We start from the raw sequence: 57,257 nt of genomic DNA, 5'->3' as shown, positions 1-57,257 counted from the left end.
CCTCGCCGTCACCGCAGCCTGCGCTGCGCCTCCTGCCTGCCGGCCACGCCGACGATGCGAACGACGCGCGCGTCGCCGCGCTGCTCGACCGTCTCGCGCCCGAACTCGCCGCCGACGCGGCCCGCAACGATGTCGACGGCCGCTTTCCGCACGAGAACTTCGCACGGCTGCAGCGCGCGGGGCTGATCGCGCAGGTCGTGCCGCGCGAACATGGCGGCGCCGGTGCGACGCTTGCGCAGGCGAGCCGGATCGTGGCCGCCGTCGCGCGGGCCGATCCGGCGACCGCGCTGGTGCTGACGATGACGTACCTGCAGCATCGCGCGCTCGGCCGCGCCGACAACCGCTGGCCGGCCGAGGTGCGGCGCGCGGTGTTCGACAGCGCGGTCGCGCACGGCGCGCTGATCAATGCGCTGCGCGTCGAGCCGGCGCTCGGCTCGCCGTCGCGCGGCGGCCTGCCGGCGACCGTTGCGCGGCGCGACGGCGACGGTTGGCGACTGTCCGGCCACAAGCTGTACAGCACCGGCATTCCGGCGCTGCGCTGGCTGGCCGTATGGGCGCGCACCGATGAACCGGAGCCGCGCGTCGGCGTGTTCCTCGTGCCGCGCGAGCGCGACGCCGACGGCGACCGCATCCGCGTGATCGAAAGCTGGAACCACCTCGGTTTGCGCGCATCGGGCAGCCACGAAGTCGTGTTCGACGATCTGTGGTTGCCGGCCGACCATGCGGTCGACGTGCGCGCGCCGGACGCGTGGGCCGTATCGGCCGCGACCCATGCGGATGCCGACGCGCAGGCCGACCAGCAGGCGTGGATGGTCGCGCTGCTCGGCAGCCTGTACGACGCGGTCGCGCGGTCGTCGCGCGACTGGCTGGTCGGATTCGCGACGACGCGTGCGCCGAGCGGGCTCGGCGCGCCGCTCGCGACGCTGCCGCGCGTGCAGGAAGCCGTCGGCGAAATCGAGGGCTGGCTGCACGCGAACCGCGTGCTGCTCGACGATCACATCGCGCGCACCGACGCGGGCAACGCGCCGCCGGTGACGACGAGCGGCCTCGTCAAGCGCACGGTGACCGAGCAGGCGATCCGCACGGTCGAGCAGGCGCTGAAGCTGTCGGGCAATCACGGGCTCAGCCGGGCCAATCCGCTCGAACGCCACTACCGCGACGTGCTGTGCAGCCGCGTGCATACGCCGCAGGACGACGCGATCGCGGTGGCGGCGGGGCGGGCGGTGCTCGACGCGGCAGGCGCGAACGAAACGAAGGCCGAGGCGGGAGAAGCGCCACGCAACGAGGTCGAACGCGGTCGACCCGATGCGTGAGCCTGGCAGGATGAGTGTGCAGGAAAACCGGGCGGCGCGCTGCAGCGGCCGCCCCGTCCGGTCAAGCGGCCTTGCCGTGCGGCTGCTCGGCCGCCGCGAACGCCGTGCGCGCATGCGCGGCGACGGCCGCGAGCGGCGCGTCGAAGCGGGCCGCATCGTGCCGGCGCAGCAGCCACAGATCGATCTGCGGCTTGAAATCGGCGAGCGGCACGATCTCGAGCGCCTCGCGCAGCGGGCTGCCTTCGACGAGTGGCAACGGCATCAGCCCGATGCCGAAGCCGTTCGCGACGCTCTGCAGTTGCAGGTCGCGGCCGTAGGTGTCGAGCGTGACGGGCATCGGCAGGCCCTGCGCGTCGAGCGCGCGCCGCAGGCCCGCGCGAAAGCCGCAGCCGTCCGGATTGAGCACCCAGCCGCGCGCGTGGCAGTCGGCGAGCCGGTAGCTGCGGCGCGGCCAGTCGCCCTTGCGGCCGACGGCGACGAGCCGCGTGGCCAGCAGCCGCTCGCCCTCGACCTGTGCCGGCAGCACCATTTCGCGTGCGAGGAACACCAGTGCCGCATCGAGTTCGCGGCGCGCGACACGCTCGACGAGCCTGCCGCCCCATGCGGTCGTGACCTGAGTCGCGAGCGCGGGCCACTGCGCGGCGAGCCCGGCGATCAGCGCGGGCAGCATCAGTTCGCCGAGCCCCTGCGTGAGCCCGATCCGGAATTCGCCGGCGGGCGGCTGCCCGCCGGCCGTCAGCTCGCGCAACGCATCGACCTCGCGCAGGATCGCGCGACACTGCTCGAAGACCTGCCGGCCGATGTCGGTCGGGCGCGGCGGCTTCGTGTTGCGGTCGAGCAGGATCACGCCGAGCGCTTCCTCGAGATTCTGGACGCGCCGCGTGATCGCGGGCTGCGTCATCCCGAGCTCGGCCGCGGCCTGGCTCAGGGTCTGGCAGCGTACGACTGCTGCAAAAGCGTCGATATCGCTAATTTTCATGTTTGTTCTGCATGGTCTTTCGGGTGCATCATGACGATCCATCATATTCGGCATCATATTCGAGGAGACGGCCGATGAGTACGCTTTCGTTGCAACAGACGCCGCTGCGTCCGTTCGTCGACGGCCTGGGCGCGCTGCTCGCGTCCGGCGCGAACGAGGCGCGCATTCTCGACGAGGGCGGCGCGCTGCTTGCCGCGCTCGTCGAACACGACGACTGGTTGCCCGACGCGTTCGCGCAGCCCGATCCCGAGCGCTATCGGCAATACCTGCTGCATCTCGACCCGGACGAGCGCTTCTCGGTCGTCAGCTTCGTGTGGGGGCCCGGCCAGACCACGCCGATCCACAACCACACGGTGTGGGGGCTGATCGGGATGCTGCGCGGCGGCGAGTTCTCGCAGCCTTACCGGTTCGACGCCGCGGGCAAGCCGGTTGCCGCGGGCGACGCCGTGCGGCTGGCGCCGGGCGAGGTCGAGGCCGTGTCGCCGCGCATCGGCGACGTCCATCGCGTGACCAACGCGTTCGACGACCAGGTGTCGATCAGCATCCACGTGTACGGCGCGAACATCGGCAAGGTCGAGCGCGCGGTGTTCCTGGACGACGGCACCGTGAAGCCTTTCGTGTCAGGCTATTCGAACGCCTGATGCGGGGCCTGCCGGCGCGGCCCGTTGCGGGTGCGCGGCGGCAGGCCCGAGATCGACCCGTTCCGCTTTCTTCACCGACTTCAACGTATTCAACGCAGAGACATCGTGACGCAATCCGCCGATTCCATTTCCCGCTTTCCCGTCGCGTCGTACCAGGACGTGCGCGCACGCCTGCTTGCCCGCGACGAGCTCGCGCTGATCGACGTACGCGAGGAAGATCCGTACGCGCAGGGCCATCCGCTGTGGGCCGCCAACTTTCCGCTGTCGAAGCTCGAACTCGACGCATGGACGCGCATTCCGCGCCGCGACACGCCGATCGTCGTGTACGGCGAAGCCGGCGGCGAGGATCTCGCGCCGCGCGCGGCCGCGAAGCTCGCGCAACTCGGCTACAGCGACGTGCGCTTGCTCGACGGCGGCCTCGCGGGCTGGCTGGCGGCGGGCGGCGAGCTGTTCATCGACGTGAACGTGCCGAGCAAGTCGTTCGGCGAATGGGTCGAGGCCGAGCGCCATACGCCGTCGCTGTCCGCGCAGGAGGTGCAGGCGCTGATCGATGCGAAAGCCGACGTCGTGATCGTCGATGCGCGCCGGTTCGACGAATACCAGACGATGAACATCCCGACGTCGACGAGCGTGCCGGGCGCGGAACTCGTGCTGCGCGTGCGTGCGCTCGCGCCGGATCCGAAGACGCAGGTGGTCGTCAACTGCGCGGGCCGCACCCGCAGCATCATCGGCACGCAGTCGCTCGTCAACGCGGGGCTGCCGAATCCGGTCGCGGCACTGCGCAACGGCACGATCGGCTGGACGCTCGCGGGCCAGACGCTCGAGCGCGGCGCCGCGCGACGCTTTCCGGATGAAATCGACGCGGCGCAGCGCGCGCAGGCGCGCCAGGCCGCACGCGCAGTGGCCGAGCGCGCCGGCGTGCCGCGCATCGCGCTGGCCGAGGTCGCCGCGCTCGACGCGCCGGGCCGCACGCTGTACCGCTTCGACGTGCGCACGCCGGAGGAATACGAAGCCGGCCACCTACCGGGCTTCCTGAGCACGCCGGGCGGCCAGCTCGTGCAGGAGACCGACCATCACGCGGCCGTGCGCGGCGCGCGGATCGTGCTCGCCGACGACGACGGCGTGCGCGCGGACATGACCGCATCGTGGCTCGCACAGATGGGCTGGGACGTGCGCGTCGTGGAACCGGCCGGCGCGGCGGCGTTCACCGAGCGCGGCCAGCCGCCGCGCGACGTGCCGGCGACGCCGCCCGCGGCCGACGTGTCGCCCGCGACGCTCGCGGGCTGGCTGAAGGAGGCTGCACCCGGCGAACTGGCGATCGTCGACGTGACGGCCAGCGCGAACTACGTGAAGCGCCATATTCCGGGTGCGTGGTTCGCCGTGCGTGCGCAGTTGCGCGACGCGCTTGCGGCGATCCCGCCCGCGAAGCGCTATGTGTTCACGTGCGGATCGAGCCTGCTGGCGCGCTTCGCGGCGGACGATGCGCGTGCGTTGCTGCCGGCCTCGGCCGAGATCCGGGTGCTGACCGGCGGCACGGCCGCGTGGATCGACGCCGGGCTGCCGCTCGAAAGCGGCGAGACGCATCTCGCCTCGCCGCGCGTCGACCGCTACCGGCGCCCGTACGAAGGCACCGACAACGCCGCGGCCGCGATGCAGGCGTATCTCGACTGGGAATACGGGCTGGTCGACCAGTTGAAGCGGGACGGCACGCACCACTTCAACGTGATCTGACCGATGCGTTGCAACCGGGCGCGGCGCGCGTGTGGTGCGCCGCGCCCGGTCGACGCGCGTATCAGCGCTTGAAAGTATCGACGGCCGTGCGGCCGACGGCCGGATCGTCGGTGAAGAAGCCGTCGATGCCCGCGCGCAGGTACGCCTGGATTTCACGCACCGAGCCGGCCGTGTTGCGCGTGGCCGGCGTGCCGCCGTCCTTCAGCGACGCGGGCAGGAAGTTGTTCTCCGGGCGGAACGTGTACGGATGCACGACGAGGCCGGCCTCGTGCGCGTAGCGCACGTACGGCGTCGGCTGCTGCAGCGTGCCGTCTGCGGCAACCGCGATGATCGACGTCTTGTACGGGCCGACGCCGTTCGCGTAGGTCGCGATCTCGCGCATGCCGTCGCGCGTCGACAGGTCGCCGTAGGTGCGCTTGTCGTTCGCCTTCACGAAGTCGTACGGGCGCTGGCCGGCTTCGTCCATCAGTTGCACGAGCTTCCAGTTCGGCTGGCTCGACTTGATCCGGTTGCGGATCGCCTTCAGGTTCGCGACCTCGAACGACTGGATGTAGACGGTCGCCGTGCGCGACGTGTACGTATCCTTCAGCAGCGCATCGACGAGACGGTCCTCGAGCGGCAGGTTGATCGACTGGAAGTAGGTCGGGTGCTTGGTTTCCGGATACAGGTGGATCGTGCGGCCGGTCTGTGCGGACATCTGCTTCGCGAGCGCGACGATCTCGTCGAACGTCGGGATCTCGAACTGGTCGTTGTACGCGGTGTTCGCCGGGCGGACCTGCGGAATACGCTCGCGCGCACGCAGCGTCTTCAGCTCGGCCAGCGTGAAATCCTCGGTGAACCAGCCGGTCAGCTGCGCGCCGTCGATCGTCTTGGTCGCCTTGCGGCTGGCGAACTGCGGCAGCACGGACACGTTCGTCGTGCCCGAGATCTCGTTCTCGTGGCGTGCGACGAGCACGCCGTCGCGCGTCGACACGAGATCGGGCTCAATCACGTCCGCGCCGTCCTCGATCGCCTTGCGGTACGACGCCAGCGTGTGTTCGGGGCGCAGCGCGCTCGCGCCGCGATGGCCGACCACCTGGACTTTCGCGGAAATCGGCTGGGTGGGATCTGACGTCACGTCGTCGTCGCCGCCGCACGCGGCGAGCAGGAACGCGGCGGCACAGGCGAACGGGACGTAGCGCAGGGAGGTCGGGCGCTTGAAGAGCATGTCGATGAACCTTCGAAACGGGAGTCGGAAAAGGGCGGACGCTCCGTCGGCGCGGCTGTCGCGCCGAGCCGCACGGAATCGAACGGTGCGCGATCGTCGCATCGAATAATTACATATGTATTACTTCGACCTTTCCGTTCCTGTTTTTGGGGTGCAATCCGCGCGGCAGGACCGATGACGACGGCCCGGCGTGTGCCGCAATCCGGCCGCCTCGGGCAGGCCGAGCGCCGGATGCACTAAACTTGCGGGAATTTTGCATCGCCGTGCCGGGGCCGACGCCCGTCCCGCGCGACGATGCGGCGACTCGCGGGCCGGCGCGGGCGCCCGGCGCCCGTGTGCGTCCGGGGCCCGCGCCGGCCGATTTTTCCCGACCCATGACGACTCGAACCGATTCCGCCTTCCTGCTCGGCGACCTGCTGAAGAACGTTTCCCGCTCCTTCTACCTGACGCTGCGCGTGCTGCCCGACGGCATGCGCGACCCGGTCGGCCTCGCGTACCTGCTTGCGCGCGCGGCCGACACGATTGCCGACACCGCGCTCGTCGCGCCCGGTCGCCGCGCGGCGTTGCTGACCGACCTGCGCAACGAGGTCGAGCGGCTCGGCGACGGCGTGGCGCTGTCGCGTTCGCTCGAGGACGTGACGCGGATGCAGACCGATTCGCACGAGCACGTGCTGCTCGGCTCGATGGAACCGATGCTCGCGCTGCTGCGCGCCCAGCCGGACGCCGACCGCGCGTCGATCCGCAAGGTCGTCGCGACGCTCACGTCGGGGATGGAATTCGACTTGCGCACGTTCCCCGACGAGCAGTCGGGGCAGGTCGCGTCGCTGCCGACGCGCGACGAACTCGACCGCTACACGTACCTCGTCGCCGGCTGCGTCGGCGAGTTCTGGACCGACATGACGGGCGCGCACACGCGCGCCGCGCGCGGCTGGGACCTGCCGGACATGCGCGAGAAGGGCATCCGCTTCGGCAAGGCGCTGCAGATGACCAACATCCTGCGCGATTGCGCGAAGGACCTGCGCATCGGGCGCTGTTATCTGCCGGACGACGTACTGGGCGCGCATGGGCTGGGCGTGGCCGACCTGATGCAGCCCGGTGCGTCGGCGCGGACGCGCGTCGTGCTGGTCGACCTGTTGCGCGTGACGCTCGACCAGTATCGCGACGCGTGCCTGTATACGCTCGCGATCCCGCGCCGCTTCGTGCGGCTGCGGCTCGCATGCCTGTGGCCGATCATGATCGGCCTCGAAACGCTCGAGCTGCTGGCCGGCCACGATGCGTGGCTCGATCCGGCGAAGCCGGCCAAGGTGCCGAGAAAGCGCATCTACCGGATCATGGCGTCGTCGCTCGCGCTGGTGGGCTCGAACGCGGCGATCCGTGCGCGCATGGCCGCGCTCGCCGATGCGGTGACCGCGCGCCTCGCCGGCCCGGCATCGCGCTGAATAGCGCCGGCGCGCCGCGCCGGCATTCCTGTCGGCCCGCGTTCGCCGGGCCGCTCCCTGTCCGATTTCCCCCACACCAACTGAAACGTTTTCATGATTTCGTTTCACGAAACATGGGTGTCATGAATGTCAGCGATCCTGCGCGGCGGCGTGAATCGCAGTGTCAGCTGCGATCGCGCATTTGTAAGATGAATTTTTGCCGAAGGCGTCTGACGACATTGGGCGGCCGCGTTGCACCCGTAAAAATGTAAAGCTAGGGTTTTCACCGGGAAATGCCGGAAAGGCCCGCCGCGTAAGCGTTTTCAGGTGTTATGTAACCGCTTGGTGAACCCGCGCGTTGCGTCGATCATACGATGACCGACTGCACATGTTGGGAAACAATTGGTAATCCGTCAGAATCGCGTCGGCATGTACTCGCACATGTGTCGGTCATAAAACCACACCAGAAAAGAAACATTCTTTGAGGACGGAGAATCAATGAAAAAGCGCGTCGCTTTCGCCATGACGGCAGTCGGTCTCGCAGCCGCTACCGCCGCCCACGCTCAGAGCAGCGTGACCCTGTACGGTATCGTCGACAACGGTATCGCGTGGCAGAACAATTCGTCGGCAGTCGGCGCAACCACGGGTGGTCACTCGAAGGTGCAGATGTCCACCGGCGTGTGGGCTGGCAGCCGCTTCGGCCTGAAGGGCAGCGAAGATCTGGGTGGCGGCACGAAGGCGATTTTCCAGTTGGAAGCCGGCGTCAACACGGCTAACGGCTCGTCGCAGTGGACCAACGGCATCTTCACGCGTCAGGCATGGGTCGGTATGACCAACGCCACGTACGGTACGCTGACGGCCGGCCGCCAGTACACCGCGTACTACACGCTGCTGTCGCCGTACAGCCCGACGACCTGGCTGACCGGCTATTACGGCGCACACCCGGGCGATATCGATTCGCTGGACACCAGCTACCGCGCGAACAACTCGCTCGTCTACATGTCGCCGAAGTTCTACGGCTTCACGGTCGGCGGTTCGTACTCGTTCGGCGGCGTCGCAGGCGCGACGAACCGCGGCTCGACGTGGAGCGCGGCGATCCAGTACCTGAACGGCCCGGCAGGCATCGCAGTCGGCTACCAGAAGATCAACAACTCGACGCTGGGCGGCGGCGTGTGGGGCGCGAACTCGACCGCGCAGAACGGTCTGGACGCGAGCGGCAACGGTGCGGAACAGGCCGTGTCGTCGATCAACAACGGCTACAAGTCGGCACAGTCGCAACAGCGCGTCGCCGTGACGGCCGGTTACCAGTTCACGCCGTCGTGGGATATTTCGGCGTCGTACTCGAACGTCCAGTACATCCCGGGCGTGGGCTCGTCGTTCCGCAACACGGCAATCTTCAACACGGCTGGCGCCGTGCTGCACTGGAAGGCATCGGCTCAGTGGGACTTCGCTGCAGGCTACTCGTACACGCGTGCGACCGAGTCGAACGGCATCTCGAGCTCGGCCAAGTACCACCAGGTCACGCTGTCGCAGTACTACAGCCTGTCGAAGCGCACGGGCCTGTACGCAGTTGAGGCGTACCAGCACGCGAGCGGCAACACGCTCAACGGCGCGTCGGTCATCGCTGCAACGACGTCGATCGGTGACGGCGTGGGCGCAGGTTCGAAGCAGAACCAGATCGGCGTCGGCGTCGGCCTGATCCACCGCTTCTGATGTCGCGCGGCGCGTGAGCGCCGCTTACGGCATGCGGTATGAAAACCGGCCTTCGGGCCGGTTTTTTCATGGGCGCGCGCTTCGTGCGTCTTTCGCGTTCCGGCGCCGGTCGAGCCCGTACCGGCGCGCGCCGAAGCGGCCGTCCGGTCACCGGGTCGTATCGTCCGCCCAGCTCCCCGCCAGTGCCTGGAACAGCGCCGCCGTATCGGCGAGCCGGTCGGCCTGCGCGCGGGTACGGTCGAGCGCCGTCTGCAACGCCTGCCGTTGCGCGTCGAGCAGGTCGAACGTGCTGATGCCGCCCGCCGCGTAGCGGTCGCCGGCGATCGCGTTGCGTGCTGCCGCTTCCTGCGCGGCGGTCTCTCTGGCTTGCAATGCGGCCGCATCGTGCTCGACCGCGCGCAGCGCGTCGGCCACCTGCTGCAGCGCCTGCAGCACGGTTTCCCGATAGCTCGCGAACGCGGCGTCGTACGCCGCTTCGGCCGCGCGTTTCTTCGCGCGCAGCTCGCCGCCGTGAAAGAGCGGCTGCGTGAGACCGAGACCGACATTCCACACATTGAGCCCGCTGACGATATTCGCGATGCGCGTGCGCTCCGAGCCGATCCCCGCAGAAATCGAAAATCGCGGATACAGGTTCTCGGTGGCCACGCCGACGTTCGCGCTCGCCTGGTGCAGCACGGCTTCCGCCGCGCGGATGTCGGGCCGTTCGCGCGCGAGCGTCGACGGCAGCGCGACGGGCAGCGTGCGCGGTAGTGCGAGCGCATCGAGCGAATGGTCCGGCAGCGCGGCATCGGACGGCGGCACACCCAGCAGGATCGCCAGCCGGTGGCCGGCCTGCGCGAGGCGGGCCAGCAGCGGCGGCAACGACGCCTGCGTTTGCGCGAGCAGCGCGCGTTGCGCGTGCACGTCGGCCTGCGCGACGCCGCCCGCCGCGTAGCGCGCGTCGACGATGCGCAACTGCCGTGCTTGCGCGTCGACGAGCTGCCGAGTGAGCGCGACCTGTTGCGCGAGCGACGCGCGCAGGATCGCGGTGGCGACGACGTTGCCCGCGAGCGTCAGCCGCGCGGCGTCGAGCGTGTACGCCCGATAGTCGACCTGCGCACGCAGCGCTTCGAGCGCGCGCCGGTTGCCGCCGAATACGTCGAGCACGTACGACACGCTCACCGATGCGTCGTACAGCGTGAACGGCCCGGGGCTCGGCACGTTGGCCGGCAGCCCGAACGCGGCGGTATCGACTTGCTCGCGCGTGGCGGACAGGTTTGCGTCGACGCGCGGCAGCATCGTCGCGCCGGCCTCGGCCGCATGGTTCTGCCGCGCTTCGTCGAGCCGCGCGCGGGCTTCGGCGAGCGTCGGGCTGTTCTGCCACGCGGTGTCGACGAGTCGGTTCAACGGTTCCGAGTCGAACTGCGTCCACCAGCGTTGCGGCGTGTGCGTGGCCGCCGAGAAAGTCTGCATGCCGCCGGCCGGGCCGGTCGCGGCGGCCGTGGTCGCAGGCGGCTCGCCACGCGTGTATTGCTGCGTGGCCGGCGCATCAGGCGTGCGGAAATCCGGCCCGACCACGCAACCTGCGGCGAGCAGCGCGGCAGCGGCCAATGTGAAGCCGCGGGCAGCGAGGGACGCGCGATGCATGGCCGGATTCATCGCGTGCCGCCTAATCGAGCGTGCGCCGGTAGAAGCGCAACGCGACGCCCATCACGACGACGGTGAACAGCGCGACCGGCCACACGGACGGCCACAGGTCGGCCCAGCCGTTGCCTTTCAGCAGGATGCCGCGCACGAGGCGGTTGAAGTAGGTGAGCGGCAGCAGGTTGCCGATGTACTGCGCCCATTTCGGCATCCCGGCGAACGGGAACATGAAGCCCGACAGCAGGATGTTCGGCAGGAAGTAGAACACCGCGAGCTGCATCGCCTGCAACTGGTTCTGCGCGAGCGACGACAGCGTGATGCCGACCGTCAGGTTCGCGGCGATGAACAGCAGCGCGGACAGGTAGATCGCGAACACGCCGCCGACGAACGGCACGGCGAACACGAAGCGGGCGGCCGCGAGGATGATCGACACCTGGATCAGCCCGATGAACACGTACGGCACGATCTTGCCCGTCATCACCTCGAGCGGCCGCACGGGCGTCGCGAGCAGGTTCTCCATCGTGCCGCGCTCGCGTTCGCGCGTGATCGCGAGGCCCGTCATCATCACCATCGTCATCGTCAGGATCACGCCCATCAGGCCCGGCACGACGTTGTACTGCGTGATGCCTTCGGGGTTGTACAGCCGGTGCAGCACGACGTCGAACGCGGCCGGGCGGCCGTTCAGGTGCGCGAGCGGGCCCGTCAGGTCCTTGTCCGCGACGGGCTGCACGAGGCCCGGCAGCGCGCCGATCGCCGACGCCGTGGCCACGGGATCGGTCGCGTCCGCCTCGACGAGCAGCGCCGGACGCTCGCCGCGCAGCAGCCGCCGCGAGAAATCGGCCGGCACGCTCAGCACGAACTGCACGTCGCCGCGTGCGAGCGCATGGCGGCCGGCCGCTTCGTCGGGCAGCGTCTCGACGATGTCGAAGTATGCGGAGTGGCGCATCGCGGCGATGAAGCTGCGCGTGAACGGGCTCGCGTCGGCGACGATCACGGCGGTCGGCAGGTGCTTCGGATCGGTGTTGATCGCGAAGCCGAACAGCGCGAGCTGGATGATCGGCACGCCGACGATCATCGCGAACGTCACGCGATCGCGCCGCAGCTGCAGGAACTCCTTCAGCACGATGCTCCACCAGCGCGCGACCGAGAACGATTCGCGCAGGCCCGCCCACGCGTTCATGGCGACACCCCGCCGGGCGGCCGGGACGCGCGGCTCATCATGTAGATGAACACGTCCTCGAGCGCGGTGTCGATCGGCATCACCTGCAGCGACGTGTCGCGGGCAACCTGCCGAAGCGTCGCGTCGAGCTGCGCGCGGTCGCGGCCGCTCACGTGCAGCGCCGAGCCGAAGACGACGGTCTGCTCGACGCCCGGCATCGTGCGCAGCCGCGCGGACAGTTCGGTCAGGCGCTCGCCGGTGATCGCGCGCGTCGCCAGGCGCTGGGACGCGACGATCTCCGCCGACGTGCCCTGCGCGAGCAGTTCGCCGTACGCGATGTACGCGAGCTTGTGGCAGCGCTCGGCTTCGTCCATGTAGTGCGTGCTGACGAGCACCGAGATTCCCTGCGCGGCGAGCCGGTGCAGTTCCTCCCAGAAGTCGCGCCGTGCGGCCGGGTCGACGCCGGCCGTCGGCTCGTCGAGCAGCAGCAGCTCGGGCTCGTGCAGCATGCACGCGGCCAGCGCGAGGCGCTGCTTCCAGCCGCCCGACAGCGCGCCCGTGAGCTGGTCCGCGCGGCTCGCGAGGCCGAGCCCGTCGAGCGCGCGTGCGACGGCCGCCTGGCGGTCGCGCATCCCGTACACGCGCGCGACGAAGTCGAGGTTCTCGCGGATCGACAGGTCTTCCCAGTACGAGAAGCGCTGCGTCATGTAGCCGACGCGCCGCTTGATCTGTGCGCTGTCGCGCACGATGTCGTAGCCGAGGCAGGTGCCGCTGCCGGAATCGGGCGTGAGCAGCCCGCACATCATCCGGATCGACGTCGTCTTGCCGCTGCCGTTCGGCCCGAGAAAGCCGAAGATCTCGCCGCGCGCGACGCGCAGCGATACGTCCTTCACGACGTGCTTGTCGCCGAACCGCTTGTTCAGCCGGTCGACGTCGATCGCGTACGGGGCGGGCGGCACGTTCATCGCACGCTCACGGCGACGGGCTGGCCCGGATGCAGCTTCGACGCATCGGCCACGGCCGGGCGCGCCTCGATCATGAACACGAGCTTGGTCCGGCTCTCGTTGCTGTAGATCACGGGCGGCGTGTATTCGGCCTCGCTCGACACGTAGGTGATGCGTGCAGGCACGTCGGCCGCGCAGCCGTCGCAATGGATCGCGACCGCGCGCCCCGGCGCGAGCGACGCAATGGCGGCCTCCGGCACGAAGAAGCGCACCTTCAGGTTCTGCGGCGGCAGCATCTGCACGACCGGGTTGCCGGCCTGCACCCATTCGCCGACGCGGTACAGCGTGTCGTACACGCGCCCGGCCGCCGGCGCGGCGACGCGTTTCTGGTCGAGCTTCCATTGCGCTTCGGCTACCGCGGCCTGCGCGGCGTCGACCTGCGCGGCCTGGGCGGCGATTTGTTGTGCGCGGCCCGGCAGGCGCGCGACGTCGACCTGCTTCTGCAGTTCGCGCATCTGCGCGGCGGTGGTCTGCGCGGACGTGCGCGAATCGTCGAGCTGCTGCTTCGACAGGCCGCCGGCCGCGTACTGGCGTTCATCGCGCGCGCGTTGCGCGGCGGCCCGTGCGGCCTGCGCGCTGGCCTGCGCGAGCTGCGCCTGCGTGACCGCGATTTCCGGCGGGCGCTTGCCGGTCTGCAGGTCGGCAAGCTGCGCGCGGGCGGCGGCGAGCTGATGCTGCGCCTGCAGGAGCGCGGCCGTTTCGCTGACGGCTTCGAGCGAGAATACCGGCATGCCGGCGGCGATGGCTTGACCGCGTTCGACCGGCAATTGCGCCAGCGTGCCCGATTGCGACGACGACAGGTACACGAACTCGCCTTCGACGTAGCCCTGGTAGGTCGTGCCGTTGCCTGTCGACCGTCCGCACCCGGCGAGCAGCATGGCGGCGGCGGTCAGCGCGAACGGCAGCGCGCGGGCCGCGTTCACGATGGCCTCCGTGGCGACGGAGCCCGCGCATGCGGCGCGGCGGTGGGCGGCTGCAGGCCCGAGCCGAGCAGCGCACGGACGTGCCGGTGCAATGCGTCGCGGTCGATCGGCGGCAGGCCGCGCGCGCTTTGCCACAGTTTCGCGGTGGCGAGCGGCAGCATCACGAGCGCGATGATCGAGTGGAACAGGAACGCCGGTTCGAGCGCGGGATTCAGCGTGCCGGCCTGCTGTGCGGCGCGGATGCGTTCGGCGAAGCGGCCGATGTGTTCGAGCGGAATGCGCCGGACCATGCGCTCGCGCAGCAGCCCGCCTTCGTGGACGATCTCGCGCAGCCAGATCGACGGCAGCCACGGCATGCGGTGCGTGACGTCGAAGAAGCGGTCGACGAGTTCGGCGACGAGCGCGAACGGATCATTCTCGATCCGCGGCTCGGTCGGCCGCCACACGAACGCGATCACCTGCACGAGTCGCTCCTCGACGATCGCGTCGAGCAGCTGTTCGCGGTTCGTGAAGTAGTAGTGGACCATCGCCGACGTGACGCCGGCGGCGGCGGCGATCTGCGCGACCGTCGTCGCGGCGATGCCGCGCTCGGCGAACAACCGGATCGCGACGTCGAGCATGTGGTCGCGCAGGTCGAAGTCGTCCACCGACGGGCGGCGCCCGCGCGGCCTGGCGACGGTGGATTTCGCGTTCATGCAATCGACGCTAATTGACGAGTTAGTTAATTTCAAGGAAGGGTTTTCGCCGCCACGGATCGCGATCGGGCGAGCGTCGAAGCGGGGCGCGGACGAGCGGGACGGGGCGCGACGAAGCGGCGGGCAGTGCGCAGCCGGTGTCGTGTAGGGAGCAGTTAACGGGAATTTCGTGAAGAACCGGCAGGCGAGCCGGTTGCGATGCGAGGTGCGCACGCGGTATCCCGCGTACGCGCCCCGCAAGCGGTTTACTGATCGATCGGCGACTTCAGCGGTTCGTGTTCGCCCGTCAGCCCGAACACGACGAGCTGGGCCGGTTCGGTCGCGCTCGCGTTGCGCGACACCTGATGGCGCGAACCGGGCGCCTCGTACCAGCCTTCGCCGGCGCGGTAGCGGCGCAGCGGGCCGCCGTTCACCTGCGACAGCACTTCGCCTTTCGACACGACGGCAAACACCGAGCCGAGGTGCCGGTGCGCTTCGGACGCCTGGCCGGGCGCATAGTCGACGGTCGCGACGACGGCAAGCTTGCCGGGCGCTTCGGGCACGGCCTGCCGCATGATCGCGTGCACGGTGCTGCCGGCGTCGTGCGCATCGGCGGCGGCCGGCAGCGCGGCACCGAGTGCGAGCGGGAGCGCGACGCACGAGGCGGCGCGACGGAGCGGGGAGCCGGTCATCGTCGCCTCCTTACTCGGGCATCTTGCGGAACGCGATCGCGAAGCGGTTCCACGAGTTGATCGTCGCGATCAGCATCGACAGGTCGAACAGCTCCTCGTCGGTGAAGTGCGGCTTCACGGCTTCCCAGACGGCGTCCGGCACGTGGTTGTCGGCCACCAGCGTCAGTGCCTCGGTCCATTCGAGTGCCGCGCGTTCGCGCTCCGTGAAGAACGGCGTTTCGCGCCACGTGACGACGGTCGCCAGGCGACGGTCGGTTTCGCCGCCCTTGCGTGCGTCGGTCGTGTGCATGTCGACGCAGAACGCACAGCCGTTGATCTGCGACGCGCGCAGGCGGACGAGTTCGGCGAGCGGCTTCTCGATCGAGCTTTTCGCGAGGAATTCCTCGGCGTTGCGCATCACCTTGATCGCATTCGGGCTGGCGGCATAGAAGTTCAGGCGCGGTTGCATGGCAGGTCCTTTTCGGTTGGTAGCGCCCGGTTGGCGCGACAGGACCCACTTTAAGCAGTCGACTGGCCTGCTTGAATAGCCAATTCTGTGGAAATTCAGGTAACCAGTGGCGATTCGCCGATGATACCCGAGCGGAGCAGCCCGGCCAGCTTCGCGAGCGCCGTGTCGATGCGCGGCGCGTCGATCCCGCCATAGCCGAACAGCAGCCCCGCGCGGACCGGCACGCCGACGTGGAACGCCGAGATCCCGTACAGGCCGATGTCCTGCGCACGCGCCGCGCGGACCAGCGCCGCTTCGTCGAGGCCCCGCTTCAGGTGCGCGGCGAGGTGGATGCCGGCCGTCGGCACGATCGCGTCGAACCACGGCGCGAGTTCGCCGCTCAGGTGCGCGACCAGCATCCTTCGGCGCGCGTCGTAGTGTTTCTGTACACGTTTCAGGTGCCGCGCGAAATCGCCTTCGACCATGAAGCGCGCGAGCGCCGCCTGCGTCAGCGTGCAGGTGTGCCAGTCGACGATCTGCTTCGCCTTGGCCAGTGCGCCGCGCAGCGCGCGCGGCGGAATCGCGTAACCGATCCGCAGCTCGGGAAAGATCGTCTTCGAGAACGTGCCGACGTAGGCGACGAGGCCCGTGCGGTCGAGGCTCTTCAGCGATTCGACCGGGCGGCCTTCGAAGCGGAACTCGCCGTCGTAGTCGTCCTCGATGATTACCGCGCGGCGGCGCTGCGCCCACTCGAGCAGCGCGACGCGGCGATCGAGCGTCATCGGCATCCCGAGCGGGAACTGGTGCGACGGCGTCACGTAGACGAGCCGCGCTTCGTCGGGCAGCCCTTCGGTGACGAGGCCATGCGCATCGACCGGCACGCCGATCACCGTCGCGCCGAGCGACGCGAACGCGGCGCGGGCGGGCGGATAGCCGGGATCCTCGACCGCGACGACGTCGCCGGGCCGCACGACGACACGCGCGAGCAGGTCGAGCGCCTGTTGCGCGCCTTGCGTGACGAGCACGTCGTCCCAGCTGCACGCGACCGCGCGGCTGAACCCGACGTAGCGCGCGATCGCGCCGCGCAGCTGCGGGTCGCCGGCTGGGTCGTGGTACTGGCCGGGGCCGCGCGCCTGCTGGCGCAATGCGTGATGCAGGCAGCGCCGCCACGCGTCGAACGGGAACAGTGCCTTGTCGGTCACGCCGCCGCGGAAGTCGAAGCCCGGCGAATCCTGCGGCGCGGGCATCGCGAGCGCGTCGGGCAGGTCGTTCCACAGCGCGCGTGCGTCGACCGCGCTGACGCGCGGCGTGTCCTCGACGATCGACGGTGCCGACATCGCCGCGGCGTGCGGCACGCGCGCGAGGCCGTCGGCGACGAACGTGCCGTCGCCCGCGCGCGTGTTCAGGTAGCCCTCGGCGACGAGACGCTCGAACGCGTCGAGCGTCGTCTTGCGCGACACGCCGAGCTGTTTCGCGAGATCGCGCGTCGATGGCAGCCGCGCGCCGCCTGCGAGGCGCCCGTCGACGATCGCGGTGCGCAGCTGCCGGAAGATCTGTCCCGTCAGGTCGTGACGGCCTTCGATGCGGATCGCGATGTCCATCGCAGTGGTTACCTCGATCATGATGATTCGATGCCGGTCAGGATACCGGAAGTCGTCGGCCGGATCGGCGGCTTGCGGAAGGTGCCGCCGCCTGCGTCGGGCGATTGGACCGCAGCCCGCCGCTGCCTTACGATCCACGACAACCTCATACCGGAGCGATCTCATGCTGTCCGAAGACGAACTGGCGCTGCTCGACGCGATCCGTGCCACCGGCAGCCTGTCGCGCGCGGCCGCGCGGATGGGCAAGGCGCCGTCGACGGTGTCGCACGCGGCGCGCCAGCTCGAAACGCGATTCGACGCGCTGCTGTTCGACCGGCGCGGCTACCGGCTGCAACTCACCCCGGCCGGGCAACTGCTCGCCGACGAGGCGGCACGGCTGGCGCTGGATGTCGCGCGGCTCACGCAGCGCGTGCGGCAGGTCGCGAGCGGCTGGGAGGACCGGCTGTGGATCGTCAGCGACGAGGTGCTGGAGTTCGACACGCTGCTGCCGGTCGTGCGAGCGTTCGACGCGCTCGACTCCGGCGTGTCGTTGCGCTTCACGCACGAAGTGCTCGGCGGCACCTGGGAAGCGCTGCGCGACGGCCGCGCGGACCTCGTGGTCGGCGCGACCAACGAGCCCCCTGCGATTCCCGCCTTCAAATGGTTCGAACTCGGTGCGATGGAGTGGGTGTTCGCGGTGTCGCCGCGCCATCCGCTGGCAGCCGCGAGCGGCGTACTGACGCGCGACGCGATCGGCGCGCATCGCGCGGTCGTCGTCGCCGATTCGTCGCGGCGCGCGGCCGGCCGCGCCTACGGGCTGCTCGGCGGGCAGGCCGTGCTCGCGGTGCCGTCGATGCGCGCGAAGATCCTCGCGCAGCACGATGCGCTCGGCGTCGGCTGGGTGCCGCGCCGGCGCGTCGCTTCGCTGCTCGCGCGCGGCGAACTGGTCGAGAAGCAGACGGCCGATCCGCGCGAGCCGAACCGGCTTTACGTTGCGTGGCACGGCGACCGCGACGGCCGCGCGCTGCAATGGTGGCTGGAGCAACTGCGCGAGCCGCGCCTCGCACAGCGGCTGCTCGACGGGATCGACGTGACCGGCTGAAAGCGGCCGCCCCAACATGTTCGATGTTTTCGAACATGTCCGTCGTGCCCGTCGTACGGCAACGCCGCGCGCCGCGCGCATCCTGTGTTCACGGTCAACTCACCGGTTCACAGGAGAACATCATGCAACGCTTCGAAGGAAAGACGGTCCTCGTCACGGGCGGCAACAGCGGCATCGGCCTGGCGGCCGCCAGGGCATTCGCGGCCGAAGGCGCGCGAGTCATCATCACCGGGCGCGACGCCGAGACACTGGAAGCCGCCCGCCAGACGCTCGGCGAAGGCGCGCTGGCGATCCGCAACGAAGCCGGCAGCGTCGCGTCGGCCCGCGCGCTGGCGGACGCGATCGCGACGGCCGGCGCCCGGCTCGACGCGGTATTCATCAACGCGGGCGTCGCGAAGCTCGCGCCGTTCGCCGACAGCGACGAGGCCATGTGGGACCTCGTGTTCAACACCAACGTGAAGGGCGCGTATTTCCAGATCCAGTCGCTGGTGCCGCTGCTGAACCGCGGCGCGTCGATCGTGATCAACGGCTCGATCAACGCGCACATCGGGATGCCCGGTTCGTCGGTGTACGCCGCGAGCAAGGCGGCCGTCAATTCGTTCGCGAAGACGCTGTCGACGGAACTGCTGCCGCACGGCGTGCGCGTGAACGTCGTCAGCCCGGGCCCGGTGCAGACGCCGCTGTACGGCAAGCTCGGGCTCGATGCGGCGACGCTCGACGCGACGGCCGACAAGATCAAGGGCCTCGTTCCGGTCGGCCGCTTCGGTACGCCGGAAGAAATCGCGTCGACGGTGCTGCACCTGAGCGCGGCGGAATCGGCGTTCATCGTCGGCGCGGAAATCATCGCGTCGGGCGGGATGGGCTTGCTCTGATCCGTGCCTCCGACGGAGACCGTCGCCGGGCGAAGCCACGCCGGGCGGACGGTCGCCGTCGCCTGCACGACGGCGCATGCGAACCGTGCCTATCGGGACGCGCAGGCGCCGGCTTCGAGTTGCGTCACCGTGAGCCCGGAGAACGTCGCGCGGCCTTGCTCGGCAAACACGGCGACGCGGTCCGCATCGAGCGGCGGAAAGACCAGGTCGGTCAGCGCCACGCGGCCGCCGTTCGCGAATACCTCGACCGACCCGCGATCGACGACGATCTCGAGCCGCACTTGCCCGCGCTCGAGCGGCAGGTTCACGATGTGCTCGCGGCTGAACGTGCCGGCGAAATGCGTGTCGCCGGAGCGGGAACGGTCGAGCGTCAGCGTGCGTTTCGCCGTGTCGTAGACGATCCGGGTGCCGGTCGACCCGTCGGCAGAACCCCTGACGATCAGGCCCGCGCGCGCCGCTTGCCGGGGCGTGATCGTCACCGTGATCCGCTGGGCCACGCCGCGCGTCGCGGCCGGCAGCACGCGCGTCGCGGAGTCGATCGTGAGGTCGCCTTCGTGCACGGCGGGCCGGCTGTCCGCCCACGCGCCGAATGCGGCGGCAGGCGCGACGACGAGTGTCGGTTCGCCGTCGATCGTCTTCAGCGACAGTTCGCGCGGCAGGGTGGTCGCGCCGCGCCACGGTGCGGTCGGCGCTTTCGCCGCGTAATCCCAGTTGCTCATCCACGCGATCGCGACGGGCCGTGCGCCGGGCGCGCCGGAGAACGTGCCGGCCGCGTAGAAGTCCGCGCCATGGTCGACCCAGCGGAATTGCGCGGGATCGGAGCCGGCGGGCGCAATATGGTCGGGCACGAACGTGCGGCCGTCGAAGTCGCCGACGAAATACATCGCCCCGGAACCGCCCGCGATCGACCACGGGTTGACGTTGACGATCATGACCCACCTGATTCGTGCCGGATCGTCGTCGAGCGGCAGCGGCACGAGGTCCGGCATCTCCCACAGCGCGCCGTCGTGCGGCACGCCCGGCCGCGTGAAGTCGCTCAGGAAATTCCAGTGGATCTGGTCGTCGGAACGATAGAGCTTCACGACCTGCGCGTCGGCGACGACCGTCGTCATCAGCCAGTAGCCGCCCGGCGCATACCACGACACTTTCGGGTCGCGAAATTGCTTCGATTCCGGATCGAGCGTGAGCACCGGGTTGTGCGCATACGGCTGCCAGGTCGTGCCCTGATCGAGGCTGTACGCGAGCGACTGGGCCTGGACGCCGGGTGCGTGACCCGAGCCCGGCTTGTAGACGCTCGTGTAAAGCGCGACCAGCGGCGTGCGGCCCGGTTCGCCGAGGCCGGACGTGTTCAGCGTGTCGGCGACGATCGAGCCGGAGAAGATTTCCTCGCTGGCGTTCGCGCGCATGGCAACCGGCTGCTCTTGCCAGTGGACGAGATCGGTGCTCGTCGCATGGCCCCACGACATGTTGCCCCAGTCGTTGCCGAGCGGATTGTATTGATAGAACAGGTGATAGCGGCCGTTGTCGTAGACGAGCCCGTTGGGATCGTTCATCCAGTTGCGCTGCGGCGTGTAGTGGAGCGCGGGCCGCCATTGCGGCGTGCCTGGGTCGGCCGGTGCGCCGCACGGTGCGGCGGCGGCCTGCGTGCACGCCAGGCAGGCGAGCAGCAGCCGGGCGATCAGGAAGGAAAAGCGGAAAGACGTCGAATTCATGCGCGGCCCCGTGCTTCGTCGGGCGAAGCGGGAAAGGAGGGCGCATGCCGTTTTCAACGGCGGCATGCGCGATGGTCCAAAGAAAAAAGGGAGGCACACACACGACACGCGCGATGTGCGCCTCCTCAACCCCGTGCCTTTACCGGCTTTCGTTATGGTTGGTTACGCTGTTTGCCGTCAGTTGTGGCCGGCTCCCGTGGCAGGCAGGTTCGCCGGAATGTCGCCGTAGCCGCCGAGCCCGCTGCGTCCATACGTGCGGTCGACCGCCGTCGACGTGCCGTTGATGTTCACCTTCACCGTCGGCGCGAGCGTGCCGCCGCGGCGCGGGCCGATCGCATCGATGAACGACTCGACGAGCCCGCCCGGCATCACGTAGTGCGAGTACGACTGGAATTCGCGCGGATTCTGGTTCGGATCCTGCGAATACGGCGCGCCGGCCGGCGCGGAGAAGTCGGTCGGGTTGCCGAGCACGAGGCCGCTGCCGCCGTTCAGCGGCAGGAAGTCGCTGCGGATGCCGTTGCCGACGAAGCCGTACACGCCGTCCGGGCCGTCGACGCCGGCCGCCATCGTCGTGCGGTGGCTGATCGTGAACAGGTAGTACTTGCCGTCCTTCAGGTAGATCTGCGGGCGCTCGGTCTGGTCGTCGACGCAGTTCGCCGACAGGATCGGCGGCAGGAACTTCCATTCGGTCAGTTGCGGGTTCGTGGCGATCGCGAGGCCGACATTGGCCTTTTGATACACTGCGCCCGAATTCATCACCGCGTTGAGATCTTCCTTGTACGGATCGTTCGCCGCGTAGCCGAGGTCGGCGTCGGTGCAGGTGCGTGCGCCGCGCGGGCCGCCCGTGTTGCCTTCGAAGACCATGTAGGTCTTGCCCGGGTGCGCGGGGTCGGTGAACACGAACGGATCGCGGAACGAGAAGTAGGTATTCTGCTGGCCGGTCTGGTAGTAGTTGCCGTCCGGCTGCAGCAGCGCCTTGTGATCGTCGAAGCCGCTGAACCACACGTGCTTGTCGTCCGCGTGGATGTGGCCGTCGGCGCGCGTGATGATCGCCTGCGGCGGCGTGATGTCGGCGCCGCCGGGGGCCGAGCGGTTGAACGACGTCGCCGTGTAGTAGAGGCTGACGTTGTCGCCCTGCGTGAGGCGTGCCGAGCCGGACCATTCGGCGTTGTTGGTCATCGGCGCGGTGCCGAATACCCTGGCGCTCGCGCCGTCCGGGAACAGGTGGCCGCCCCAGGTCCAGCCGCCGTTCGCGGGGCGCTGCGACGCCGGGATGCCCGCGCGACGGTAGAAGAAGCCGATGCGCGCATGGACGTGACGGTCGTCGAACGTGTAGCCCGCGTGCGGATCGGCGGTGAGCGAGAAGATCACCTCCCAGCCCTTGTAGCTGAGCTGGTTCGCGCGCAGGTCGGCCAGCGGCCAGGTGTCCCACACCCACACGTTCGAGTTGATGAGCGGGAAATCCTGCGGGATGTCCGGCATCGTCAGCGCTTGCGGCAGCGAGTTCTTGTCGGCGCCGGCGGTGTGCGACTGCGCGACGATCTGGCGGATGTCCGCGCGCGTCCAGCGCATCGTGAAGTTGCCTTCGGGATCGTAGGCTTGCTGGGAGTGAGCGGTGGGCATGGGCGCGCCCGTGCCGCTGGACTGCGCGTGCGCGACGGACGCGAAGGCGGCAAGTGCGCCGCCAGCGAGCAGCAACCGCCGGGTCGTCGCTGGGCGGAAAAGGGGAAAGTATGTCATCTCGTCGTCGTTTCCTGGAAAGGTGAAATTGAACGGCTGAGTGGGCATCGATGTCCAAACCGGTTTGGATGCTATTTCAAACCGGTTTGGAACGCAAAAGATATTTATTTGACGGTAATCGTTACTCAATGGAAATAATTACCCGGTCGGCGCGTCGCGGACGTCGGGCGGCCGAGGGGATCGGCGAATGCGAGGAACGATGGTGAAGGTGAATCTGAAGGCGCTATCGGACGCGCTCGGGCTGTCGCGGACGACGGTCAGTCGCGCGTTGAACGGTTACGACGACGTCAGCGAGGCCACGCGCGAGCGCGTGGCGCGGGCGGCGCGGGAAATGGGCTATGTGGCCGATCCGACCGCGCGCCGGCTGGCGACCGGTCGGGCGGACATGATCGGGATCGTCTATCCGTTCGGCGCGGGCGATCTCGGCGATCCGCGCTTCGGCGAGGTCGTCGCGGGCATCACCGAGCGGCTTGCCGAGCGCAATCTCGATTTCATCATCGCGTCTGCGCGACCGAACGCGGAACTGGACACCTATCGACGGATCGTCGACGGCAAGCTCGCCGACGGGCTGATCGTCGCGCGCACGCTCGTCGACGATCCGCGCATCGCGTACCTGCAATCGAGCGCGTTTCCGTACGTCGCGTACGGCCGCACGCAGTGCGCCGAACCGTATGCGTGGTTCGATTTCGACAACGAGACCGGGGCGCGCGACGCGGTGCGCCGGCTGCTCGGCTTCGGGCATCGGCGCATCGCGATGATCAGCGCGCCGCTGGCGCTGAATTTCGCCGCCCAGCGGCGCGCCGGCTTCCTGTCGGCGTTGCGCGAAGCCGGCATCGAGCCCGATCCGGCGCTGCTCGTCGAGTGCCCGTTTACGCACGACGGCGGGCAGCAGGCAGTGCGGGCCTTGCTCGCGCGCGATGCGCGGCCGACCGCGCTGCTGGTCGACAACAACATCGCGGGCGGCGGGGCGTTCCGCGCGCTCGTGGACAGCGGCCTCCGCCTCGGCGACGACATGTCGCTGATCGTCTACGACGGCGTGCCGCCGGACATCGCGCATCCGTATCGCGTCACGGCTGTCGTACAGCCGACCGGGCATGCGTCGGGCCGCGCGCTGGCGGAGCTGATGCTGCGGCTGCTGGGCGATGGCGTGCGCGAGCATCGGCTCGAGGCGCCGGCCATCGAGGCCGGCGACACGGATGGCCCGCTGCGCGACTAGCCGGCGCGCCAGCGGAAGGGGCGCGATCGGCCGCGGACGTTGCCGGATCGTGCCCCGCGTCGTAGCGACGAAAAGGCCATGACGTCGACAGGGGCGAATGCCCGTTTTACTAGACGACCGGTCTAATCCAGCGCTATCATCCGTTTCGTGAATGCGACGACGTATTCGGGCCTGGACAACAAGGACGCGAAAATGCCATTTCGCGCTGCGATGCTGTTCGGGCAGCGAGGCGCCGTCGTTTTATTTGGCCGGTTTCTAGACGACTGGTCTAATAGATGCGCGCGGCATTCGGTGCAACGAATCGCACGTTGACGCGCCAACGCTGACTAACCGACAGGCGTGCCGCGCCGACCGGGCGCCCCGGTTGCGCGGCCCCGTTCCCCCCGTCCATTTTCGAAGGAGTGTCCGATCATGAAGATTCTGGTTGTCCTGACCTCGCACGACACGCTCGGCGACACCGGCAAGAAAACCGGCTTCTGGCTCGAGGAACTGGCCGCGCCGTACTACACGTTCAAGGATGCGGGCGTCGAGTTGACGCTCGCGTCGCCGAAGGGCGGCCAGCCGCCGCTCGACCCGAAAAGCAGCGATCCGGCCGCGCAGACCGATGCGACGCGCCGCTTCGAGGCCGATGCGGCGGCGAAGGCCGAACTCGCGTCGACGCGCAAGCTGGCCGATGTGTCGGCGGACGACTACGACGCCGTGTTCTATCCGGGCGGCCACGGCCCGCTGTGGGATCTCGCCGAGGATCTGCACTCGATCGGCCTGATCGAGCGCACGCTCGCCGCCGGCAAGCCGGTCGCGGCCGTCTGCCACGCACCCGGCGTGCTGCGCCACGTGAAGAACCCGCAGACCGGCGAATCGGTCGTGCGCGGCAAGCGTGCGACGGGCTTCACCAACAGCGAGGAAGCCGCCGTCGAACTGACGGAAGTCGTGCCGTTCCTCGTCGAGGACATGCTGAAGACCAACGGCGCGGAATTCGAGCGCAGCGCCGATTGGGCGCCGCATGTCGTCACCGACGGGCTGCTGATCACGGGGCAGAACCCCGCGTCGTCGGAGCCCGCTGCCGAGGCACTGCTCGCGAAGCTCGGCCGCCGGTAATTGATGGCATGGCGCCGGCGGGGCCGGCGCCGTTCCCGCTCCGTCGCCGGGCATGGCCGGCCCGCCGACGGCCCCGATCGCTCCGCCGCGCGCACCGCGCGGCGAATCCCCAGTCGTTTTGCAGAACCAAGCAAAGGAGTCGTGGATGTCTGCCTTGTTCGAACCGTTCAAACTCAAGGATGTCACGCTGCGCAACCGCATCGCGGTGCCGCCGATGTGCCAGTACGTCGCCGAGGACGGCGTCGTCAACGACTGGCATCACGTGCATCTGGCCGGCATCGCGCGCGGCGGCGCGGGCCTCGTGATCGCGGAGGCCACGGCCGTGTCGCCGGAAGGGCGCATCACGCCGGGCTGCGCCGGGCTGTGGAACGACGCGCAGGCCGAAGCGTTCGCGCCGTCGGTCGCGGCGATCAAGGCGGCCGGCGCGGTGCCCGGCATCCAGATCGCGCACGCCGGCCGCAAGGCGAGCGCGAACCGCCCGTGGGAAGGCGACGACCATATCGCCGACGGCGATCCGCGCGGCTGGCAGACCATCGCCCCGTCGGCCGTGCCGTTCGGCGCGCACCTGCCGAAGGTGCCGCGTGAAATGACGCACGACGACATCGCCCGTGTGCAGGCCGACTTCGTCGCGTCGGCGAAGCGCGCGCGCGATCTCGGCTTCGAATGGCTCGAACTGCATTTCGCGCACGGCTATCTCGGCCAGAGCTTCTTCTCGGTGCATGCGAACCAGCGCACCGACGAATACGGCGGCTCGGCCGAGAATCGCGGCCGCTTCCTCGTCGATACGCTCGCGGCCGTCCGCAAGGTCTGGCCCGAGCATCTGCCGCTGACCGCGCGGCTCGGCGTGATCGAATACGACGGCCGCGACGAAGAGACGCTCGCCGAGTCGATCGCGCTCACGCAGCGGATGAAGCGGGAAGGTCTCGACATGCTGAGCGTGTCGGTCGGCTTCTCGACGCCCACCGCACGGATTCCGTGGGGCCCGGCGTTCCTTGCACCGACCGCCGAGCGCGTGCGCCGCGAGGCCGGACTGCCGGTGTCGTCCGCATGGGGGATCGACACGCCGCAACTGGCGAACCGCGTGGTGGCCGAAGGGCAGCTCGATCTCGTGATGGTCGGCCGCGCGCACCTGGCCGATCCGCACTGGCCGTACTATGCGGCCAAGCAGCTCGGCGTCGAGCGTCCGTCGTGGACGCTGCCCGCGCCGTACGCGCACTGGCTCGAGCGTTACCGGATCGCCGACAAGGTGGCCTGAGCGGCCGTGGCGGCATGGCGTGCCGGCGCGGCCCGCGCATGATGCGCGCCGCCGATCCGGCGCCGATGGATAGAATGGCGGTTCGTGCAGGCCGGTTGCCTGCGCGACCCGCCATTTTTTCATTTCGACAGAGGTGCCATGGGCGCACATGTCCCGTCGTCTCACGATTCCGCCGCACGGCCGCGCGCGCAGCAGATCGCCCGCATCGTGCTGTATGCGGCGCTGCTGGTGCTCGCGCTGTGGGTGATCCGCGACTTCATTCCCGCCATTGCATGGGCCTGCGTGACCGCCATCGCGATGTGGCCGCTGCTCAAATGCTTCGAATCGCACCGGCTGTTCCGTGACCGGCCGACGCTCATCGCCACCGTCATCACGGCCGCGATCTCGTTGCTCGTCGTGCTGCCGGTCGCGGTCGCGGCCACCCAGGCGATCGGCCAGGCGCACGACCTGCGCGAGTGGCTGCGGACGGTCCAGGACAACGGTATTCCGTTGCCGGACGTCGTCGGCCGGCTGCCTTACGGCTCGGCGCAGGTCACCGAATGGTGGCAAGCCAATCTCGGCCATCCGCTGCATGCGTCCACCGCGATGCATGGCGTGAACAGCGAGAAATTCCTCGCGTTCGGCCGTCAGTTCGGCACCAGGCTCGCGCATGCGCTGCTCGAATTCGGCTTCATGCTCGTCACGCTGTTCGTGATCCTGCGCGCGGGCCACAAGCTGTCGGGCGCGTTGTTGCAAGGCGCGCGGCGTGCGTTCGGGCACAACGGCGCGGAACTGATCGACCGAATGGTCAAGGCCGTGTACGGCACGGTGACGGGGCTCGTCGTCGTCGGGCTCGGCGAGGGCGCGCTGCTCGGCATCGCGTATGCGCTGGCCGGCGTCCCGCACGCGGCGCTGCTCGGCCTCGTCACGGCGATTGCCGCGATGCTGCCGTTCTGCGCGCCGCTCGTGTTCTGCGGCGCGGCGCTCTGGCTGTTCGTGCAGGGCGCGACCGTGTGGGCCGTCGTGGTGGCCGTGCTCGGATTCATCGTCGTGTTCGTCGCCGAGCATTTCGTGCGGCCGGTGTTGATCGGCAGCTCGGCGCGGCTGCCGTTCCTGCTCGTGCTGTTCGGCATCCTCGGCGGCGCCGAGACGTTCGGCCTGATCGGGCTGTTCGTCGGCCCCGCGCTGATGACGGTGCTGACGATGCTGTGGGCCGAATGGATTGCGTGACGATGCACGCCGTTGCGCCGATTTGACGGAGCGGCGCAACGGATTCGATGCGCGCGCAAGCATGCGCCGGCCGCAACGCTCGGCCACCATCTGGCTTGCGCGCGGGCCTGCCACGCAGGGATTCGTATAAAGATCTCTACATTTCTTTTCGATCCGGACCCAAAGGTCTAGTAGCATGGGGCTTTCGATCACGCCGGCATGGCGCAGCAGATTTCCCCAAGCATGCGATTGATTCCGATGTCCCGACCCGCGGCGATGCTGTCCCTGGCCGCGGGCTGCCTGATGTTGCACGGCTGCGCGTGGTTCGACTCGTGGCTGCCGTTCTCGTATTCGCGCACGCCGCTCGCACGCGCCGCCTCGCGGCATGGCGCGACGCGCGCCGACGTCGTCCGCGCCGGCGGCAACCCGCGCAGCGTGTGGATGGTCCGCAACGGCAGCGGCGTCTGCTACAACTACTTCATCGAGCACGGCAACGATCACCGCGAGTATTTCGTCGTGTTCGACCGGGCCGGCGTCGTCACGCAATACGGCTTCGATTCCTGCATGGACGCCGACCGCAAGGGCACGCTTCAGCCGGGCAAGAGCGCGTCGCGATAGTGCGGCCGCCACGCGCGGCAAGCGCGCGTCATGCGGCTGTCACGCTATCGTGTCGACCACGCCGCCGTCGACGCGCAACGCCGCGCCGGTCGTGGCCGATGCCTGCGGCGAGCACACGTATACGACCAGGTTCGCCACTTCCTCCGTCGTCGCCGGCCGCTGGATGATCGAACTCGCGCGCGCGCTGCGCACGAACTCCACCGCGATGTCGTCGATGCTGCGGCCCGTTTCCTCGGCCTGCGCCTTCAGCAGCGCGCGCACGCCTTCCGATATCGTCGGCCCCGGCAGCACCGAGTTGACCGTCACGCTGGTGCCGGCCGCGAGCTTCGCGAGGCCGCGCGCGATCGACAGCTGCGCGGTTTTCGTGAAGCCGTAATGAATCATGTCGACCGGGATGTTCAGGCCCGATTCCGACGAAATGAACACGATGCGCCCGGCATTGCGTTCGATCATCCCCTTCAGGTAATGCCGCGCGAGCCGCACGCCGGACATCACGTTCATCTGGAAGTAATGTTCCCACTCGGCGTCGTCGATCTCGAAGAACGCCTTCAGGCCGTAGATGCCCGCATTGTTGACGAGGATGTCGGCATCCGGCGTGTGCTGCGTGATGCGCGCGACGCCGGCCGCATCGGACAGGTCGGCGGCGACGCCGTCGAAGCTCGCGCCGGGCACGGCCGTGCGCAACTGCGCGAGCGCAGACTGAACCGACGTGTCGCTGCGGCCGTTGACGACGACGTGCGCACCGGCGCGCGCGAGTCCTTCGGCGATCGCGAGCCCGATGCCGGCGGTGGAGGCGGTGACGACCGCGGTCTTGCCTTTCAGATCGATGTGCATGAGCGTGACGGGAGAGGAGTGAACGGGATCCGCCGCGCGTGCCGCGGCGGCCGGAATTCAAAGCTTAGGCGAAATGGCGCGATCCCGCGTCGACGCGGGCAGGCCCGGTTGCGCGCCGGCGCACAGTCTTGTACGGTGAGCGTTCGCCGTCCGAACCGGGAGCCCGCCGCGTGAGCCGTACCGCCAACCGATCGATCGACCCGTCGCCGTTCTGGCGCGACGCCGCGCTGCCGTTCATCGAGGCGCGCACCGTCGACGACGGCCGCGAGATCTGCTACGCGAAGCACACGCACGATACGTTCTCGGTGGGCGCGATCGTCGGCGGCACGAGCACCTACGTGAACGGCGCGACGAACGAACATGTCGGGCGCGGCGTGCTCGTGATCATCGATCCGGAACAGGTCCATGCGTGCAACCCGTATGGCCCCGATGCGTGGGCGTACCGGATGGTCTATGTCGACGTGCCGTGGTTCGCGCGGCTGCAGCATGCGCTGGGGCGCGATCCGAACGGCGATTTTCACGGGTTTTCGCCGAAGTTGACGGAGCGCGGCGACCTGTTCGCGCAATTTGGCGGGTTCTATCGCACGCTTGTTTCGCCTTCGGTCGATCCGCTCGGCAAGGAAAGCGCGGCGGTCGAGTTCTTCACGCAACTGCACGGCGCGCTCGATCGCGAACTGCCCGACCCCCGGCCGGGCGACGACAACGCGAAGCTCGCGCGCGCGGCCGACTACATCGCCGCGCATTGCCGCGAGGGCGTGACGCTCGATGCGATCTGCGCGGCGGCCGACCTGTCGCCGTCATACCTGATCCGTGCGTTCAACGCGCGCTACGGGATGACGCCGCACGCATTCCTGGTCGATCGCCGCGTGCAGTACGGCCGCACCGAGCTGCGCCGCGGCCGGCCGATCGCGGAAGTCGCGCTCGATGCGGGCTTTGCCGACCAGGCGCATTTCCAGCGCGCATTCCGGCGCATCGCGGCCGCGACGCCCGGGCAGTACCGCAGCGCGATGCGCTGAGCGGCAACGCGGCTAGACGTCGAGCAGGAGCAACGCGCTGCCTGCCAGCAGCAGCGCCATCAGCCGGTTGAACACGCGCATGCGCCGCGCGTTCGCGAGCCGATGCCGCAGCGACGCGCCCGCATACGCCCAGCAGGCGATCGACGCGAAGCAGATCACCAGATACAGCGCGGCGAATTGCCAGACCTGCGCGCGGTCGCCGTCGGCCGCATACGCGCCCATCGCGGCCACGCATGCGAGCCATGCCTTCGGATTGAGCCACTGCATCGCGGCGCCGGATGCCGCCGACGGGCCGGCCACGTCCGGGTCGGCCGACAGCCGGCCGTCGTCGAGCGCGAGCCGCAACGCCATGAACAGCAGGAACGCGATCCCCGACCACTGCGTGGCCGTCGTCAGCACGGGCCAGCGCGCGAGCGCCGCGTGCAGGCCGAGGCCGATCAGCAGAAAGAGCGCGACGAAGCCGAGCGTCGCGCCGGCCGCGTAGCGCAGGCCGGCGCCCAGGCCGTGACGGGCGCCCGCGCCGAGCGCGACGATGTTGACGGGACCGGGGGTGATCGACGAGGCCAGCGCGAACGCGGCCATCGAAACCAGCATGCTCATCAGGTGTCTCCATGCGAAATGTCGAAAGTCGCATCGAGACTACGGGAGCCGTTTCGGCCCGTATTGAAGAAAACTGCCCTCGGCTGGCGCGGCCGCCGTCAGTGCAGCGCGCGCGGCGCGTGGGCCGGACGCGGCTCCGCCGAATCGCCCGAACCGGCTGCGTCGGCTGCGCGCAGCGGTCCGCCCGCGCAGGGTTCCGTCGATACCGAGAAGCCGAACGTATTGATGCCGCCCGCGCACGCGACGAATACGCCGCCGCCGTGCATCTCGGCCACGGCCTTGACGATCGACAGCCCGAGCCCGTGGTTCTCCTTGCTGTTCGCGCGCGCTTCCTCGAGCCGGTAGAAGCGCTCGAACACGTGCGAGCGCTGCGCCGGATCGATCGGTTCGCCGGGGTTCGACACGGCGATCTCGACGAGCGTGTCGCGGCGCGTGATCGTCACGTTCACCGTCGCGCCGGGCGCCGAATGCTGGATCGCGTTGATCAGCAGGTTCGTCATCGCGCGGCGGAACAGCGACGGATCGACGGCCGCACGCGCATCGCCGTGCAATTCGGCGCGCAATTGCGCCTCGTCGAGCGGGATTTCGAGGAAGTCGAGCATGCGCCGCACCTCGTCGGCGAGCGACACGTCCTTCAGGTCGGTCGCGCGTTCGCCGCGATCGCTGCGCGACAGGAACAGCATGTCGTTGATGATCACGCGCAGCCGCTCGAATTCCTCGAGGTTCGACTGCAGCGTCTGGCGCATCCGGTCGACCGAGCGGTCGCGGCTCGTCAGCGCGACCTGGGTCTGGCCGATCAGGATGCTGATCGGCGTACGCAGCTCGTGCGCGACGTCCGCGTTGAACGCTTCGAGCCGCGCGTAGGTTTGCTGGATGCGCTCGAGCGCGCCGTTGAACGACGTGGCGAGATCGCGCAGCTCGGTCGGCAGCGCGTCGGTGTGCAGCCGCTGGCGGCGGTTCGTCGCGCTCACGCTCGCCGCATCCTGCGACAGCCGGTCGAGCGGCGCGAGCCCGAAGCGCGCGACCGCGCGGCTCAGCAGCAGCGTGATGACGGTGGCCGTCGCGATCAGCGCGGCGAGCGTCCAGCCGAAGCGGCGCAGCATCCGCTGCGTGCGCTCGCAAGACGACGCGACGACCAGCTGCAGCTCCGGCCGCTCGCCGGCGCCGGCCAGCGTGACGGTCTTCGTCATCACCGCATAGCTGCTGTCGTTGAGCTGGTAGCGCTGGAACGCGCCGAACGGCGGGTCGAGCGGCACGCCGTTGACGGGTTTGCCGAAGCGGAACGCCGGGTTGTCGCTGACGACCTGGTAGTGCGTCGAGCCGTCGGGCGGTTCGAGGTCGGCGAGCTTTTCCTGCATCAGGCGGCCGCGCTCGGCCGTGGTCGCGTGCGACACGATCATCGCGGCGACCTTGGCGCGCGTGTCGAGCGTCGCGCGCAATTCGGCGAACAGCTGGCGCTCCATCATCACGAACAGCCCGCAGCCGACCAGCGTGAACACGAGCAGCGACACGATGCCGAACATCGCCGAGAGCCGCAGGATGATCGAGCGTTTCATGCCCGCCGCTCCGTGTCGCCGTCCTCGCGTGCCTCGAGCACGTAGCCCATGCCGCGGATCGTGTGCAGCAGCTTGTCCGCGAACGGGCCGTCGAGCTTCGCGCGCAGTCGCTTGATCGCCGTCTCGACGACGTTTGCGTTGCTGTCGAAGTTCACGTCCCACACGAGTTCGGCGATCGTCGTCTTCGACAGCACCTCGCCGCTGCGCCGCGCGAGCACGCCGAGCAGCTGGAATTCCTGCGCGGTCAGGTCGAGCCGCGTGCCGTCGCGCGTCGCGCGGCGGCCGATCAGGTCGACGCGCAGGTCGCCGATCGAGATCAGCGTCGATTCCTGCACGCGTGCGCGGCGCGTCAGCGCGCGCAGCCGTTCGATCAGCTCGAGGAACGAGAAGGGCTTGGTCAGGTAGTCGTCGGCGCCGCCGCGCAAGCCCCGCACGCGATCGTCGACGCGGTCGCGCGCGGTCAGCATGATGACGGGTGTCTGCTTCTGCGCGCGCAACGCACGCAGCACGCCGAAGCCGTCGAGCTTCGGCAGCATCACGTCGAGCACGACCACGTCGTAGTCGAATTCGACGGCTTTCCAGGCGCCGTCCTCGCCGTCGAGCGCGGTGTCGACGACCCAGCCTTCCTCGGTCAGGCCGCTCTTCAGGTATTCGACGACTTTCGGTTCGTCTTCGACGATCAGCACTTTCATGTTTGTCTTCCGCTAACCGGGTTAAGGGCCGACGCCCGCGGTGCGCTGCGGGGCCGCCGCCGCGACGTCGGATGGCGGGGCGCCGTTCGTCGCGGCGCTGTCCCAGCCGCCGCCGAGCGCCTTCGCGAGAAACACGACGAGCGCCGCGCGCTGGCCCTGGATCTGCACGGCCTGGCGTTCGCTCGTCAACAGTTGCTGCTGGGCCGTCAGCACGTCGATGAACGGCGTCAGGCCGCCCGCGTAGCGGTCCTGCGCGAGCGACACGAGCTTGCGCGCGTCGTCGACGGCCGCCGCTGCCTGCTGCGCGGCGTCGGCGAGGATCGACAGGCCCGTGACCGCATTTTGCACTTCCTGGAACGCGGTGAGCACGGTCTGCCGGTAGCTGGCCTGCGCGGCGACGTAGCCGGCCTGCGCGAAATCGACGCCGGCCTTCAGCCGGCCGCCTTCGAACAGCGGCTGGCTGAGCGACCCGCCAACCGACCACAGCAGCGCCGGCACGGTGAACAGGCCCGCGAAGCGCGTCGCATCCCAGCCGATGTCGGGCGACAGCGTGATGCGCGGGAAATACGCGGCGCGCGCGACGCCGATCTGCGCGTTCGCGGCGGCCATCGCGCGTTCGGCCGACGCGACGTCGGGCCGCCGCTGCAGCAGGTCGCTCGGCATGCCGGTCGGCAGCGCGGGCGCGTTGATCGGCACCACACGCGGCGGCAGCGAGAAATCGGGGGCCGGCGCGCCGACCAGCGTCGCGAGCGCGGTTTCGACCTGCGCGCGCTGCTGGAGCAGCAACTGAGCCTGCGTGCGGGTCGCGTCGAGCTGTGAGCGCTGCTGCAACAGATCGAGGCCCGACACCGCGCCGAGGTCGTGGCGCGCGCTCACGTAGTCGAGCGCCTTCTGCTGCAGGTCGATCGAACGCTTGACGACGTCGATTTCGCTGTCGAGCTCGCGCAGCGCGAAATAGCTCGACGCGAGATTGGCGGTCAGCACGAGGCGCGCGTTCGCGAAATCGTCGCGCGCCTGCTCGGTGGTGGCCTGCGCGGATTCGACGCTGCGCCGCACGCGGCCGAACAGGTCGAGCTCGTAGCTGACGGCCGCGCCGACCTGGATCTCGTTCTGCACGGTCGACATGCTCTTCGTCGCGTAGTTGGTCTGCGGCCGGTCGGCGGAGATCTTGAAGCGCTGGCCGCTCGCGGTCAGGCCGACGGCCGGATACTGCGCGGACGCGACCGACGCGAGCGTCGCCTTCGCCTGGTCGTAGCGCGCGGCCACGGCCTTCAGGTTCTGGTTGTTGCGCAGGGCGTCGGTTTCGAGTGCGTCGAGTTGCGGATCGCCGAACGCGGTCCACCACGCGGGATCGAGCGGCGCGCGGGCCGGCGCGGCCGGATGCCAGTACGCATCGGCCGGGTCGAGCCGCCACGCGGCCGGCGTGTCGACGGCCGGGCGCTGGTAGTCCGGGCCGACGGCGCAGCCGGCGACGGCGGTTGCCGCGACGACGGCGGCGAGCGCCGCGGGCCGCAGGCGGGCGTGCATCGCGCTCACGACTTCGCTCCGGCAACCGCGGACGCCGGTTGCGCGGCCGGCGCCTGCACGACGACCTTGTCGCCGTTCGCGAGCGCGTCGCTCGGGTTCGCGACGAGGCGGTCGCTCGGCGTGAGCGGGCCATCGACTTCGAGCGTCTGGCCGATCGTGCGCACGACCGTCACCTGCTTCAGGTGGACCTGGCCGTTCGCGTCGACGATTGCGACCGTCGGGCCTTCGCCGCGGAACAGCAGCGTATTGGCGGGCACCTGCAGGCGGCCGACCGGCGTCATCGGCAGCGTGGCCTGCACGTAAGCGCCGGGCAGCAGCCGTCCGTCCGGGTTCGGCAGCGTGATCTCGATCTGCAGCGAGCGCGTCGCGACGTCGATCGCCTCGGACGTGCGCGTGATCGTGCCGTCGAAGGTCCGGCCCGGCAGTTCGGCCTGCGCGACGCTCACGTGCTGGCCGATCTTCACCTGCTGCGCGTTGGCTTGCGGCACCTGCACGTAGAGGCGCAGCCGGTCGGCCTGCACGACGGTGAACAGCGAACGGCCGGCGTTGCCGGAATTGACGAGATCGCCGACGTCGACGTTGCGCTGCGTGACGATCCCGTCGATCGGCGCGACGATCCGCTGGAAACCCTTCAGCTCGGTGAGCCGGCGCATGTTCGCGTCGGCCGCGGCGAGGTTCGCGGTGCCCTGGCTGAACGCGCCTTGCCGGTCGTCGAGTTCCTGCTGCGAGACGGCATCGCGCTGGCGCAGCTGCTGCGCGCGGTCGAACGACGTCTTCGCGAGCGCGAGCGCGGCCTGCGCCTGCTGGCGTTGCGCGGTGGCCTGCGCGAGTTCCTGGTTCAGCTCGGGCGTGTCGAGTTCGGCGAGCGTCTGCCCCTGCTTCACGTGCGCGCCGATGTCGGCCTGCCAGCGCAGTACGTAGCCGCTCGCCCGCGCGTAGATCGGCGCCTCGACGAAGCCGCGCAGCGTGCCGGGCAGCGTCAGCTTGCCGCCGGTGGCCGCGTCGACCGGATGCACGACGCTCACGTACTGGCGCGTGTTCTGCTCGGCGACCGCGTCGAGCCGGTTGCCGTTCAGCACGTTGACGACGATCGTGCGCGCGGCGCCGGCGGCGAGCAGCACGCCGATCACGACCAGGACGATGCGCCCGCGCCGCGACACCGACGTGCGCGTCGGCAGGTGCATGCCGTGTTCGTCCACCTGGATGCCGACGGCGCTGTGATGTTTCTCTTCCATGAATTCAACCAATTCAACCGGGTAGTGGGGCGAAAGTCAGTGTCCGGCCTGGCGCGCGCGCCGGCGGGCCAGCCGCGCATGCACGCCGCCGAACACGAGCGGCACGAACAGCAACGTCGAAACGGTCGCGAACAGCAGCCCGCCGATCACCGCGCGGCCGAGCGGCGCATTCTGCTCGGCGCCTTCGCCGAGACCGAGCGCCATCGGCACCATCCCGATGATCATCGCGAGCGCCGTCATCAGCACCGGCCGGATCCGCGTCGCGCCGGCCTCCAGCGCGGCCGTGAGCGGCGGCGCGCCGGCCGCGAGGCGCTGGCGCGCGAACGACACGACCAGAATGCTGTTCGCGGTCGCGACGCCCACCGTCATGATCGCGCCCGTCAGCGCGGGCACGCTCAGGTGCGTGCCGGTGATGAACAGCATCCACGCGATGCCGGCGAGCGCAGCGGGCATCGCGCTGATGATGATCAGCGGGTCGAGCCACGACTGGAAATTGACGACGATCAGCAGGTAGACGAGCACGATCGCCATCGCGACACCCGCGCCGAGGCCGATGTACGACGTGCGCATCGTCTCGACCTGGCCGCGCATCGTCAGGTCGGTGCCGCGCGGCAACGTCGCGCGCGCGCCGGACACGATGCGGTCGATCTCGCCCGCGACCGCGCCGAGGTCGCGGCCTTCGACGCTCACGTACACGTCGACCGCCGGGCGGATGTTGTAGTGGGTGATCACGGCCGGGTTCACGGTGCTGCGCACCTGCACGAGGTTGCCGAGCAATTGCAGCGGCACGCCCGTGCGGCCGCTCGCCGAGATCGGCGTGCCGAGTAGGTCGTCGACCGACGCGATGTTGTATTGCGGGGTCTGGATCTGCAGCGGGTACTGCACGCCGGTGCGCGGGTTGATCCAGAACGAGGGCGTGGTCTGAGAACTGCCGGACAGCGAGATCAGCATGTTCTGCGCGACGTTCTGCGCGGAGAGGTTGAGCTGCTGCATGCGCGTACGGTCCATGTCGGCCAGCAGGGTCGGCTCGTCGTTCCGTTGCAGCACGTGCACGTCGACGGCACCGGGGATTTGCCTGATCTTTTTCATCAGGCTGCTCGCAATGGTCATGTTACTCGCGAGATCGTTGCCGAGCACCTGCACGTCGATCGCGGCCGGCTGGCCGAAGTTGAGGATCTGCGTGACGATGTCCGACGGCTGGAAGAAGAACTCGACGCCCGGGAAGCGTTGCGGCAGCAGCGTGCGCAGCGTCTGCACGTAGTGCCGGGTCGCGCGGTGGCCGGGTTTCAGCGCGATCAGCAGCTCGCCGTCGAGCGTGCCGATCGTGCCGGCGTTGCTGTACGACAGGTTGATGCCGCTCACCGGCAGGCCGAGGTTGTCGACGATCGCGCCGAGCTCGTCGGGCGGCACGGTTTCGCGGATCACGCGCTCGACCCGGTCGGCGAGGCGCGCGGTTTCCTCGATCCGGTAGCCGGTCGGCGCGCGCATGTGCAGCCGGATGTTGCCGGAATCGGCGTTCGGGAAGAAGTCGCGGCCGAGCACGAACACCAGCCCCGTCGACAGCACGCAGAAGCCGAGGAAGCACATCGCGTAGAAGCGGCGGCGCACGAGCAGGATGCTGAGCAGCACGATGTACCACGCGCGCAGCCGTTCGAACGCATGGTTGAACGCGTGATGCAGGCGCGCGAAGCGCGACATCGAATGCTCGGGGCCGGTGTTCGCCTGCTGCGGGCGGAACAGCAGCATCGCGAGCGTCGGCACCAGCGTGCGCGACAGCACGTACGACGCGAGCATCGCGAACACGACGGCTTCCGCGAGCGGCACGAACAGGAAGCGCGCGACGCCCGTCAGGAAGAACATCGGCACGAACACGATGCAGATGCACAGTGTCGACACGAGCGCGGGCACCGCGATTTCGCCGGCGCCCTCGAGGATCGCGTCGTGCAGGTTGGTACCGAGGTGCAGGTGCCGCTCGATGTTCTCGATCGTGACGGTCGCATCGTCGACGAGAATGCCGACCGCGAGCGCGAGGCCGCCGAGCGTCATGATGTTGATGGTTTCGCCGAGCGCGGACAGCGCGATCAGCGACGTGAAGATCGACAGCGGGATCGAGATCGCGATGATCAGCGTGCTGCGCCAGTTGCCGAGGAACAGCAGGATCATCATCGCGGTCAGCACGGCGGCGATCAGCGCCTCGTGGATCACGCCCTGGACGGCCGCGTCGACGAACACCGACTGGTCGAACAGCGGCGTGATCGTGAGCCCCTCGGGCAGCGTCGGGATCACCTTCGGCAGCAGCGCCTTCAGGTCCGACACGACCTTGAGCGTCGACGCGTCGCCGCTTTTCAGGATCGAGATGAGCACGCCGCGCTGGCCGTTCTGGCGCACGACGTTGGTCTGCGGCGCGAAACCGTCGCGCACCGCTGCCACCTCGCGCAGGTAGGTCGTCGCGCCGTTGACGGTCTGGACCGGCAGGTTGTTGATGTCGGCGACGGTGTCGGCCGATGCGTTCGTGTCGATCCGGTATTCGGTCTGGCCCATCTTCGCGGTGCCGGTCGGCAGCACGAGGTTTTGCGCGTTGACCGCATTGACGATGTCGGCCGGCGTGAGCCCCTTCGCTTGCAGCGCCTGCGGGTCGAGGTCGATCGCGACCACGCGCGTGCGGCCGCCGTACGGGAACGGGATCTGCGCGCCCGGCACCGTGATCAGCTGCGGGCGCAGGAAGTTGAGCGCGATGTCGGCGAGCGACTGTTCGCTGAGCGTCGTGCTCGACAGCCCGAGCTGGATCACCGGGATGCTCGACGCCGAATAGGTGATCACGAGCGGCGGCGTCGCGCCCTGCGGCATCTGCCGCACGATCGCCTGCGCGGAGGAGACCGTCTGCGCGATCGCCGTCTGCACGTTCGCGCCCGGTTGCAGGAACACCTTCACGACGGCGATGCCCGGCAGCGACGTCGATTCGACGTGCTGGATGTTGTTGACGGTCGTCGTCAGGATCCGCTCATGGACGGACGTGATGCGATTGGTCATCTCCGTCGCGGAGAAGCCGCTGTAATTCCAGATCACGCTGATCACGGGGATGTTGATCGCGGGCAGCACGTCCACCGGTGTGCGCATCAGCGCAAGCGGGGTGGCCAGCACGATCATGATGGCCATGACGATGAACGTGTAGGGGCGCTTGAGCGCGAGATTGACGATCCACATGGAGGCAGCGGGACGGGCGGTGATCAGGCGTCGGTGAAGGGAACCCGAATGATAGGCGTCGGCGTGGAACGGGTTACTGTCGCGAAACTGGCGGAACGGTCAGGTTGAGGCGCGCGCGCTGCGCGCCGATTCCGCAGACGGAATGCACGTGTCGCGATGGCGACGGTTGTGCCGATCGTGCGGCGCTCACAGCTGTTCCATTCCGACGCGCGCGAGCGCCTGCAGATCGACGACCTCGATCTGGTTGTACGCGAGCCGCAACGCGCCGAGCTTTTCCAGCTGCTGCAGCGCCTGGTTGATCCGCTGCCGCGACACGCCGACGAGCATGCCGAGTTCCTCCTGGGAAATCGACAGCGACGGGCCGGTATCCGGATACAGGTCGGGGTTGAAGAGCTGCGCGAGCGCCTGCGCGACGCGTGCGTCGACATCGAGCAGCCGGCTGTTCTGGATCGATGCGATGAATTCGCCCATCCGGTTGTTCAACTGATGGATCACGAAGCGCGTGAACGGCAGGCTGGTATCGAGCAGCGCATGGAAGGTGTCGACCGGCACGAACAGCACGGTCGAGCGCTGGATCGCGACGACTTCGTACTTGCGCAGCTCGCGCTTGATTACGCTGCCTTCGCCGAACCAGCCGCCCGACGGCACGCCGGAAAACGTGCAGCCGCGCCCCGACACGTTGAAGATCGCGAGCTTCAGCAGCCCCTGGTGCACGCCGATCCAGTACTCGGACGGCGCGAGCCGATGCGCGATCACGTCGCCGGCCTCGCACTGCTCGACGCGCGACTGCGCGAGCACGAGCGCCTGGTGCTCGGGCGCGAGCGTGCGGAACCACGCGCACTGGGCGAACAGCGTCGCGAGCGGCGGCAGCGGGCCCGGTTCGGGAAGCGTGTCGGCCGGGCGGGCGGCCGCGTCGAGCGGCGTAACGGAGTCGTCGTGCATGGGTGCGGGTTTGCGAGGATAGGGATAACGCGCAGCGCTGGAGCGGCACTCTGTCGTTTCGATGACAGACGGCTCACAATAGCGCCCGTTAGGCTGTCGGCAATTGAACCACATCAAAACGATCCGGGGTGCATGCACGCCGGTCGACAGTACACGGGAGACAGGATCATGACGCAGATGTTCGAGGCCGGACTCGGCCGCCGCGACGCCAATTACGTGCCGCTCACCCCGATCGATTTCCTGGTCCGCACGGCCGAAGTCTATGGCGAGCGCCTTGCGATCGTGCACGGCGACGTGCGGCGCACGTGGGGCGAGACCTACACGCGTGCGAAGCAGCTGGCGAGCGCGCTCGCGCAGGCCGGCGTCGAGCGCGGCGACACGGTCGCGGCGATGCTGCCGAACATCCCGGCGATGGTCGAGGCACACTTCGGCGTGCCGATGGCCGGCGCGGTGCTCAACACGATCAACACGCGGCTCGACGTGCCGTCGGTGCTGTTCATGCTCCGTCACGGCGAGGCGAAGGTGCTGATCGTCGATACCGAATACGCGGAGCTCGCGCATCGCGCGGCGCTCGAGGTGCCGGGCCTGAAGATCGTCAGCGTCGCCGACGCGATGCCGGCCGATCCCGACCGTTTCGCGGGCGCGACCGACTACGAGGCGTTCGTGGCCGGCGGCGACGCCGACTACGCGTGGACGCCGCCCGCCGACGAATGGGAGGCGATCGCGCTGAACTACACGTCCGGTACGACCGGCGACCCGAAGGGCGTCGTCTACCACCATCGCGGCGCGTATCTCGCGGCGATCAGCAATATCCTCGAATGGGACATGCCGAAGCATGCGGTGTATCTGTGGACGCTGCCGATGTTCCACTGCAACGGCTGGTGCTTCCCGTGGGCCGTCGCGGCGCGTGCGGGCGTGAACGTGTGCCTGCGCAAGTTCGACGCGAAGACCGTGTTCGACCTGATCCGCCGCGAACGCATCACGCATTACTGCGGCGCGCCGATCGTGCAGAGCGCGATCGCGAATGCACCGGCCGAATTCCGCGCGGGGATCGACCACACGGTGCACGCGATGGTCGCGGGCGCGGCACCCGCGCCGGCCGTGATCGCGAAGATGAAGGAGATCGGCTTCGACCTGCTGCACGTGTACGGGCTGACCGAGGTCTACGGCCCGGCGACCGTCTGCGCGAAGCAGGCGCACTGGGACGCGGTGTCCGACGAGGAACGCGCGCGATTGAATGCGCGCCAGGGCGTGCGCTACCACCTCGAAGCGGGCGCCACGGTGCTCGATCCCGACACGATGGCGCCGGTGCCGGCCGACGGCGAGACGCTCGGCGAGATCATGTTCCGCGGCAACATCTGCATGAAGGGCTACCTGAAGAACCCGAAGGCGACCGACGAGGCGTTCCACGGCGGCTGGTTCCATACCGGCGATCTCGCGGTGCTGATGCCGGACGGCTATATCCGCATCAAGGATCGCAAGAAGGACATCATCATCTCCGGCGGCGAGAACATCTCGAGCATCGAGGTCGAGGACGCGCTGTACCGTCATCCGGCCGTCGCCGTCGCGGCCGTCGTCGCGATGCCCGATCCGAAATGGGGCGAAGTGCCCTGTGCGTTCGTCGAGCTGCGCGAAGGCGCGAGTGCGACCGAGGAGGAGATCGTCGCGCACTGCCGGCAACTGCTCGCGGGCTTCAAGGTGCCGAAGGCCGTGCGCTTCGGCGAGCTGCCGAAGACGTCGACCGGCAAGATCCAGAAGTTCCAGCTGCGCAATGCGGTCGGCTCGGACAAGGCGATCGACCTGGCGGGCGACAAGAAGTAGGCGAGTCGCCCGGCCCTGGCCGATCGTCCGGTGCCTGTCACGCGGTGCGTTCGAGCCGGAACACGCTGACCGCGTCCGACAACTGCGCGGCCTGGTCGCGCAGCGCGACGGCCGCGCGTTCGGCATCGGAGATCAGCGTCGCATTCTGCTGCGTCGCTTCGCCGATCTGCGTGACGGCCAGGTTCACCTGCTCGATGCCGGTCGATTGTTCGCGCGACGCGGCGCTGATCTCGCCGATCAGCGTGCGGACCTGGTCGACCCGCGCGACGATGTCGCGCATCGTGCCGCGTGCGGCGTCCGCGATCCGGTAACCCTGTTCGACGGTCGCCGACGATTCGGCGCTCAGTGCATCGATCTCCTTGACGGCGGCCGCGCTGCGCTGCGCGAGCGCGCGCACCTCGGCCGCGACCACGGCGAAACCCTTGCCGTGTTCGCCCGCGCGTGCGGCTTCGACGGCCGCGTTCAGCGCGAGGATGTTGGTCTGGAAGGCGATGCCTTCGATCGCGCCGGTGATTTCGGCGATCCGGCGCGTCGCGCGGCCGATGTCGTCCATCGTCGCGACCACGCGCTGCACCGCGGCGTCACCGTTCGTCGCGGCGGCCGATGCGTCGGCGACCAGCGCGTTGGCCTGCGCCGCGTGCTCGGCGCTTTGCTGCACGGCGGCGGTGATCTGCTCCATGCTGGCGGCCGTCTGTTCGACGCTGCTCGCCTGCGTCGCGATCCGCGCGGCGATGTCGCCGCTGCCGGCCGCGATGCCGACCGTGCCGTGCGCGATGTCGGCCGAGCTGTTGCGCACCTGCGCGACGATCCGCGCGAGGCCGTCGCCGATCCCGTCGACCGCCTGCACGAGCCGGCCGATCTCGTCGTTGCCGGCGCTGCCTTGCGCGGGCGCACCGTCGCGGATGCGCACGCTGAGATCGCCTGCCGCATAGCGCTCGGAGGCCCGCGCAGCGGCTTCCAGCGGCCGGCTCACGACGCGGCGCACCACGATGACGAACAGCGTCGCGAACGCCGCGACGAGCACGGCGCCGATCATCAGGAAACGGTTGCGGGTGGCGCGCATGCTGGCGAGCAGCTCGTCGTCGAGCGCAATGCCGCCGACGAGCCACTGCCACTGCGGAATCGTCGTGAACGACACGAATTTCGCGGTCGGCCCGCCGTCGTGCGCGGCCGGGTCGGTCGACGTGTACGCGAGCCGGCCCTGGCCGGCCGCGAGCATCTGCGCATAGGGCGCACGCGTGTCGTCGGCGGGTTGGCCGGCCGCATCGGGATGCACGACGAAGGTGCCGCGCGACGGGCCCTGCGACGCGTCGAGCACGAAGTAGTAGCCGTTGTCGCCGATCTTCAGCGCGCGGATGCCGTCTTCGACGAGCTTGAGTTTGGCGCCGATGTCGAGGCCGACGAACAGCGCGCCGATCACGCGGCCGGTCGCGTCGGTCACCGGCTTGTACTGCGTGATGTACGACCGGCCGAACAGCTTCGCGAGGCCCGTATAGCTGCGCCCGGCGACGAGCGGCCCATACGCGGGGCCCGCGCGGTCGAGCTTGGTGCCGACGGCGCGCGCGCCGTCCTGCTTCTTCAGCGACGTCGTGATGCGCACGAAATCGTCGCCGTCGCGCGCGAAGATCGTCGCGATCGCGCCGCTTTTCTTCAGGAACTGGTCGGGAATCGAGTAATCGAGGTCGAGCGGCTGGCCGCCCGCGAGAAGCGTCGGCGCGGCCACGCCGCCGATGTCGACCGGTCGTGCCGGGTCGAGCGCGAAATCGGCCGGCAGGAAACTCGCGAACAGCGACATCGAGCGGTTGGCTTCGGCGGTCAGAGCCTTGTCGAACAGGTCGACCATCGCGCGGATCGACTGCTCCTTGTCGACGATCCGCATGTGCGCTTCTTCGGCGAGCTGCCGGCCGGCGAAATGGGCGAGCGTCCATGCGAACACGGTAAACAGCAGGGCGACGAGCACGCACGCCAGCGCGGCGAGACGCGCGCCGACGCTCACCCGGCCCAATTGGGTCAATCTCATGAAGCATCCTGAGTGGGGAGGGAGAGGGGGCGGAACGCACGCGTCACCGCTAGTCGTCCGTTAAATACGGCAACTCTGGCGAAATCTTTAGCGGAGCGTCGTCGCCGGCGGGCCGGCAGGCGTGCGAAGGACAGCGGATGTCAGTGCGTCACGAGCCACGCGACGGCCAGGTAGCGGCCGACCTTCGCGATCGTCACGATGACGAGGAAGGTCGGCAGCGGCTCGCGCAGCACGCCGGCGATCATCGTCAGCGGATCGCCGATCACCGGCGCCCAGCTGAGCAGCAGCGACCAGCGGCCGTAGCGGCTGTACCAGCGCTCGGCGCGTGCGAGCGCGGACGGCTTGACCGGAAACCAGCGGCGCTCGCGGAAGTGCTCGATGCCGCGCCCGAGCGCCCAGTTGATCGCCGAGCCGCCGACGTTGCCGATGCTCGCGACGAGCACCAGCGCCCATACGGGTTCGCGCCCGGCGAGCAGCAGGCCGGCGAGCACGGCTTCGGACTGGAGCGGGAACAGGGTCGCGGCGACCATCGACACGGCGAACAGGCCGCCGTAAGTGAGCAATTCGGACATCGCGCGATTGTACCGGCGGCGTCGCCGTCGGCGCGGGGGCGTGGCGGTCGCGCGGAACGGAAAGCGTCGGTGTCCTCAGTTCCAGCCGGCCATGATCGCGCCCATCCCGACGAGCAGCCCGCCCGTCACGCGATTCATCGCGCGCATCCGCGCCGGCCGCTGCAACGCCCGGCTCAGCCGGTGCGAGAACAGCGCCATCGACGCGACGCCGCCCGCGAACAGCAGCGCGAACGTCGTCGCGAGCAGCAGGAATTGCAGGTTCAGGCTCCAGTCGGAATCCGGGCTGATGAACTGCGGAAAGAACGACGGAAAGAACAGCAGCGTTTTCGGATTCAGGCCGGAGGTCGCGACACCGCGCCAGAACAGCGCGCGGCCGGTGTCGGTGTCCGCCGGGGCCACGGCGGCCGCGGCCCCGGTGCCGGCTGCGGTCGTGGCGGCGGGAGCGCCGGCCGGCGCACGGCTGAGCCATTGCCTGGCCCCGAGCCACACGAGATACGCGGCGCCGGCCCAGCGCAGCACGGTCAGCGCGTGTTCGTTGAGATGCACCAGCGAATTCAGGCACAGCGCGGTCAGCGCGAGTTGCAGCAGCACGGCGAGCGTGCCGCCCCAGACGCACGGCAGCGCGCGGCGCCAGCCGGCGCGCAGCGCCTGGTTCATCGTGAGCAGGTTGACGGGACCGGGGGCGTAGATCAGGACGACAGAAGCAGCGAGGAACGACAGATAAAGCTTGAACGACATGACGGAAGCAGGAACAGGGCCGCAGGCACCGGCCCCGCACGCGGTCGGATAGGCGTGCGGGGCGGCGGGGAATCGCATGCCTGCCGCCCGGCACCGCAACTCGTGATTGCGGCCGTGCGTCCCGGTGCGAAGGGGTTGTCGCGGGGAGCGTGCCGGGCAGCAGGCATGGTGAAAATGTATCAAGCGGCCCGGTTAAAAGGCTTCCTGTTTTCCAGCAAAACGGGCCTGAAACCGGAATCCTGTTCAGATAGAATGCCGATTTTCAGTAGAAGATTCTTCTCTCCATGGCTACCCGCGAACGCACGCCCAAAACGCTCGACAACCAGGACCGCAAGATCCTGGGTGCATTGCAGAAAAATGCGCGCCTGTCGAACGCCGAACTCGCCGAACAGATCGGCATGTCGACCACCGCCTGCTGGAACCGTACGCGGCAACTCGAACTCGACGGCTACATCGACGGTTACGTCGCGCTGGTCAACCAGCGCATGCTCGGCTATGCGGACATCGTGATCCTCGAAGTCACGCTCGATCGCCACGAGGACGACGCGCTCGCGCGTTTCGGCTCGGAACTGGCGGCGCTGCCGGAAGTGCTCGAGGCGTACCTGGTGTCGGGCGAGTACGACTACTGGATCAAGGTGGCGGTGGACGGCACGGCCGGCTACGAACGCTTCCTGCGCGAAAAGCTGTACCGGATTTCGAGCATCCGTCACAGCCGCTCGATGTTCGCGCTGCGGTGCATGAAGGATGTGCCTTCGATCCAGGTGTGAAGGGGCGGGCTGCCGCGGTTCGCCTTTGGCCGTTCGCGCGTGCGGCCAACCGGAAATCGAAAGGAAAAGGAAAGGATGTGCGGCGCCTTTAGCAAGGTTGCCGTCACCGGCGATTCACTGCCGGTCACTATTCTCCCGTTCGTTACGAATCATTACGCCTCATTACGGTGGCGCATGGAAACGTTTTTGTCCGACGAACAGGAGCATCCGTGTACAAGATTCTCGTCCTTGCCGCTGCGATTGCCGCGACCCTGACCGCGTGCAACAGCGATTCCGTCAATACCGCTGCGACGCTCGGCGACACGACATCGACGCTGCTGTCGACCGGGCAGCGCATCACGCCGTTGGCCGCGCCCGGCACGACGCTCGTCGCGCTGAATCCCGGGCTGCAGGACGTGCCGGACCTGATCGCCGGCCAGCCGGTGTCGGAGGCCCTCAGCCCGGACCGCAAGACGCTGCTGGTGCTGACGAGCGGCTACAACAACAGGCTGGACGCCGGCGGCAAGCTGATCAATGCCGATTCGAACGAGTACGTGTTCGTATTCGACGTGTCGGGCGGCACGCCGGTGAAGAAGCAGGTGCTGCCGGTGCCCGATACCTACGTCGGTATCGCATTCGCGCCGGACGGCCAGCATTTCTACGTGACCGGCGGCGGCGACGACAACCTGCACGTATTCGCGTTGTCGCAGGGCGCCTGGGGTGAAGCCGGCGCGTCGATCGCGCTGAGTCACAAGGGCGGTAACGGCCTCGGCAGCGCGCCGCTCGCGACCGGCGTCGACGTAACGGCCGACGGCAAGCGCGCGGTCGTGGCGAACCGCTATCACGACAGCGTCACGCTGGTCGATCTGGCCGGGCGCGCGGTGCTGGCCGAACGCGATCTCCGTCCTGGCAAGAGCGGCGGCGCGTCGGGCACGCCGGGCGGCGAATATCCGAACGCGGTGCGCATCGTCGGCAACAAGACGGCCTACGTGTCGAGCGAACGCGATCGGGAGATCGTCGTCGTCGACATCTCGACCGATGCGCCGCAGATCGTCACGCGTATCGCGGTCAAGGGCAACCCGAACAAGATGGTGTTGAACCGGGCGCAGACTCGCCTCTACGTCGCGTCCGACAACGCCGACATCGTGTCGGTGATCGATACGACATCGAACAAGGTCGTGTCGAGCGTGTCGACGGTCGCACCCACCGGGCTCGTCACGGAAATGCAGTATCGCGGCGCGTCGCCGAACGGGCTTGCTTTGTCGCCTGACGAAACCGCACTGTACGTGACCAATCGCGGCACCAACGACGTCGCGGTCGTCTCGCTGTCCGGCGATACGGCGAAAGTGAGCGGACTGATTCCAACCGGATGGTATCCGTCCGATGTCGCGGTCGGCGCGAACAACGCGCTCTACGTGGTCTACACGAAGAACATGCCGGGGCCGAATCCAGGCAACTGCAAGGACAGCGGCAGGACCGTACCGTGCCCGGTCAAGAACTCGCCCGTGCACCTGGTGGAGAACCAGTACATCGAGCAGTTGAGCAAGGGCGGATTCATGTGGATGCCCGCGCCGGACAGCGCGACGCTCGATCTGTTGACGAAGCAGGTCGCCGACAACAACAGCTTCAATGCGGTGCTCTCCGCCGCCGACGTCGCGACGATGAACGCGCTGCGGCAGAAGATCAGGCACGTGATCTATATCGTCAAGGAGAACCGCACGTATGACCAGATCCTCGGCGATCTGGGCCGCGGGAACGGCGACCCGTCGCTGGCCGAGTTTCCGGACGCGACGACGCCGAGCATGCACGCGCTCGCGAAGACGTTCGTCACGCTCGACAACTTCCACGATTCCGGCGACGTGAGCGGCAACGGCTGGCCGTGGTCGACCGGTGCACGCGAGTCCGATGCCGGCGCGAAGATGCTGCCCGTCAACTATGCGAGCAGCCCGGCGCGCAGCGGCGCGCGCGGCGGCTCTTACGACTGGGAAGGCCAGAATCGGAACGTCGACGTCGGCCTCACCGGCGCGCAACGCACGGCGGCGAACCCGCTCACGCCGAGCGACCCCGATCTGCTGCCCGGCACGGCCGACGTGTCGGCACCGGACGGCCCGTCGGATGCCGTACAGCAGGGCTATATCTGGAACGCCGCGTTGCGTGCGGGCCTGACGGTGCGCAACTACGGCTTCTTCATGGATATCTCGCGCAACAGCGGCCCGAACGCGATTCCGATGGACCGGGCGCCGTTCGCCGACAACAAGGTGCAGGGGTACAGCGTGACGCCCGCGCTCGTCGATCGCACGGATCCGTACTTCCGCGGCTATGACAACGCGTATCCGGACTTGTACCGCGAGCTGGAGTGGGAGCGCGAATTCAACCAGTTCGTCGGCAACGGCCAGTTGCCCGCGCTGACGCTGCTGCGCCTGCCGCATGACCATACCGGCAGCTTCGCGTCGTCGCTGGACGGCGTCAACACGCCGGAGCTCGACATGGCCGACAACGACTATGCGGTCGGCCGCGTTGCGCAGGCGCTCGCGAACAGCCCGTATGCGTCGGACACGCTGATCTTCGTCGTCGAGGACGATGCGCAGGACGGACCGGACCACGTCGACGCACATCGCAGCACGGCATTCGTGATCGGGCCGTACGTGAAGCAGAACGCGGTCGTCAGTACGCATTACACGACGGTCAACATGATCCGCACGATCACCGAGGTGTTGAATCTCGATCACCTTGGATTGTTCGATGCGACACAAGGGCCGATGACCGACGTGTTCGACCTGAGCCAGGCGAAGTGGACGTACAAGGCGGTCGCGTCCGGGCTGCTCGCGAACACCCAGCTGCCGATTCCGGCGGGCGACATCAAGACGGCCGCGCTGAAGCCGACGCACGGGATGCGCTACTGGGCGGCGGTCACGCGCGGGATGGATTTCTCGGTCGAGGACCGGCTCGATGCGGTCGCTTACAACAAGGTGCTGTGGAAGGGGCTGATGGGCGCGAAGGCGTATCCGGTGCGGCCGGGCGACACGCAGCAGGCGACGCGCCGGCATGACGACGATGACGACGTGCCCGCGACGGCGCCCGCGAAGCACGCGGTGAAGGGCTGACGCCCTCGCTTGACGAAAAACCGGCGGCGAACGGGCCGCCGGCATACGAACGGCGGGCCGCTCGACGGACCGTCGTTCGTTTCAAGTCCGCCCTGGCCGTTCCGCTCAGCGCGGCAGGCGCGCGTGTGCTTCAGCGATGACTTCGCAGTTCTCGAGGTGGAGCGCCCACGCTTCCGCAAGCAGCTCGCTCACACGTGCGAGCCAGCCAGTGGATTGGGTGGAACGATCGGAGACATTAGACGTTTGCATGACGAAGCCCCATATAGGTGGCGAGTTAGGGATAACCCTAATCATAGCGAAACGTCACCGCCTTGTGAAATTCGATTTCGTTATATGAGAATTACTGACACTTTATGTTGCTGCCACGCAACATGAATATCGTCGCCGTCGTGTGACGCGCAGGCGTGCCGAGGCCGTGCCGGCACGGCCTCGCGGGAAGAAAAACAGGGGGAGTCGAACGTCGGGGAAAAGGGCGCGATTACCGGCCAATCCACCCGAAGCGCCAGGACAGCCGCCGCGTCGCGGCGCGCAGCGTCTGCGCGAGGTCGCTGTCCGGCCCGCGCGGAAAGCCGCGCGACGAGCCGATGATCGCGATCACGAGCCGGATGCTGCCGGTGTGATCGAACACGGGCGCGGCGACCGTGCCGATGCCCGGCACCGGCGCATCGAACGCGAAATCGAGTTCGTCCGCGCGGATCGCCGCGAGCCGCGCGCGGAATGCGGCGTCGTCCGGCGCGGCGCGGGTGCCCGCGAGACGCACGGGCTCGTTGGCGAGCAGGTCGGCCAGCACGTCGTCGGACATGCCCGATGCGAAGATCCGGCCGATCGCCGTATTGACGAGCGACATCACGGTGCCGACTTGCAGGCTCACGTGCTGCGGCCGCGCCGATTCCTCGAGCCGGATCACGGTCGGGCCGAGCGGGCCGAGCGTCGCGGCGGCGACACTCATGTCGGTCGCGGCGGCCAGCGCGACGATCTCGGCTTCCGCGTCGCGCGTCGGCGACACGCGCTGCATCGCGATCAGGCCGAGCGCCTGCGCGAGCGGGCCGCCGTCGAAGCAGCCGGCGTCGTCGCGGCCCAGCAGGCCGATCTTCTGCAGGCTGACCAGATGCGGAAACGCCTTCGCGGCCGGCATGCCGGCCGCCGCCGCGAGATCGCGCAGCGGCAGCGCGCGGCCCGCCGACACCAGCGCGAGCAGCAGTTCGCCGGTGCTGTCGAGCGCGTTGATCCCGCGCTGTGCTTTCGCGTCGTCGGCCAGGGCCGGCGGCACGCGCGCCGCGCCGGCTGCCGGCACGGGCGCGGACGCGGGCGGCGGTTCGGCCGCGCTCGACCCTTGCGCGCCGAGCGACGCGGTGGCCTGCCGCGCCGTTTCGCGCAAGGCCGTCGCGATCGGGCCGTCCCAGTCGACGTCGATCGACCCGCTCGAACCGATCACCGTCAACGCAAGCTGCAGATGCCCGTGCGCGTCGCATACGGGCACGCACATCGCGCTGACGCCGGGGCTCGGCCGGTCGATGCTGCGTTCGATGCCGCGCGCGCGGATCGCTTCGCGTTCGGCCTGTTGCGCCTCGGCGTCCGGTGCGGCTTGCGCGGCTTCGGCGCCGGCGAGCGTCGCACCCGCGCCGGCCTGGCTCGCGGCCATCGCGTCGAGTTGCGCGGCGTCGCCGAACGCGCGGAACACGCGGCCGGTCGCCGTCGTGTCGAGCGACATCACCGAACCGACGTGCAGGTTCACGTGCAACGGATAGCCGCCGTGCTCGATGCGCACGATCGTCGGGCCGAGCGCGCCCGGCACCGACAGCGCGACGCTCAGGCCGACGGCTTCGGCGAGCTGCGCCGCGTGCGGCAGCGCCGCGCGATAGGCCGGCTGGCGCTCGATCGACATCAGCCCCAGCCGCAGCGACAGCGGGCCCGGCTCGTAGTTGCCGGTGATCGCATCGCGCTTCACGAGCGCGAGCCGCGTCAGGCTGACGAGATAGGTGTGCGCCTGCGCGGTCGACAGGTCGGCCGCCGCGGCCAGCTCCGACAGCCCGAGCGGCTTGCGCCGGCGCGCGAGCGCGTCGAGCAGCCGGCCGCCGACCTCGACGCTCTGGATCCCGCGCTGCGCCTTGGGCGGCGCGTCGTCTGCGCTGACTTCGTGGTTCTGCACGCGATGATTCTTCCGTTGACGAAACCCCGCATGGTATCCGACGCCATTTCTCGCGCCAGCCCGCAGGTTTACCCGTATTAAACAATAGCAAGCGACTTTGTCATTGACAAATATTCGAGGCGAGAAGATGATCCGCTCATTCCCCTCAACACATGGCTCGCAGCCACGGAACGCACAATGGCCAAAGCATTCGCCTCCCAAGCCGATCTGGAAGAGAAGAAAGTCACCTGGACGAAGCTGTCCGAGAACGCGTACGCGTACACCGCCGAAGGCGACCCGAACTCGGGCGTGATCATTGGCGACGATAGCGTGCTGATCGTCGACACGACCGCGACGCCCGCGATGGCGCAGGACCTGATCGCGAAGATCCGCAGCGTGACCGACAAGCCGATCAAGCACGTGGTGCTGTCGCACTACCACGCGGTGCGCGTGCTCGGCGCGTCCGCGTATTTCGACGAAGGCGCGCAGCACGTGATCGCGAGCCGCGGCACCTACGAGATGATCGTCGAGCGCGGCGAGGCCGACATGAAGTCGGAGATCGAACGCTTCCCGCGCCTGTTCGCCGGCGTCGAGACGGTGCCGGGCCTGACCTGGCCGACGCTCGTGTTCGAGCGCGAGATCACGCTGTTCCTCGGCAAGCTCGAAGTGAAGATCATGCACGTCGGCTCGGGCCACACGAAGGGCGACACGATCGTGTGGCTGCCGTCGCAGAAGGTGCTGTTTTCGGGCGATCTCGTCGAATACGACGCCGCGTGCTACTGCGGCGATGCGCAGCTCGAACAGTGGCCGGCCACGCTCGAGGCGCTGCGCGCGCTCGGCGCCGAGAAGCTGGTGCCGGGCCGCGGCCCCGCGCTGCTGAATCCGGCCGACGTGAACAAGGGCCTCGACTACACGAAGGATTTCGTGACGACGCTGCTCGCGCAGGGCCGCAAGGCCGTCGAGCGCAATCTCGACCTGAAGGCGTCGATGGCGCTCACGCGCGAAGCGATGGACCCGAAGTTCGGCCACGTGTTCATCTACGAACACTGTCTGCCGTTCGACGTGTCGCGCGCGTTCGACGAGGCGAGCGGCATCGCGCATCCGCGCATCTGGACCGCGCAGCGCGACAAGGAAATGTGGGCCGCGCTGCAGGACTGAGCGGCGCACGGCGGCGGGGCGGCGCTCACATGATCGCCTCGTCGTTGCCCTGAGGGCTGCGGCTTCCGCGGCGGCAGTGCGCCGCGGTGCCGGCAGCCGTATCCGGTCTCACAAGAAAGCAGGGCGCATGCACGCCCTCGGAGACTGCCGCGCGCTCGATACGCGCGCGTTTGGAGAGAGACATGTCCCAATCGCTTCCCGCCGAAGCGGCGCACGCGCGTGCCTCGGCGCCGGCTTCCGTATCCGAATTCAGCGACGCGCAGCTGTTCCGCAAGATCGCGTGGCGGATCGTCCCGTTCCTGTTCCTCTGCTACGTCGTGTCGTTTCTCGACCGCATCAACATCGGCTTCGCGCAGTTGCAGATGAAGCACGACCTCGGCTTCAGCGATGCGATGTACGGCCTCGGCGCCGCGGTGTTCTACGTCGGCTACGTGTTCTGCGAAGTGCCGAGCAACATGCTGCTCGCGCGGTTCGGCGCGCGCCGCACGTTCACGCGGATCATGCTGCTGTGGGGCATCGCGTCGACCGGGATGATGTTCGTGTCGCAGCCGTCGCATTTCTACGTGCTGCGCTTCCTGCTCGGCGTGTTCGAGGCCGGCTTCTTCCCCGGCATCGTGCTGTACCTGACCTACTGGTTCCCCGCGAACCGGCGCGCGGCGGCGATCTCGGTGTTCTTCGCGGGCGTCGCGGTGGCCGGCGTGCTCGGCGGCCTGCTGTCGGGCTGGATCATGCGCGACATGAGCGGCGTGATGGGGCTGCACGGCTGGCAGTGGATGTTCGCGATCGAGGGCGCGCCGGCGATCCTGCTCGCGTTTGCCGCCTTCACGTTCCTCGTCGACCGGCCGCAGGACGCCGCGTGGCTCACGTCCGATGAAAAGGCGCGGGTCGCCGCGCTGTGCGCCGAAGGCCGCAGGCACGGCAGCGCGCACGACGGGCGCAGCGTGCTGGCCGCACTGGCGAACCCGCGCGTGTACCTGTTCGCGTTCATCTATTTCTCGCTGACCTGCGCGTCGCTGACGCTCAACTTCTGGATGCCGCTGATGATCCGCGACTTCGGCGTGACCGACGTCGTCGCGGTGAGCCTGTACACGGTCGTGCCGAACGCGGTCGGCGCGCTCGGTCTGGTCCTGATCGCGCGCCGCTCGGACCGCACCGGCGAGCGCCGCAAGCACTTCGCGTGCTGCACGATCGGCGGCGGGCTCGCGCTCGCGGCGCTGACGCTGCACCTGCACAGCTTCGCGGCGATGCTCGCGTGCCTGTCGATCGCGGCGACGCTGATCTTCGCCGCGCTGCCGATCTTCTGGGCCGTGCCGACCCGCTACCTGTCGGGCAACGCGGCCGCGGCCGGGATCGCGCTGATCAGCAGCATCGGGATCACGAGCGGCATCGTCAGCCCGTGGGTGATCGGGATGATCCGCACGCGCACGGGCAGCATGGATCTCGCCGTGTACCTGCTGGCCGCGCTGCTGGTGGCCAGCGGCGCCGCGCTGATGCTCGGCGTGAAGGGCGAGGCCGCGCAGCGCGGCTGAACGAGCACCGGCCGGTCGCTGCCCGCGGGCGCGGCGACCGGCGCTTCGTGTCCGCCCCGCACCCGAATCCATCGAGGAGACGATCGATGTCAGCCCCGCTTCAAGCACACGCCGCGCCGGCCGTCGCGCCAGGCGCCGGTACGACGGACGCGACCGGCGACGACGCGCTCTACCGCCGCATCGGCAGGCGAATCGTGCCGTTCCTGTTCATTTGCTACATCGTGTCGATCCTCGACCGCAGCAACATCGGCTTCGCGCAGCTGCAGATGCGGCAGGATCTCGGCCTGACCGACGCGATGTACAGCCTCGGCGCGGTGCTGTTCTTCGTCGGCTACGTGCTGTTCGAAGTGCCGAGCAACGCGCTGCTGCGCCGCTTCGGCGCGCGCCGCACGTTCGCGCGGATCATGTTCCTGTGGGGCGCGGTGTCGGTCGCGATGATCAGCGTCGACAGCGCGCGGCACTTCTACGTGCTGCGCTTCCTGCTCGGCGTGTTCGAGGCCGGGTTCTTCCCGGGCGTGGTGTTCTACCTGACGTACTGGTATCCGGCTCGGCGGCGCGCGTCGGTGCTGTCGATCTTCTACGCGGGCGTCGCGGTGGCGGGGATGGTCGGCGGGCTGCTGTCGGGCTGGATCATGCGCGGGATGTCCGGCGTGATGGGGCTGCATGGCTGGCAATGGATGTTCGCGATCGAAGGCGCGCCCGCGATCCTGCTCGGCGTGATCGCGTGGTTCCGGCTGTGCGATCGCCCCGAGCACGCGCGCTGGCTGTCCGACGCCGATCGCCGGCAGCTCGCGGCCGACCTGGCCGCCGACCGCACCGGCGCGGGCACGCAGGCGCCGCATTCGCTGCGGCAGGTGCTGGCCGAACCGCGCACGGTCCTGTTCGCGTTCATCTATTTCTCGCTGACCACCGCGCTGTTGATGCTGCTGTTCTGGATGCCGCTGATGATCCGCGAATTCGGCATCCACGACGTCGTGCAGATCAGCCTGCTGTCGGTCGTGCCGAACGCGATCGGCGCGGCCGGCCTGATCGCGATCGCGCGGCGCTCGGACCGCCAGCGCGAACGGCGCCGGCACTTCGCCGCGTGCGCGTTCGGCGGCGCGGTGGCGCTCGCGCTGCTGACGCTGCACCTGCCGAGCATCGTCGCGATGATGGCGCTGCTGTCGATCGCGGCGATGCTGATCTTCGCCGCGCATCCGGTGTTCTGGGCCGTGCCGTCCGCGTATTTCTCGGGCGCCGGCGCGGCGGGCGGAATCGCGCTGATCAGCAGCATCGGCGTGTCGAGCGGGATGATCACGCCCTGGCTCGTCGGGTTGATCCGCACGCGAACCGGCAGCATGGATCCGGCGATGTGGATGATCGCCGCGCTGCTGGCCGCGTGCGCGGTCGCGATGCTGCTGGGCGTGCGCGCCGCACCGCGCGGCGCGGGCGCCGCCGGCAACTAGCGCGCCGCGGTGTAGCGCGGCGCCGGCGTATCGGCCGACAGGTGCGGCGCCATCGTGCGGCGTGCCGTCTCGTAAGCGTCCCATTCGTGGCCCGCGTGCAGCGACGGGATCGTCACGAGTTCGCCGCGATCGAAGCCGATCAGCGCGGCATCGACCATGTCCGTCGCCGTCATCACGATTTCCTTCGGCAGGTGTTCGAGCGGCAGGCCGCCCGTCTGCCAGAAATCGGTCGCGGTTGCGCCCGGCAGCACGGCCTGCACCTGCACGCCCTTGTCGGCGAGTTCGTGATGCAGCGACTGGCTGAACGCGAGCACGAACGCCTTGCTGCCGCCGTACACGCCGTTCAGCGTTTCCGGCGAGATCGCGACGATCGACGAAATGTTGATCACGGCGCCGCCGCCGCGCGCGACGAAGCCCGGCACGGCCGCGTAGGTCAGGCGCGTGAGCGCGGTCACGTTCAGGTCGATCATCCGCGTCATCGCGTCGACGTCGCTGTCGAGCAGCGGCGCATGCGTGCCGATGCCCGCGTTGTTCACGAGCAGCGTGATGCTCGCGTCCTGCTTCAGCTTCGCCTCGACGGCGGCGAGCGCCGTGCGGTCGTTGAGGTCCGCGTCGACGATCTCGACGCTGCGCTGCGTGTCGTTCGTGATGCGCTCGGCGAGTGCGCTCAGCCGGTCGCGGTTGCGCGCGACCAGGATCAGGTCGTAGCCGCGCCGCGCGAGGCGGTCCGCATAGACGGCGCCGATGCCCGACGATGCGCCGGTAATGAGGGCGGTACCGCGATGTGCTTGCGTCATGATGTGCTCCGTTTCGGTGGGAATGGCCGGATGGCGTGAAGCCATTCTGGCGCCGAAGCGCCGCGACACAAATGACGTAGATGGGTATGATTCAGGACATCGGGCCGACCACCGCGCCCGGGACCGGAGACCCCCATGCACCGAATCGGCTTTCTGATCAGCGACGGCTTCCAGATCATGGCGCTCGCCGCGCAGTCGGTGTTCGAGTACGCGAACATGGGCATGCGCGAGCCGTTCTACGCGATGGACAGCTATTCGGTCGACGGCGGCGACGTGCGCTCGTCGCTCGGGCTGTCGGTCGCCACGCGTGCGCTGCGCGGGCGGATCGACGTCGATACGTGGATCGTCGCGGGCGTCAACGATCCGCTCGCCACGCCGGCGCCGGCCGGCGTCGTCACCTATCTGCGGCGTGCGAATGCGCGTGCGCGGCGGATCGCCGGTATCTGCACGGGTGCGTTCGTGCTGGCCGAGGCCGGATTGCTCGCGCAGCGCCGCGCGACCACGCATTGGGCGTTCGGCCGCGACATGCAGCGGCAGCACCCGGAGATTCGCGTCGAGGACGACCGGATCTACATCGTCGACGGTCCGATCTGGACCTCGGCCGGCATGACGGCCGGGCTCGACCTGGCGCTCGCGATGGTGGAAAAGGATCTGGGCGCCGATGCCGCGCGCTCGGTCGCGCACAAGCTCGTGATGCACCAGCGCCGGGCCGGCGGCCAGTCGCAGCATTCCGAAATGCTCGACCTCGCACCGAAATCCGACCGGATCCAGAACGCGCTGAACTATGCGCGGCAGAACCTCGGCCGCGCGCTGACCGTCGAGGACCTGGCCGAAGCCGTCCACCTGAGCCCGCGCCAGTTCAGCCGCGTGTTCACGCTCGAAACGGGGCAGTCGCCGGCGAAGGCGATCGAGCGGCTGCGGCTCGAATCCGCCCGGCTGATGATCGAGCAGAGCCGTCATCCGCTCGACGTGATCGCGAAGGAGAACGGCTTTCGCGACCGGCGGCACATGCGCGAGGCGTTCGTGCGCGGATTCGGCGTGCCGCCGCAGGCGATGCGGCGCGACGCGCGGGCGGACGAACGCGAAACGGGCTGACGCCTGCGGGCGCGCGACGCCAGCGCGGGGCGGAAAAATCGCGCAGAATCTCCGGCATTCGTCGCGAGGAGACACCATGCACGCCGAGCCGTTCGAGATTGCGATACCCGATCACGCACTGGATGACCTGCGCCGGCGCCTGCGCGGCAGCCGCCCGCCGTCGCTGACGCCCGCCGAGCCGTGGCAGCAGGGCATGGACGGCGCGTGGCTGCGCGACCTGGCCGAATACTGGGCCGAGCGCTTCGACTGGCGGGCGGTGGAGCGTCGGCTGAACCGGCTGCCGCAGTTCGTCGCGGAGGCAGGCGGCCAGCGCGTGCATTTCATCCATCGGCGCGGGGCGGGACCGAACCCTTATCCGCTCGTCATCACGCACGGCTGGCCGGGCTCCGTGTTCGAATTCGACGCGCTGATCGAGCGCCTCTGCGATCCGGCGGCGTTCGGCGGCGATCCTGACGACGCGTTCGACGTCGTCGTGCCGTCACTGCCCGGCTTCCTGTTCTCGCCCGCGCCGGCGGCACCCGGCATGTCGGCGTTTCAGGTCGCCGACCGCTGGGCGGCGCTGATGTCCGGCCTCGGCTATCGACGCTTCGGCGCGCAAGGCGGCGATCTCGGC

At 69.0% G+C, this 57,257-nt stretch carries 47 protein-coding genes (2 of these 47 only partly in view); 21 read left to right on the top strand and 26 right to left on the bottom strand.

Annotation, left to right across the window (positions count from 1 at the left end; translation table 11 throughout):
• Positions 1–1,313, top strand: the 3' portion of a protein-coding gene (locus U5798_RS14820; protein WP_322082470.1) for an acyl-CoA dehydrogenase family protein. The gene continues 22 nt to the left of window position 1, outside the view; 1,313 of the gene's 1,335 nt are visible here — the last part of the coding sequence; its start codon lies beyond the left edge, outside the window; its stop codon occupies positions 1,311–1,313.
• A gap of 61 nt (positions 1,314–1,374) precedes the next feature.
• On the opposite strand, the gene U5798_RS14815 is transcribed toward U5798_RS14820, so the two are convergent.
• Entirely contained in the window at positions 1,375–2,349 is a 975-nt protein-coding gene (locus tag U5798_RS14815) for a LysR family transcriptional regulator (protein ID WP_322082469.1), read from the bottom strand.
• A 17-nt stretch (positions 2,350–2,366) separates the two neighbouring features.
• Here U5798_RS14815 and U5798_RS14810 point away from each other — a divergent pair, with 17 nt between their 5' ends.
• Together U5798_RS14810 and U5798_RS14805 are read left to right on the top strand one after the other, a co-directional pair.
• Entirely contained in the window at positions 2,367–2,933 is a 567-nt protein-coding gene (locus U5798_RS14810; protein ID WP_124447851.1) for a cysteine dioxygenase, read from the top strand.
• Between the two features lie 105 nt (positions 2,934–3,038).
• Positions 3,039–4,664 (top strand): rhodanese-related sulfurtransferase, encoded by a 1,626-nt coding sequence (locus U5798_RS14805; protein ID WP_124447849.1) that lies wholly within the window; start codon positions 3,039–3,041, stop codon positions 4,662–4,664.
• A gap of 61 nt (positions 4,665–4,725) precedes the next feature.
• Here U5798_RS14805 and U5798_RS14800 read toward each other — a convergent pair whose 3' ends face one another.
• Positions 4,726–5,871: a glycerophosphodiester phosphodiesterase gene (locus U5798_RS14800; protein WP_124447847.1), complete on the bottom strand. Its 1,146-nt coding sequence runs from the start codon at positions 5,869–5,871 to the stop codon at positions 4,726–4,728.
• 374 nt (positions 5,872–6,245) lie between these two features.
• Here U5798_RS14800 and U5798_RS14795 point away from each other — a divergent pair, with 374 nt between their 5' ends.
• Complete coding sequence (locus U5798_RS14795) at positions 6,246–7,310, top strand: phytoene/squalene synthase family protein (RefSeq protein ID WP_124447845.1); 1,065 nt, start codon at positions 6,246–6,248, stop codon at positions 7,308–7,310.
• A 477-nt stretch (positions 7,311–7,787) separates the two neighbouring features.
• Positions 7,788–9,002 (top strand): porin, encoded by a 1,215-nt coding sequence (locus U5798_RS14790; protein WP_124447843.1) that lies wholly within the window; start codon positions 7,788–7,790, stop codon positions 9,000–9,002.
• Between the two features lie 147 nt (positions 9,003–9,149).
• On the opposite strand, the gene U5798_RS14785 is transcribed toward U5798_RS14790, so the two are convergent.
• The 8 genes from U5798_RS14785 to U5798_RS14750 all read right to left on the bottom strand — a co-directional run bounded on the left by U5798_RS14785 (position 9,150) and on the right by U5798_RS14750 (position 17,105).
• Complete coding sequence (locus U5798_RS14785) at positions 9,150–10,628, bottom strand: efflux transporter outer membrane subunit (RefSeq protein ID WP_415859497.1); 1,479 nt, start codon at positions 10,626–10,628, stop codon at positions 9,150–9,152.
• A gap of 22 nt (positions 10,629–10,650) precedes the next feature.
• A complete protein-coding gene (locus U5798_RS14780) occupies positions 10,651–11,805 on the bottom strand; it encodes an ABC transporter permease (protein WP_124447839.1) in 1,155 nt (384 codons plus the stop codon).
• A complete protein-coding gene (locus U5798_RS14775) occupies positions 11,802–12,749 on the bottom strand; it encodes an ABC transporter ATP-binding protein (RefSeq protein ID WP_322082467.1) in 948 nt (315 codons plus the stop codon). The genes U5798_RS14780 and U5798_RS14775 overlap by 4 nt, the downstream gene beginning before the upstream one ends.
• Positions 12,746–13,711: an HlyD family secretion protein gene (locus U5798_RS14770; RefSeq protein WP_322082466.1), complete on the bottom strand. Its 966-nt coding sequence runs from the start codon at positions 13,709–13,711 to the stop codon at positions 12,746–12,748. The genes U5798_RS14775 and U5798_RS14770 overlap by 4 nt, the downstream gene beginning before the upstream one ends.
• Positions 13,708–14,406 carry a TetR/AcrR family transcriptional regulator gene (locus U5798_RS14765; protein ID WP_124448142.1) on the bottom strand — a complete coding sequence of 233 codons (699 nt, stop codon included), beginning with the start codon at positions 14,404–14,406 and terminating at the stop codon, positions 13,708–13,710. Before U5798_RS14765 ends, U5798_RS14770 begins: the two co-directional genes overlap by 4 nt.
• A 245-nt stretch (positions 14,407–14,651) precedes the next feature.
• Complete coding sequence (locus U5798_RS14760) at positions 14,652–15,077, bottom strand: cupin domain-containing protein (RefSeq protein ID WP_322082465.1); 426 nt, start codon at positions 15,075–15,077, stop codon at positions 14,652–14,654.
• Between the two features lie 10 nt (positions 15,078–15,087).
• Entirely contained in the window at positions 15,088–15,525 is a 438-nt protein-coding gene (locus U5798_RS14755; RefSeq protein ID WP_124447830.1) for a carboxymuconolactone decarboxylase family protein, read from the bottom strand.
• A 95-nt stretch (positions 15,526–15,620) separates the two neighbouring features.
• Positions 15,621–17,105 (bottom strand): PLP-dependent aminotransferase family protein, encoded by a 1,485-nt coding sequence (locus tag U5798_RS14750; protein WP_322082488.1) that lies wholly within the window; start codon positions 17,103–17,105, stop codon positions 15,621–15,623.
• 163 nt (positions 17,106–17,268) lie between these two features.
• On the opposite strand from U5798_RS14750, the gene U5798_RS14745 reads away from it, so the two are divergent.
• Complete coding sequence (locus U5798_RS14745; RefSeq protein WP_322082464.1) at positions 17,269–18,186, top strand: LysR family transcriptional regulator; 918 nt, start codon at positions 17,269–17,271, stop codon at positions 18,184–18,186.
• Between the two features lie 122 nt (positions 18,187–18,308).
• Positions 18,309–19,058 (top strand): SDR family oxidoreductase, encoded by a 750-nt coding sequence (locus tag U5798_RS14740; protein ID WP_124447826.1) that lies wholly within the window; start codon positions 18,309–18,311, stop codon positions 19,056–19,058.
• An 89-nt stretch (positions 19,059–19,147) separates the two neighbouring features.
• On the opposite strand, the gene U5798_RS14735 is transcribed toward U5798_RS14740, so the two are convergent.
• The gene (locus U5798_RS14735; protein ID WP_322082463.1) at positions 19,148–20,770 is read right to left on the bottom strand and encodes a glycoside hydrolase family 32 protein; all 1,623 of its coding nucleotides are present in this window, start codon (positions 20,768–20,770) and stop codon (positions 19,148–19,150) included.
• A gap of 177 nt (positions 20,771–20,947) precedes the next feature.
• Entirely contained in the window at positions 20,948–22,510 is a 1,563-nt protein-coding gene (locus U5798_RS14730) for a glycoside hydrolase family 68 protein (RefSeq protein WP_322082462.1), read from the bottom strand.
• 187 nt (positions 22,511–22,697) lie between these two features.
• Here U5798_RS14730 and U5798_RS14725 point away from each other — a divergent pair, with 187 nt between their 5' ends.
• The 5 genes from U5798_RS14725 (at position 22,698) to U5798_RS14705 (ending at position 27,885) form a co-directional block, all read left to right on the top strand.
• Positions 22,698–23,726, top strand: a complete 1,029-nt coding sequence (locus U5798_RS14725; RefSeq protein ID WP_322082461.1) for a substrate-binding domain-containing protein — start codon at positions 22,698–22,700, stop codon at positions 23,724–23,726.
• Between the two features lie 411 nt (positions 23,727–24,137).
• Complete coding sequence (locus U5798_RS14720) at positions 24,138–24,824, top strand: type 1 glutamine amidotransferase domain-containing protein (RefSeq protein ID WP_322082460.1); 687 nt, start codon at positions 24,138–24,140, stop codon at positions 24,822–24,824.
• 145 nt (positions 24,825–24,969) lie between these two features.
• Entirely contained in the window at positions 24,970–26,079 is a 1,110-nt protein-coding gene (locus U5798_RS14715) for an NADH:flavin oxidoreductase/NADH oxidase (protein WP_322082459.1), read from the top strand.
• Between the two features lie 138 nt (positions 26,080–26,217).
• A complete protein-coding gene (locus U5798_RS14710) occupies positions 26,218–27,288 on the top strand; it encodes an AI-2E family transporter (protein ID WP_322082458.1) in 1,071 nt (356 codons plus the stop codon).
• A gap of 222 nt (positions 27,289–27,510) precedes the next feature.
• A complete protein-coding gene (locus U5798_RS14705; protein ID WP_124447812.1) occupies positions 27,511–27,885 on the top strand; it encodes a hypothetical protein in 375 nt (124 codons plus the stop codon).
• A gap of 39 nt (positions 27,886–27,924) precedes the next feature.
• Here the strand turns inward: U5798_RS14705 and U5798_RS14700 are convergent, their stop codons facing one another.
• Positions 27,925–28,719 (bottom strand): SDR family NAD(P)-dependent oxidoreductase, encoded by a 795-nt coding sequence (locus U5798_RS14700; protein ID WP_322082457.1) that lies wholly within the window; start codon positions 28,717–28,719, stop codon positions 27,925–27,927.
• Positions 28,720–28,889: 170 nt separating this feature from the next.
• Here U5798_RS14700 and U5798_RS14695 point away from each other — a divergent pair, with 170 nt between their 5' ends.
• Complete coding sequence (locus U5798_RS14695) at positions 28,890–29,735, top strand: AraC family transcriptional regulator (protein ID WP_322082456.1); 846 nt, start codon at positions 28,890–28,892, stop codon at positions 29,733–29,735.
• 12 nt (positions 29,736–29,747) lie between these two features.
• Here U5798_RS14695 and U5798_RS14690 read toward each other — a convergent pair whose 3' ends face one another.
• From U5798_RS14690 to U5798_RS14660, 7 genes are all read right to left on the bottom strand, one after another.
• On the bottom strand, positions 29,748–30,335 hold the full coding sequence (locus tag U5798_RS14690; protein WP_124447806.1) for a LysE family translocator: 588 nt from the start codon (positions 30,333–30,335) through the stop codon (positions 29,748–29,750).
• Positions 30,336–30,433: 98 nt separating this feature from the next.
• Positions 30,434–31,891: a heavy metal sensor histidine kinase gene (locus U5798_RS14685; RefSeq protein WP_322082455.1), complete on the bottom strand. Its 1,458-nt coding sequence runs from the start codon at positions 31,889–31,891 to the stop codon at positions 30,434–30,436.
• On the bottom strand, positions 31,888–32,583 hold the full coding sequence (locus U5798_RS14680) for a heavy metal response regulator transcription factor (RefSeq protein ID WP_009688307.1): 696 nt from the start codon (positions 32,581–32,583) through the stop codon (positions 31,888–31,890). Before U5798_RS14680 ends, U5798_RS14685 begins: the two co-directional genes overlap by 4 nt.
• Positions 32,584–32,604: 21 nt before the next feature.
• A complete protein-coding gene (locus tag U5798_RS14675; protein ID WP_322082487.1) occupies positions 32,605–34,110 on the bottom strand; it encodes an efflux transporter outer membrane subunit in 1,506 nt (501 codons plus the stop codon).
• A 5-nt stretch (positions 34,111–34,115) separates the two neighbouring features.
• A complete protein-coding gene (locus tag U5798_RS14670; RefSeq protein ID WP_322082454.1) occupies positions 34,116–35,345 on the bottom strand; it encodes an efflux RND transporter periplasmic adaptor subunit in 1,230 nt (409 codons plus the stop codon).
• Positions 35,346–35,381: 36 nt separating this feature from the next.
• Entirely contained in the window at positions 35,382–38,549 is a 3,168-nt protein-coding gene (locus U5798_RS14665; RefSeq protein WP_322082453.1) for an efflux RND transporter permease subunit, read from the bottom strand.
• Positions 38,550–38,735: 186 nt separating this feature from the next.
• Entirely contained in the window at positions 38,736–39,491 is a 756-nt protein-coding gene (locus U5798_RS14660) for a Crp/Fnr family transcriptional regulator (protein WP_322082452.1), read from the bottom strand.
• Positions 39,492–39,659: 168 nt separating this feature from the next.
• Here U5798_RS14660 and U5798_RS14655 point away from each other — a divergent pair, with 168 nt between their 5' ends.
• The gene (locus U5798_RS14655) at positions 39,660–41,312 is read left to right on the top strand and encodes an acyl-CoA synthetase (RefSeq protein ID WP_124447795.1); all 1,653 of its coding nucleotides are present in this window, start codon (positions 39,660–39,662) and stop codon (positions 41,310–41,312) included.
• 37 nt (positions 41,313–41,349) lie between these two features.
• On the opposite strand, the gene U5798_RS14650 is transcribed toward U5798_RS14655, so the two are convergent.
• From U5798_RS14650 to U5798_RS14640, 3 genes are all read right to left on the bottom strand, one after another.
• Complete coding sequence (locus tag U5798_RS14650; protein ID WP_322082451.1) at positions 41,350–43,332, bottom strand: Cache 3/Cache 2 fusion domain-containing protein; 1,983 nt, start codon at positions 43,330–43,332, stop codon at positions 41,350–41,352.
• Positions 43,333–43,472: 140 nt separating this feature from the next.
• Positions 43,473–43,904, bottom strand: coding sequence for a YqaA family protein (locus U5798_RS14645; RefSeq protein ID WP_124447791.1), 432 nt, complete (start codon positions 43,902–43,904; stop codon positions 43,473–43,475).
• Positions 43,905–43,979: 75 nt separating this feature from the next.
• A complete protein-coding gene (locus U5798_RS14640; RefSeq protein WP_322082450.1) occupies positions 43,980–44,642 on the bottom strand; it encodes a LysE family translocator in 663 nt (220 codons plus the stop codon).
• A 284-nt stretch (positions 44,643–44,926) separates the two neighbouring features.
• On the opposite strand from U5798_RS14640, the gene U5798_RS14635 reads away from it, so the two are divergent.
• Both U5798_RS14635 and U5798_RS14630 read left to right on the top strand, forming a co-directional pair.
• Entirely contained in the window at positions 44,927–45,409 is a 483-nt protein-coding gene (locus tag U5798_RS14635) for an Lrp/AsnC family transcriptional regulator (protein WP_059240672.1), read from the top strand.
• Positions 45,410–45,618: 209 nt separating this feature from the next.
• Positions 45,619–48,492, top strand: a complete 2,874-nt coding sequence (locus U5798_RS14630) for a bifunctional YncE family protein/alkaline phosphatase family protein (RefSeq protein WP_322082449.1) — start codon at positions 45,619–45,621, stop codon at positions 48,490–48,492.
• A gap of 105 nt (positions 48,493–48,597) precedes the next feature.
• Here the strand turns inward: U5798_RS14630 and U5798_RS14625 are convergent, their stop codons facing one another.
• Together U5798_RS14625 and U5798_RS14620 are read right to left on the bottom strand one after the other, a co-directional pair.
• Positions 48,598–48,741 (bottom strand): hypothetical protein, encoded by a 144-nt coding sequence (locus tag U5798_RS14625; protein WP_162999171.1) that lies wholly within the window; start codon positions 48,739–48,741, stop codon positions 48,598–48,600.
• A gap of 229 nt (positions 48,742–48,970) precedes the next feature.
• Positions 48,971–50,641 carry an IclR family transcriptional regulator gene (locus U5798_RS14620; protein WP_322082448.1) on the bottom strand — a complete coding sequence of 557 codons (1,671 nt, stop codon included), beginning with the start codon at positions 50,639–50,641 and terminating at the stop codon, positions 48,971–48,973.
• 177 nt (positions 50,642–50,818) lie between these two features.
• Between U5798_RS14620 and U5798_RS14615 the strand changes: the two genes are divergently transcribed.
• From U5798_RS14615 to U5798_RS14605, 3 genes are all read left to right on the top strand, one after another.
• The gene (locus U5798_RS14615; RefSeq protein WP_322082447.1) at positions 50,819–51,778 is read left to right on the top strand and encodes an MBL fold metallo-hydrolase; all 960 of its coding nucleotides are present in this window, start codon (positions 50,819–50,821) and stop codon (positions 51,776–51,778) included.
• 182 nt (positions 51,779–51,960) lie between these two features.
• On the top strand, positions 51,961–53,307 hold the full coding sequence (locus U5798_RS14610; RefSeq protein ID WP_322082446.1) for an MFS transporter: 1,347 nt from the start codon (positions 51,961–51,963) through the stop codon (positions 53,305–53,307).
• Positions 53,308–53,393: 86 nt separating this feature from the next.
• Positions 53,394–54,752, top strand: coding sequence for an MFS transporter (locus U5798_RS14605; RefSeq protein ID WP_322082445.1), 1,359 nt, complete (start codon positions 53,394–53,396; stop codon positions 54,750–54,752).
• On the opposite strand, the gene U5798_RS14600 is transcribed toward U5798_RS14605, so the two are convergent.
• Positions 54,749–55,549 (bottom strand): SDR family NAD(P)-dependent oxidoreductase, encoded by an 801-nt coding sequence (locus tag U5798_RS14600; protein ID WP_124447775.1) that lies wholly within the window; start codon positions 55,547–55,549, stop codon positions 54,749–54,751. The genes U5798_RS14605 and U5798_RS14600 overlap by 4 nt on opposite strands.
• Before the next feature lie 135 nt (positions 55,550–55,684).
• On the opposite strand from U5798_RS14600, the gene U5798_RS14595 reads away from it, so the two are divergent.
• Together U5798_RS14595 and U5798_RS14590 are read left to right on the top strand one after the other, a co-directional pair.
• Positions 55,685–56,644 carry a GlxA family transcriptional regulator gene (locus U5798_RS14595; protein WP_322082444.1) on the top strand — a complete coding sequence of 320 codons (960 nt, stop codon included), beginning with the start codon at positions 55,685–55,687 and terminating at the stop codon, positions 56,642–56,644.
• A 76-nt stretch (positions 56,645–56,720) separates the two neighbouring features.
• On the top strand, positions 56,721–57,257 hold the start of the coding sequence (locus tag U5798_RS14590; RefSeq protein ID WP_322082443.1) for an epoxide hydrolase. It continues 612 nt past the right edge of the window; only the first 537 of its 1,149 coding nucleotides appear in the window; the start codon lies at positions 56,721–56,723; its stop codon lies beyond the right edge, outside the window.

Origin of the sequence: Burkholderia sp. BCC1972 (assembly GCF_905339605.1) — a bacterium.
Taxonomy (GTDB): domain Bacteria; phylum Pseudomonadota; class Gammaproteobacteria; order Burkholderiales; family Burkholderiaceae; genus Burkholderia.
This window is presented reverse-complemented; position numbering and strand designations above follow the sequence as displayed.

What these genes read in the sequence shown, in the direction of transcription:
- U5798_RS14815 (WP_322082469.1), bottom strand. Translation starts at nt 2,349, where the DNA reads ATGATGCCGAATATGATGGATCGTCATGATGCACCCGAAAGACCATGC.
- U5798_RS14810 (WP_124447851.1), top strand. Translation starts at nt 2,367, where the DNA reads ATGAGTACGCTTTCGTTGCAACAGACGCCGCTGCGTCCGTTCGTCGAC.
- U5798_RS14800 (WP_124447847.1), bottom strand. Translation starts at nt 5,871, where the DNA reads ATGCTCTTCAAGCGCCCGACCTCCCTGCGCTACGTCCCGTTCGCCTGT.
- U5798_RS14795 (WP_124447845.1), top strand. Translation starts at nt 6,246, where the DNA reads ATGACGACTCGAACCGATTCCGCCTTCCTGCTCGGCGACCTGCTGAAG.
- U5798_RS14790 (WP_124447843.1), top strand. Translation starts at nt 7,788, where the DNA reads ATGAAAAAGCGCGTCGCTTTCGCCATGACGGCAGTCGGTCTCGCAGCC.
- U5798_RS14785 (WP_415859497.1), bottom strand. Translation starts at nt 10,628, where the DNA reads ATGCATCGCGCGTCCCTCGCTGCCCGCGGCTTCACATTGGCCGCTGCC.
- U5798_RS14780 (WP_124447839.1), bottom strand. Translation starts at nt 11,805, where the DNA reads ATGAACGCGTGGGCGGGCCTGCGCGAATCGTTCTCGGTCGCGCGCTGG.
- U5798_RS14775 (WP_322082467.1), bottom strand. Translation starts at nt 12,749, where the DNA reads ATGAACGTGCCGCCCGCCCCGTACGCGATCGACGTCGACCGGCTGAAC.
- U5798_RS14765 (WP_124448142.1), bottom strand. Translation starts at nt 14,406, where the DNA reads ATGAACGCGAAATCCACCGTCGCCAGGCCGCGCGGGCGCCGCCCGTCG.
- U5798_RS14760 (WP_322082465.1), bottom strand. Translation starts at nt 15,077, where the DNA reads ATGACCGGCTCCCCGCTCCGTCGCGCCGCCTCGTGCGTCGCGCTCCCG.
- U5798_RS14755 (WP_124447830.1), bottom strand. Translation starts at nt 15,525, where the DNA reads ATGCAACCGCGCCTGAACTTCTATGCCGCCAGCCCGAATGCGATCAAG.
- U5798_RS14750 (WP_322082488.1), bottom strand. Translation starts at nt 17,105, where the DNA reads ATGGACATCGCGATCCGCATCGAAGGCCGTCACGACCTGACGGGACAG.
- U5798_RS14745 (WP_322082464.1), top strand. Translation starts at nt 17,269, where the DNA reads ATGCTGTCCGAAGACGAACTGGCGCTGCTCGACGCGATCCGTGCCACC.
- U5798_RS14740 (WP_124447826.1), top strand. Translation starts at nt 18,309, where the DNA reads ATGCAACGCTTCGAAGGAAAGACGGTCCTCGTCACGGGCGGCAACAGC.
- U5798_RS14735 (WP_322082463.1), bottom strand. Translation starts at nt 20,770, where the DNA reads ATGAATTCGACGTCTTTCCGCTTTTCCTTCCTGATCGCCCGGCTGCTG.
- U5798_RS14730 (WP_322082462.1), bottom strand. Translation starts at nt 22,510, where the DNA reads ATGACATACTTTCCCCTTTTCCGCCCAGCGACGACCCGGCGGTTGCTG.
- U5798_RS14725 (WP_322082461.1), top strand. Translation starts at nt 22,698, where the DNA reads ATGCGAGGAACGATGGTGAAGGTGAATCTGAAGGCGCTATCGGACGCG.
- U5798_RS14720 (WP_322082460.1), top strand. Translation starts at nt 24,138, where the DNA reads ATGAAGATTCTGGTTGTCCTGACCTCGCACGACACGCTCGGCGACACC.
- U5798_RS14715 (WP_322082459.1), top strand. Translation starts at nt 24,970, where the DNA reads ATGTCTGCCTTGTTCGAACCGTTCAAACTCAAGGATGTCACGCTGCGC.
- U5798_RS14710 (WP_322082458.1), top strand. Translation starts at nt 26,218, where the DNA reads ATGGGCGCACATGTCCCGTCGTCTCACGATTCCGCCGCACGGCCGCGC.
- U5798_RS14705 (WP_124447812.1), top strand. Translation starts at nt 27,511, where the DNA reads ATGCGATTGATTCCGATGTCCCGACCCGCGGCGATGCTGTCCCTGGCC.
- U5798_RS14700 (WP_322082457.1), bottom strand. Translation starts at nt 28,719, where the DNA reads ATGCACATCGATCTGAAAGGCAAGACCGCGGTCGTCACCGCCTCCACC.
- U5798_RS14690 (WP_124447806.1), bottom strand. Translation starts at nt 30,335, where the DNA reads ATGAGCATGCTGGTTTCGATGGCCGCGTTCGCGCTGGCCTCGTCGATC.
- U5798_RS14685 (WP_322082455.1), bottom strand. Translation starts at nt 31,891, where the DNA reads ATGAAACGCTCGATCATCCTGCGGCTCTCGGCGATGTTCGGCATCGTG.
- U5798_RS14680 (WP_009688307.1), bottom strand. Translation starts at nt 32,583, where the DNA reads ATGAAAGTGCTGATCGTCGAAGACGAACCGAAAGTCGTCGAATACCTG.
- U5798_RS14675 (WP_322082487.1), bottom strand. Translation starts at nt 34,110, where the DNA reads ATGCACGCCCGCCTGCGGCCCGCGGCGCTCGCCGCCGTCGTCGCGGCA.
- U5798_RS14670 (WP_322082454.1), bottom strand. Translation starts at nt 35,345, where the DNA reads ATGGAAGAGAAACATCACAGCGCCGTCGGCATCCAGGTGGACGAACAC.
- U5798_RS14665 (WP_322082453.1), bottom strand. Translation starts at nt 38,549, where the DNA reads ATGTGGATCGTCAATCTCGCGCTCAAGCGCCCCTACACGTTCATCGTC.
- U5798_RS14660 (WP_322082452.1), bottom strand. Translation starts at nt 39,491, where the DNA reads ATGCACGACGACTCCGTTACGCCGCTCGACGCGGCCGCCCGCCCGGCC.
- U5798_RS14655 (WP_124447795.1), top strand. Translation starts at nt 39,660, where the DNA reads ATGACGCAGATGTTCGAGGCCGGACTCGGCCGCCGCGACGCCAATTAC.
- U5798_RS14650 (WP_322082451.1), bottom strand. Translation starts at nt 43,332, where the DNA reads ATGAGATTGACCCAATTGGGCCGGGTGAGCGTCGGCGCGCGTCTCGCC.
- U5798_RS14645 (WP_124447791.1), bottom strand. Translation starts at nt 43,904, where the DNA reads ATGTCCGAATTGCTCACTTACGGCGGCCTGTTCGCCGTGTCGATGGTC.
- U5798_RS14640 (WP_322082450.1), bottom strand. Translation starts at nt 44,642, where the DNA reads ATGTCGTTCAAGCTTTATCTGTCGTTCCTCGCTGCTTCTGTCGTCCTG.
- U5798_RS14635 (WP_059240672.1), top strand. Translation starts at nt 44,927, where the DNA reads ATGGCTACCCGCGAACGCACGCCCAAAACGCTCGACAACCAGGACCGC.
- U5798_RS14625 (WP_162999171.1), bottom strand. Translation starts at nt 48,741, where the DNA reads ATGCAAACGTCTAATGTCTCCGATCGTTCCACCCAATCCACTGGCTGG.
- U5798_RS14615 (WP_322082447.1), top strand. Translation starts at nt 50,819, where the DNA reads ATGGCCAAAGCATTCGCCTCCCAAGCCGATCTGGAAGAGAAGAAAGTC.
- U5798_RS14610 (WP_322082446.1), top strand. Translation starts at nt 51,961, where the DNA reads ATGTCCCAATCGCTTCCCGCCGAAGCGGCGCACGCGCGTGCCTCGGCG.
- U5798_RS14605 (WP_322082445.1), top strand. Translation starts at nt 53,394, where the DNA reads ATGTCAGCCCCGCTTCAAGCACACGCCGCGCCGGCCGTCGCGCCAGGC.
- U5798_RS14600 (WP_124447775.1), bottom strand. Translation starts at nt 55,549, where the DNA reads ATGACGCAAGCACATCGCGGTACCGCCCTCATTACCGGCGCATCGTCG.
- U5798_RS14595 (WP_322082444.1), top strand. Translation starts at nt 55,685, where the DNA reads ATGCACCGAATCGGCTTTCTGATCAGCGACGGCTTCCAGATCATGGCG.